Source organism: Halomonas sp. HG01 (assembly GCF_000968715.2).
Lineage (GTDB): Bacteria > Pseudomonadota > Gammaproteobacteria > Pseudomonadales > Halomonadaceae > Halomonas > Halomonas halophila.
The window spans coordinates 3,372,174-3,428,296 of the sequence record NZ_CP022134.1; the positions used below are offsets into that span (position 1 = coordinate 3,372,174).

Consider the following 56,123-nt stretch of genomic DNA (forward strand, 5'->3'; position numbering starts at 1 on the left):
TGTCGATCAGCTCGCGGATCTGCTTGGCGGACTCGGCGCTGCGGCTGGCCAGCTGGCGCACCTCGCCGGCCACCACCGCGAAGCCGCGGCCCTGCTCGCCGGCCCGGGCCGCCTCCACCGAGGCGTTGAGCGCCAGCAGGTTGGTCTGGAAGGCGATGCTGTCCATCATCTTCACGATCTCGGCGATCTGGCGCGACGACTCGGTGATGCCCTGCATGGTCTCGTGCACCTGGCCCATGGCCTCGCCGCCGCGGCGCGCCACCTCGCTGGCCGAGCTCGCCAGGCCGCTGGCCTGCTTGGAGGCATCCGCGGTGTGCTCCACGGTGCCGGTGATCTCCTCCATCGAGGCCGAGGTCTGCTGCAGGCTGGAGGCCGCGTTCTCGGTGCGCCGCGACAGGTCCTGGCCGCCCTGGGCGATCTCGGTGGCCGCCACCTTGACCGACTCGCTGCTGTCGCGGATGGTCAGCATCACCGACTCCATGCGCGCCACGAAGCGGTTGAAGGCGTTGGCAAGCTGGGTGACCTCGTCGTTGCCCTCCTCGGGCAGGCGGCGGGTCAGGTCGGCGTGACCGCTGGCCACGTGCTCCATGGCATCGCGGGTCGCCAGCAGGCGGCGGAAGGCGACCTTGAGCAGCGCGCCGAGGATCGCGGCGGCGCCCAGCGCCACCAGCACCAGAGTGATGGTCGAGGCGCTCATGACGCCACGCAGCCCGGCGGTGGCCTCGTGGTCGTCGAGGGCCACCACCAGCTGCCAGTCGGTGCCGCCGATGGGGCTGGCGAGCAGCCGCTTGTCGGCGCCGTCGAGATCGACGTGCTCGGGGATGTCGCGCTCGGCCAGCGCGGCGAGGCGGGCGGCGTCGAGCTCGGGAGAGAGACGCTCGACCGGCGCGAGGCTCAACGCCGGGTCGGGATGCGCCACCAGGGTGCCGTCGGCGCTGGCCAGGAAGGCCAGGCTCGAAGGCGTGGGCGCGATCCGGCCGACGATGTCGGCGATGGCATCGATCGCCACGTCGCCGCCGGCCACCGCCACCAGCTCGCCGCCGCGATGGAAGGGCGCGGCGAAGGTCACCACCAGCTTGTCGGAGGTGGCGTCTTCGTAGGGCGCGGTGACCACGACGTGACCGGCCTCCACGGCCTGCTTGTACCAGGGGCGCTGGCGCGGGTCATAGCCCTCCGGCGTCTCGCTGGCCGAGAACACCACGCCGCCCTCGGTGTCGCCGAGGTAGGTGTTCATGAAATCGCCGGACACGCGCAGCTGCTCCAGGGCCGGCAGCGGGTCGTCGGCCACGGCGGCGGCCTCCAGCGCCTCGAGCATGCCGCTGCGGGCATCGACCCACTCCTCGATGGCCTGGGCATTGCCCTCGGCCACCGCCTGCAGGTTCTGGGCGATCTGGTCATTGTTGTGGGAGCGGACGGTGAAGTAGCTGATCGCTCCGTTGAGGATCAGGGCCGCGACGATCACCGCCAGGGCGGCGAGCAGGATACGCGCGCGCAATGAAGTCAGCATGGTCACTCTCATGGGTAAGGGGGAGTTGGTCTTGTGCCGGTCCACGGGTGCCAGGAACCGGGAGCTACCCTGCTATCGGCCACGGCTCGCGTCGACTTTAGCCGTCGGCGCGAGCCGCCGATTTTCCCGCACCCTGCGGGGGGCGCCCCAGACCTTTCAAGAAGGCGGCACTTTGGCCGATGATGGGGAGACGCCCATTTCCTCACCGATCCCGCGACAGGACGCATGAGCGACCCACAGCTTCCCCAGGAATATCCCGCTTCCCTCAAGGTGGTCGGCATCGGCGGCGGCGGCGGCAATGCCGTTCGCCACCTGATCGACACCACCGCCCTCGAGGGCATCGACGCCATCGCCGTGAACACCGACCGCCAGGCCCTCGAGCGGCTGCCACAGGGCGTGGCGATGCCCATCGGCAGCGCCACCACCCGCGGCCTCGGTGCCGGAGCCGATCCCGAGGCCGGCCGGCGAGCCGCCGAGGAGAGCCACGAGGGCCTGCGCGCGCGGCTGGCCGGCGCCGATCTGGTGTTCCTGATGGCCGGCATGGGCGGTGGCACCGGCAGCGGCGCGACCCCGGCCATCGCCGACCTGGCCCGCGAGATGGGCCTGCTGACCGTGGCCGTGGTGACGCGCCCGTTCGGCTTCGAGGGTCAGCGGCGCCGGCAGGCCGCCGACGAGGCCATCGCGGCACTGGACGGCCGGGTCGACTGCCTGGCGGTGGTGCCCAACGACCGCCTGCTGCCGACCCTCGGCCACGGCGCCTCGATGATGCGCGCCTTCGCCGCCGTCAACGACGTGCTGCGCGAGGCAGTGACCGGCATCGCCGAGGTCATCACCCGGCCGGGACTGATCAACATCGACTTCGCCGACGTGGCGGCGGTGATGCGCCGGCCCGGGCGGGCGCGCATCGGCACCGGCGAGGGCACGGGCGAGGGCCGCGCCGGCGCGGCGGTGCGCGCGGCCCTGGAGCATCCGCTGCTGGAGGCCACCGACCTGGCCGAGGCCGCCGGGGTGCTGGTCAGCATCACCGCCGGCGCGGACCTGAGCCTGGCCGACTTCGACGAGGTGGGGCAGCAGGTGGCCGAGCTGGCCGGCGAGGACGCCCTGCGGGTGGTTGGCACCGCCTTCGACCCCGACATGGAAGGACGCCTGCGGGTCTCGCTGATCGCCACAGGGCTGGAGGTCGCCCAGACGCAGGCGAAGCAGCCCCCGTCGCCGCGCCGATCAAGCCCGGCCGGCGAGCCGCGCCCGGCGCCGTCGTCGACCGACGCCCCAGAGCGAGAGGGAAGCGCAGAGCCGGAGGAACTGCTGGATCTCGACGACTTCCTGAACCGCCTCAAGCGCCGCTGACGCTCAGGGACGCGCTGAAGCGGCCGAGCGACGACGCCTAGGCGGTCGTCCGATCCAGGTAGCGCTCGCGGAAGGTCGCTCCCGGCACCGGCCGGCCGGTGAGGAAACCCTGGATCAGGGTGACGTGATAGGCGGCGAGCGCCTCGAGCTGGGCCTCGGTCTCCACGCCCTCGGCCACCACCCGCAGGCCGAGCTCCCGGGCCAGCCCGGTCACCGCGGCGAGGATGGCGCCGCTGCCCCGGGACTCCCCCAGGCCGCGAATGAAGCTGCGATCGATCTTCAGCGTCGTCACCGGCAGCTCCTGCAGATAGCTCAGCGAGGAGTAGCCGGTGCCGAAGTCGTCGATGGCGATGTGGCAGCCCAGGTCACGCAGGGCCGCCAGGGTGGCCACGGCCTGCTGGTGCTGGTCGATCAGGGTGCTCTCGGTCAGCTCGAAGCCGATCTGGCCCGGCGGCAGGCCATGCGCCTCGTAGAGCCGACGCACCTCATCGACCAGGTCGGCCTGCCAGAACTGGCGCGCCGACAGGTTGATCGCCACCCGCGGCGGCGTCAGGCCGGCCTCGCGCCAGGCCTGCAGCTGGCCGGCCACCAGCTGCATCAGCCGTCGCCCCAGCGGCAGGATCAGCCCGGAGCGCTCGGCCAGCGGTATGAAGTCCCCCGGCGACACCTCCCCCAGCCCCGGCGCATGCCAGCGCAGCAGCGCCTCGGCGCCCTTGACCTCGCCGCTGTCGCGGTCGATCAGCGGCTGATAATGGACATCGAGCCCCTCGCCGGTCTCGGCGGTGTTGCGCAGCGCCGTCTCCAGCGCCAGGTGCTGGTGATCCTCGACATGCATCTCGGCGCGATAGAGCCGGTAGGTGTTGCGCCCTTCCTCCTTGGCGCGGTACATGGCCGCATCGGCTCGCTTCACCAGCCGCTCGGGCGTGTCGCCGTCGTCGGGGTAGAGGCTGATGCCCAGGCTGCAGCCGACCCGGAAGCGCTGCGTGCCCAGCTCGAAGGGCGCGCTGGTCGCCTCGATCAGCCGCCGCGCCACCCGGGTCACCTCGTCGACTTCCTTGACGTCGGGCAGCAGCACGATGAACTCGTCGCCGCCCAGACGCGCCAGGGTATCGTCCTCGCGCAGGTGGTGCTGCAGGCGCTCGGTGAGCCGCACCAGCAGCTCGTCGCCCACGGCATGCCCCAGCGAATCGTTGACCTGCTTGAAGTGGTCCAGATCGAGGAACAGCACCGCCAGGCGCCGCCCCTGTCGATGGGCGTGGCGGATCGCCAGCGCCAGACGATCGTCGAGCAGGCGCCGATTGGGCAGGCCGGTGAGCGGATCGTAGTAGGCCAGGTGGCGCACCCGCTCCTCGTTCTCGCGGATATGGGTGATGTCGGTGAACAGCGCCGCGTAGTGGGTGACCTCGCCCCGCTCATCGCGGATCGCCGAGATCGTCAGCAGCTCCAGGTAGAGCTCGCCGCTCTTGCGCCGATTCCATATCTCGCCGCGCCAGAAGCCGCCCTGCTGCAGCGTGTCCCACATGTCCCGGTAGAAGACCGCGTCGTGGCGCCCGGAGGACAGCACCGCCGGCGTGCGGCCGACCACTTCCTCCAGGGAGTAGCCGGTCATGTGGGTGAAGGCCGGATTGACGAAGCGGATGCGCGTCTGCGGGTCGGTGATGATGATGCCCTCCAGCGAGGCATCGATGACCCGCTCGGCCAGCTGCAGGCTCTCACGCGACTCGGCCAGCGCCCGGTCACGCGCCTCGAGCGCCTCGCGCAGATCCTGCAGGTAGCCGTGCTCGACCCCGGAGAGCAGGTCCTGGAAGCCCAGCAAGCCGCTCACGCCGCCCGCCTCGTCGACAACCGCCAGGTGACGCACCCCCTCGCCGACCAGCGCATCGCGGGCGCGGATCAGCGGCTCATCGGCGCCGATGGTCAGCAGCGGACGGCTGGCCAGCTCGCCGACGCTCATCGAGCCCGGATGACGGGCGACGAAGCGCACCAGGTCGCGCTCGGTGAGGATGCCCAGCGAGCGCGAGTCGTCCTCCACCACGGCGGCCTCGGCGCCGGCGTCGCGCATCCAGCGCGCCGCCTCGGCCAGGCCGAGAGCGCTCGGCAGCACCACCGGCGAGCGGCGCATCGCGCCCTTGACCTCGCGCAACCGCAGATAGGGCTCGAGCCCCTGGTTCAGCGCCACGTCGCTCTGGGACACCATGCCCAACGGGCGTTCGTCGTCATCCACCACCAGCAGGTGGCGATAGCCCAGCTGAGCGAAACGCGCGGCGACCTCGCCCACCGACACGCCACGGTCGATGGTGACCACCGGCCGGCTCATCACCTCGCCGACCGGGCGGCGCAGCGACTCGGGGTCGGCGAAGTCGAGGGCCAGGCTGTCGCGCTCGGTCCAGATGCCGAGGGTCCGGCCCTCCTCGACCACCAGGATCGCGCTGCAGCGACGCTGACTCATGCGCGAGGCGGCCTCGCACAGCGGCGTGTCCGGCCCGCAGCTGAGCAGGCCGGTATGCATGATCCGTTCGACGGAGAGGGCGTGGGTGTTGAGCAGCTGATCCGAGTCCATTCGCTTACCGCATCGTGAGAGAACCTCTCAACCTAGCGCAGCGTTTCGTCTGGACGACAGTCAAGCCCGGCGCGTCCTTGACGACGATCAACAAACAGGCTGTTGCCCGGCTGACGCTTGGCCTCGGCCTTCAGTTCGGCCAGCACGTTGCCGATGTCCATGGCGGTTCTCTCTGCCCCGGGCGCGACGGCGTGATAGGCCAGCGACAGTGACATCAGCGGCACGAACCGTGCCCGCCCCTCACGGTCGTGGCCGTCGAAACCGCCGGCCTCGCGGTGCTCGAGCGAATAGAACTGCGGCGCGAAGTGGGCGAAACGCGCCAGGATCGCCTCACAGCGCGACTTCGCCGTCGCCTCCCCCAGCACCAGCATGAAGTCGTCGCCGCCCACATGGCCAACGAAACCATCGTCGCCAGATTCTTCCTGCAGCATGCGAGCCAGGGCCAGGATGACCTGATCGCCGCGGGCATAGCCGTAGACGTCGTTGTAGGCCTTGAAGGCGTCGAGATCCGCATAGACGGCGACGAAGGCCTCTCCGCGGGCCAGGCGCGCAGCCAGCGTATCGTGGATCGCCTCGTTGCCGGGCAGCCCGGTGAGAGGGTTGGCCTGGCGCGCCGCACGCACCTGGAGGGCGGTGATCTCGCGCAGCAGGTCGACGATCTGCCCCAGGCCGCGATAGCGGCCGTCATCGTCGACCACCACGAAGTCGTCGCGGCTGCCCTTGGCGGATTCGGTGACGCGCCGGCTCAGCGCCTCCAGCGGCATCGAGGCCTCGGCCACCAGCATGCGGCGATCCATCAGCTCGTCGATGGCCCGCCGGGCATGCAGCGAGTGGCTGAAGGGGTTGGCGAACACGCCCAGGAACTCGTGCTGGCGCACCACGCCCACCGGCCGGTCACCATCGTCGAGCACCGCCAGGCAGCGCAGCTCCGGGTCAAGACGGAAGCGTTCCACCACCTCGGGCACCCGGGTGCCCTGACGAACCGGCGCCAGATGCCGGCACAGCATGGCGGCGGTGGTGCCGAAGGAACCGGAGACCTCACGTCGCGCCGGCAGTGAAGGCTCGAGCCGGGTCGGCGGCTTCGCCGACGGGCGGGCGAAGTGATAGCCCTGCATCAGCGTGCAGTTCATCTCCCACAGGCAGCGCTGCTCACCCTCGGTCTCGATGCCCTCGGCGATGACCTGGCAACCGAGGCTCCGCGACACCTCGAGCAACGAGGTCAGGAACTGGCGCTTGCCCGGATCGTGATCGATACCCTGGGCGAAGTGGCGATCGATCTTGACGAAGTCGGGGCGCAGCTCCGCCCAGTGGCGCAGGCTCGAATAGCCGGCGCCCAGGTCGTCCAGCGCCACCTGGAAGCCCATGCGCCGGTAATGGTCGACGGCCTGACGCATCAGCGCATAGTCGTGGATCGGCAGGTGCTCGGTCAGCTCGATCACCACCCGCTCCGGCGACAGCCCCACGCCGTCCAGGTAGGCACGGGTCAGGCCCTCGCGGAAGTCTCGCTCGAGCAGCGAAGCCGGCATGACGTTGAGAAACAGCCGTCCGGGCAGCCCGCATCGCGCGAAGGCCTCGATGGCCCGACGGCGGCAAAGCAGATCCAGCTCCAGCAGGCGTCCTGTCTCCCGAGCGCAGTCGAACAGCGCCACCGGCGAGTGCAGCGGCGACCCCGCGGGGCCGCGTGCCAGCGCCTCGTAGCCGAAGATCCCCTGGCAGCCGGCATCGACGATGGGCTGGAACAGCGGCGTGATCGCGCCCTCGTCGAGTATCCGCGCCAGCTCGTCGACCTGTTCGGCCGTCACCCGGTGTTCTGACACCGCCGCTGAAACGTCGTGGTCATCCTGCATGCAATGCCCCCTCAGGCCGGCATGGCCTCCAGTGCGCGAGGGTCGGACGAGGCCGGCTCCGTCGCGTCGTCCTCGGGCGTCGGCGCCTCCGCCGTCGCCAGGGTGAAGCCTGCCGTGAAGCCCCGCATGCGTTCGGCCTCTTCCTCCAGGGTCGCGGCGGTCCGCTCGGCGCGCTCGACCATGTCGCGGTTGCGCTGGGTCACGCTGCCCATCTGGTGCATGGCCTGATTGACCTGCTCGAGGCCCTGGCGCTGTTCGTCGGAGGCGTGGGCAATCTGGTCGACCCGTTCACTGACGCCCTGGATGGCGGCGACGATGCCGGTCATGTCCTCGCCGGCCCGGCGCGACAGGCCGTTGCCGCGCTCCACGCTGCTGCGCGAGGCCTCGATCAGATCGCGAATCTCGCGGGCGGCGCCCGCCGAGCGCGAGGCCAGCGAGCGCACCTCGCCGGCCACCACGGCGAAGCCGCGGCCATGTTCGCCGGCTCGCGCCGCCTCCACCGAAGCGTTGAGCGCCAGCAGATTGGTCTGGAAGGCGATGTCGTCGATCATGCCGACGATCTCGCCGATCCGCTGCGAGCGGGCATGGATATCATCCATGGTGGCGACGAAATCGGCCACCACCTCGCCGCCCTGGCGGGCCTTGCCGGTGGCCTGCTCGGCCAGCCGGTTGGCCTCGCCCACATGGGTGGCGTTGTCGGCCACCGAGGCGGTCATCTCGTCCAGGCTGGCGGTGGTCTGCTCCAGGGCGGCGGCCTGCTGCCGGGTCCGCGAGGCCAGCTCCTGGTTGCCTTCGCTCATGTCGCCGGCACCGTCCAGCACCCGGTCGCTGCCGTGGCGCACCCGTGCCACGGTGGTGGCGAGCGCCCGGCGCATGCCGTCGAGCTCGCGATACAGCTGGCCGATCTCGTTGTTGCTGCGCGCCTCCACCAGGGTGGCCAGGTCGCCGTCGGCGATGCGCCGGAAATGCGCGATCATCCGCGACAGCGGCCGGAGCACGTTGGCCCGCACGCCCCAGATCACCACCAGCACGATGGCCAGGGCGCCGCCCAACGCCGCCAGCAGCGCCAGGTTCAGCCAGCCGGCCACCGCCGAGAAGCGCTCGGCCAGACCGTCCCCACGCTCGACGGCACCGGCGAAGAAGGCATCGGCGCCGTCCATGAAGGCCTGGCTCATGTCGCTGACCCGGGACTGGCCGGAATCGTAGCCGCCCGCGTCCCCCTCCTGCAGCAGCATGAGCTGCAGCGAGAGCCCGGTACTGAACAGCGACTGGAAGCGTGAGGCCAGCGCCTCGCGGGCCTCCTGTTGCGACTCGGCCACTGGCAGCGCCTGGAAGCGCTCGAAGGCCGCCTTGGCCTGATCCATGTGGCGCTCGGCCTGTTCGAGGATGGGCCCCGGGCGGTCGAAGGAAGGCACCCGCACCAGGTGAGCGGCGCGATCCATCGCCACCTGGGCGCGCAGGGTGGCGATGTAGGCGCGGTTCAGTGCCCGGGACTGGGCGACCTGGACGTCGCGCAGCGTGTCGAAGGCACTGCGGCCGTGGTGGTTGGCGTAGAGGCCGAGGGCTCCGGTACCGAGGATGATCGCGGTGAAGGCGATCAGCACCAGGAACCAGCTGAATCGGATGGTCATTCGATCGAGGAGGCGCATCGGAAAACCTGTCGCTGATGAAGGGGCGGGCACCGGGCCCGCAGGAAGGCATGCCCGGCGTTATATCAGCGATTTATGACATTAAGATTTCGTCGACTTCTTCCATGAATGGCAGCGAAACAAAAGGCATCTCACGCTATCGCTGCCATTCAAGATATCTCGTCCGCAGCCGATAACTCGCTCCGTGTCCAACCCTCATGCTCAACGAGAGACCCTTATCGAGAAGGAGCGTCTTCCATGTCAGATGCCGTTAACGAGATCAGCGCGAGTCGCACGACCCAAACCCCCGACGGCAGCACGCCGCGCCGCCGGGTGGAGCAGGTCCTGGCCGGCTGGCTGCCGCCCGAGGAAACCGCCGCCACAGGATCGGTGAACCAGGGCGAGCTGGTCGCACCGGTGCAGCGGATCAATGAGGTGATGCGCCCCTACGGGGTGGAATTCGAGCTCAGCGAGACCACCTCGCGAGTGGTCACTCGCCTGGTGGACCGGGACACCCGCGAACTGATTCGCCAGATCCCTGCCGAGGAGGTGATGCGCGTCGCCGAGCATCTGGAGGAACTTCAGGGCAGGCTGATCGATCTGGAGGCCTGATCGAGCGCGATCAGACCTGCATGTTCATGATGTCCTTATAGGCCGTCACCAGGCGGTTGCGGACCTGGAGCCCCATTTCCGAGGCGACGCTGGCCTTCTGCATGTCGACCATGACGTCGTTGAGCTCGACGCCCGGCTCGCCGGCCTGGAAGGCCTTGGCCGAGTCGGCGGCCTGGAGCTTGAGCTCGTTGATGCGCTGGATCGAGGACTGAAGCTCGCCGGCAAAGCCGCCGTTGCCCACGGCGGTGTCGAGCTGCTGCCCCTTGGCGGCCTCACCGCCGGCCTGGGTGGCCAGCGACTGCATCTGGGCGAGTGCCGAGGCGAGAGCGGGTGAACTCATCGGGAACCCCTGTGATGGACATGGTGATCGATGGAAGCCAAGGCTAGCAGCGCGCCCTTGGCCACCATGCCGGCAATTGACGCGCAAAACTCGGGTTTTTCATACCTTTGGCGTGACACCCCCTGCGGATAATGGCCGTCATCACAGTTCCGCCCCGGACGGGCGGCGAATCGCGACGGACGGGAACGCAGTCGATGCCTTCATCTAGAGCCCAGGGTCCAGGCGTCATCTCCGACGGGAGGCCCGCATGAGCAGTGGCGCCTCCGCCACCGGCGGCCAACAGGCCCAGACCTCTCCCTTCGCGCAGCTGTCCCGGCAGCTGCGCGGCAGCCCCCTGATCGCCCTGCTGATCGTCGGCGCGGCCGTGGTCGCCATCGCGGTGGCGCTGCTGCTGTGGGCGCGCAGCCCAGACTATCGGGTGCTGTTCAGCAACCTCAGCGAAGCCGACGGCGGCAGCATCATCAGCGAGCTCGACAGCCGCGGCATCCCCTACGAGTTCAGCGCCGGCGGCCAGGCGCTGATGGTGCCCGGCGACCGGGTCCACAGCCTGCGCCTGCAGCTGGCCGAACAGGGCCTGCCACGCGGCGGCAACGTCGGCCTCGAGCTGATGGAGAACCAGGCCTTCGGCATCAGCCAGTTCGCCGAGCAGGTCAACTACCAGCGCGGTCTCGAAGGCGAGCTCGCCCGCTCCATGGAATCGCTCGGCCCGGTGGCCGGCGCGCGGGTACACCTGGCGCTGGCCAAGGACTCGGTCTTCGTGCGCCAGCGCGAGCCGGCCAAGGCCTCGGTGGTGCTCAACCTGCAGCCCGGCCGCACCCTCGGCGAGGGCCAGGTGGCCTCCATCGTGCATCTGGTCGCCAGCAGCGTCCCCGACCTGGCCGCCGATGCGGTCACGGTGGTCGACCAGAGCGGCCGACTGCTCTCCACGCCCGATGGCGGCGGCTCGGGGCTCGACGGCACCCAGCTCGACTACGTCGCCGAAGTGGAACGCGCCTACCAGCGCCGCATCGAGACCATCCTGGCGCCGATCCTCGGCCGCGGTAACGTCAAGGCCCAGGTCACCGCCCAGGTCGACTTCTCCCGACGCGAGGAGACCTCCGAACGCTACGGCCCCAACCAGCCGCCCAACGAGGCCGCGGTGCGCAGCCGCCAGACCAGCCTCAACGTCAACGGCAACGGCGATCTGGCCCAGGGCATTCCCGGTGCGCTCAGCAACACGCCCCCCGGCGCGGCCCCCTCCCCGATCGATGCCCAGGGCGAGGACGCCGAGCAGGACCAGGCAAACGACGAAGAGGGCGGCACGACGACCGAGCAGCGCCTGAGTCGTGATGACGTCATCAACTATGAGGTCGATCGCCAGGTCTCCCACGTCCAGCATCGCCGCGGCGGGGTCGAACGCCTCTCCGCCGCCGTGGTGGTCAACTATCGCGAACGCCTCGACGAGGACACCGGCGAGCTCGTTCCCGCGCCGCTCGACGAACAGGAGATGGCGCAGATCGAGCGTCTGGTACGCCAGGCCATGGGCTACTCCGACGCCCGCGGCGACCAGGTCGCGGTGGTCAACAGCGCCTTCGCCGCCGGGGACGACGCGGCCAGCGAGCCGGCCTGGTGGCAGCGCAGCGACGTCCAGCAGCTGGCCTTCGCCCTGGGCCGCTACCTGCTGGTGGGCATCGCCCTGCTGCTGCTCTATCTGCTGATCCTGCGGCCCTTCATCCGCCGTTACACCGAACAGCCCGCCCCGGCCAGCCTGCCGGCATCGCCCGGCTTCCAGGCCCGCGTGGGCGGCGACGAGGACGACGAGCACGACCGCGCGGCCGACGAGGATCACGACGATGAAGCGGCGAACGAAGAGAGCCCGGCCTCGCGGCGTCGCAAGCGTCGCGCCACGACCTACGAAGCCAACCTCAATGATCTGCGCGAGATGGCCCAGGAGGACCCGAGCATGGTGGCCATGATCGTTCGCGGCTGGATGAACAAACATGACGAGTAATGCGATGACCGGCCTGCGCCGCAGCGCCATCCTGCTGCTGGCCCTCGACGAGGACAGCGCCGCCGAGGTCTTCAAGCACATGTCCAACAAGGAGGTGCAGGCGCTGAGCATGGAGATGGCCACCATGAGCCAGGTCTCCCACGAGGAAATGCGCCAGGTGCTGCAGGACTTCAGCAACGAGACCGAGGAATTCATCGCGCTGAACCTCAACTCCAGCGACCATATCCGCTCGGTGCTGACCAAGGCGCTGGGCAGCGAGCGCGCCTCGAGCCTGATCGAGGACGTCATGGAGAGCGCCGGCAACAACTCCGGCATCGACGCGCTCAACCTGATGGAAGCCTCGATGGTGGCCGAGCTGATCCGCGACGAGCACCCGCAGATCATCGCCACGATCCTGATCCACCTGGAGCGGCACCAGGCCTCGGACGTGCTGGAAGCGTTCGACGACAAGCTGCGCAACGACGTGGTGCTGCGCATCGCCACCTTCAGCGGCGTGCAGCCGGCGGCGCTGCAGGAGCTCACCGAGGTACTCACCGGCATGCTCGACGGCCAGAACCTCAAGCGCAGTAAGATGGGCGGTGCCCGCACCGCGGCCGAGATCCTCAACCTGATGAACAGCAACCAGGAAGAAGCCGCCATCGAGACCGTTCGCTCGCACAGCGAGGACCTGGCGCAGAAGATCATCGACGAGATGTTCCTGTTCGAGAACATGGTCGACCTCGACGACCGCAGCATCCAGATGGTGCTCAAGGAGATCGATACCAACTCGCTGGTGGTCGCGCTCAAGGGCTCGCCCGAGACGCTCATGGACAAGTTCCTGCGCAACATGTCCCAGCGCGCCGCCGACCTGCTGCGCGAGGACATGGAGGGCCGCGGGCCGATCCGCGTTTCCCAAGTGGAGGCCGAGCAGAAGGCCATCCTCCAGGTGGTGCGCCGCCTGGCCGACTCCGGCGAGATCGTGCTGAGCGGCGGAGACGACACCTATGTCTGAGGCCGGCTGGAACGACGAGACGCCCTGGCGCCGCTGGCGCATGGGCGAGCTGCGTCAGCCCGAGCCGAAGGCGGCCTCGACACCAGACCCCAGGGCCGCCGCCCGACAGGCCCGCGAGGCGGAGGCCCGTCGCCAGCAGCAGGCCCTCGAGCAGCTGCGCGAGCAGGCCCGGCAGGAAGCCCGCGAGGAGGGCCTGCGCGAGGGACGCGAGGCCGGCCACGCCGAAGGACTGGCCCAGGGCCTCGAGGAAGGCCGCCGGCAGGCTCGCGAGGAGCTGGAGCAGCGCCTCGAGGAGTCGCTCGCGCCGCTGCTGCCGCTGGCCCGCCACTTCGAGGAAGCCCTGGCCGATCTGGACGAGGCCCTGTCCGAAGACCTGGTCGACCTGGCCCTGACCACCGGCCGCCAGCTCGCCGGCGACGCCCTCGAGGCGCGCCCCGAGCAGGTGCTGACGCTGATCCGCGAGCTGCTCCACAGCGAGCCGCCGCTGATCGGCCAGCAGCGCCTGTGGCTGCATCCCCGCGACCTCGAGCTGGTCACGCAACACCTGGGCGAGGAGCTGGAGGCCGCCGGCTGGCGACTCCAGCCCGACGACCAGCTCAGCCGCGGCGGCTGCCGGGTGACCAGCGAGCGCGGCGAGCTGGACGCCACCTGGGAGACCCGCTGGCAGGCGATCCAGGACCAGCTGCGCCGGCGCCAGCCGCCGACCGACACCGACGAAGACGAGGCGTGAGTCGACCGCGATGAACGACACCGCTCCCACCAACCGCCACCAGGCCAGCTGGCAGCGCGCCCTCCGCGGCGTGCGCCGGCGCATCGAGCCGCTGCCGACCAGCCGCGCCAGCGGCCGGGTGGTGCGGGCGACCGGCCTGGTGATCGAGGTGGTGGGCCTGCAGGTGGCGCTGGGCAACGCCTGTCGCATCGAGCTGCCCGACGCCCGCGGCCGGCTGGGCCGCCACTATGCCGAGGCCGAGGTGGTGGGCTTCGACGGCGAGCGCCTGTACCTGATGCCGCTGGCCGAGATCAGCGGCCTGCGCCCCGGCGCCCGGGTGCTGCCGCTGGGCGACGGCAGCGACGGCGCCGCCCGCCGTTTCCCCCTTGGCGAGTCGCTGCTGGGCCGGGTGGTCGACGGCAATGGCGCGCCGCTGGACGACCAGGGCTCGCTGGACGAGGCACCCCGGGCGCCGCTGGCCACGCCGCCGCTCAACCCGCTGTCGCGGGCGCCCATCGATACCCAGATCGACGTCGGCATCCGCGCCATCAATGCCCTGCTCAGCGTCGGCCGCGGCCAGCGCATGGGCCTGTTCGCCGGCTCCGGCGTCGGCAAGTCGGTGCTGCTCGGCATGATGGCCCGCTACACCCGGGCCGACGTGATCGTGGTGGGGCTGATCGGCGAGCGCGGCCGCGAGGTCCAGGACTTCATCGACAACATCCTCGGCCCGGAGGGGCGCCGGCGCGCCGTGGTGGTGGCGGCCCCGGCCGACACCTCGCCGCTGCAGCGCCTGCAGGGCGCCGCCTACGCCACCCGCCTGGCCGAGGGCTTCCGCGATCAGGGCAAGAACGTGCTGCTGATCATGGACTCGCTGACCCGCTACGCCATGGCCCAGCGCGAGATCGCCCTGGCCATCGGCGAGCCACCCGCCACCAAGGGCTATCCGCCCTCGGTGTTCGCCAAGCTGCCGAGCCTGGTGGAACGCGCCGGCAACGCCGAGCGCGGCGGCGGCTCGATCACCGCCTTCTACACGGTGCTGACCGAGGGCGACGACCAGCAGGATCCGATCGCCGACTCGGCCCGCGCCATCCTCGACGGCCACGTGGTGCTGTCGCGCACCCTGGCCGAGGCCGGCCACTATCCGGCCATCGATATCGAGGCCTCGATCAGCCGCGCGATGACCGCCATCGTCGACGCGCCGCAGCTCGAGCAGGCACGCCGCTTCAAGAGCCTGTTCGCGCGCTATCAGCGCAATCGCGACCTGATCAGCGTCGGCGCCTACCATCCCGGCCACGACCCGCAGCTGGACGAGGCGGTGAATCGCTATCCTGCCCTGGAGGGCTTCCTGCAACAGGGCATCGGGGAGTGCGCCGACCTCGATGCCTCGCGTCAGGCACTGCTCGGCGCCCTGGGAGGCAGGCCATGAGCCGCACCGCACTCGACAACCTCACCGAACTGGCCCGGGAGGCCCGCGACCAGGCCGGTCAGAAGCTCGCCGGCGACCGTCGCAGCGCCGACCAGATCATCGCCCAGCTGGAGTCTCTGCAGCGCTACCGAGCGGAGTACGCCGCTCGCCTCCAGACGGCCCTGCGTGACGGCATCGATCCGGCCAGCATGCACAACTATCAGCGCTTCCTGGCCTCGCTGGACGACGCCCTCGCCCGCGCCCGCCAGGCCCTGGTCGAACAGCAGCGCCGCGTCGAGCGCAGCCAGCGCCACTGGCAGCAGGAACAGCGCCGCCTGAGCGCCTACGACACCCTCGCCGAGCGGCGAGCCGATGCCATGCGCAAGGCCGAACAGCGGCGCGAACAGCGCGCCACCGACGAACTGGTGACCCAGCGCTGGCTGCGCCGGGACAGCGTACCGAGCGGCTACTAGGCGGCCGTCAAGGAGAACCACATGGACATTCAGCAGTTGCTCACCGCCCCCTCGGGCCAGACCGCGAAGGGCAGCGCCTCGGGCCATGCCGCCGGCCTGACCGGCGGCGACTTCGCCAAGGCGCTGGCCTCGCTGTCACCCCAGGCCGGCACCCAACCCGCTCCGGCCAGCGGGGCGGAGTCGTCACCGCTGGCCGCTCGACTGCCGCAGGAGACGGCCGCTGCCGACGGCGTGGCCCTGCCCGAGCGCCTCCAGCATCTGCTGGCTTCCGCCGCCGAGGGTGACGACGTCAAAAAGGAACTGGAAACGCTGCTGGTCTCGGCAGGAGATGGCGCAGAGGCCTCGGCGTCGCTGCGTCAGGCCCTGGCCTCGCTCGCCAATGACGACGGTCTTCCCGAGAAACTGCAGACCCTGCTGGCCTCCGTGGCCGACGGCCAGGACCCCGCCATCGCGCTCCAGGAATGGAAGGCCGCCGCGGACGCATCCGAGGAGACTGTGCCCCCCGAGCTCGCCGCCGCCCTGCAGACGCTGATGACCCAGCTCACCCCGGGACAGAGCGCGGGCCAGGCCCGGGCGACGCCCGCCACGACTCCCCAGGCCCCGGCCAACGGTGCCCCGTCGCCTCTGCCCGGCCTCGCGGCCCCATCGACCAACCCCCTGCTCGAAGCCACCCAGCCCCGTGCCGACGCCGCCCCCAACGCGGCAACCTCGGCCGCGCTGGCCGCCGCCGAGGCGGTACGCCAGGCCGCCGGTGGCGCGCCGGCCACCCCCGCCACCACCTCGTCGCAGGCCATGATCGAGGCCCTGGCCGCCCGCCAGCAGAGCCCGGGTGGTAACGCTCAGGAGGCACCGCTGCTCGCGGGCGGTTCCGTTCCCGGCGGCCAAGGCACCCTGCCGCTGACGCCCTCGACGAGTCCCGGCAGTCTCGCCGCCACGGCCCAGCAGGCCAGCCTGAGCGCGCCGGTCGGCAGCCAGTCCTGGCCCCGCCAGCTCGGCCAGCAGCTGCTCCAGTTCGCCCGTCAGGGCGGCGAGCAGCGCATCGAGATGAGGCTGCACCCGGCCGAGCTGGGCCCGCTGTCGGTGACGCTCAAGGTCGGCGATCAGGGCGCCCAGGCACACTTCCTGTCGGCCCACGGCCAGGTGCGCCATGCCCTCGAGCAGGCGATTCCGCAGCTGCGTGAGGCGCTGGCCGAACAGGGCATCTCCCTGGGCGAGACCTCGGTGGGCGAGCAGCGCCAGGGCGGCACCGAAGGAGAAGGCCGCCGATTCGCCGACGCGGCCGCCGGCACGAGCGGAGGCGAGAGCGACTCATCCGCAGAGACCGTCACGCCCGCGGCGGCTCCCGGCAGCATGATCCTGGACGGCCGCGTCGATCTCTACGCCTGATCGGGCAGGTCGCAAAATCCGGAGATGGCCCCGTTCATCGGGCCTGTTCGATTCATCGTGCCGCCCTCGCGGGCGGCATAATTCCCCGCTATCGGCAGAATATTCAGCATAGGAACGGTAATGGCGACATCCAGCGGAGGTTCCCGGAAACTGCTGTGGCTACTGGTGGTGCTGGTGGTGATCGCCTCCTCGGCGGCGGCCACGGCCCTGTTCATGGTCATGAGCGGCGACGGGGACGACGGCAAGGCCATGGCTCAGGAGCCCGAGACCATCGAGCACAAGGCCCCGATCTTCGTGGAGATCGAACCCTTCACCGTCAACCTGGCCGACGACGACTACGGGTCACGGCTGCTCTACGCCGGCATCTCGCTCAAGGTTGCCGACGAGCAGAGCCAGGCGCTGCTGACCGAACACATGCCCGAGGTGCGCAGCCGCCTGCTGATGCTGCTCTCCGGCAAGCAGGCCGCCGACCTCGCCTCGCAGGAAGACAAGCGGCGCCTCGCCGAACAGGTGAAGGCCACCCTCGAGGCGCCGATGGTGGAGCCGCAGCCGGAACTGGCCATCGAGAACGTGCTGTTCACCGAATTCATCGTGCAATGACGCCGGGCCCGTAGCGACCATGTCTCAAGAAGATCTGCTCTCCCAGGACGAGATCGACGCCCTGCTCAAGGGCGTCAGCGGGGACGACGAGCCCGCGGAGGGCCAGGACGGCCAGCCGCAGGTCCGCCCCTTCGATCCGGCCAACCAGCACCGCATCATCCGCGAACGCCTGCATGCCCTGGACATGATCAACGAGCGCTTCGCCCGCTACTTCCGCATGGGCCTGTTCAACCTGATCCGGCGCAGCGCCGACATCACCGTGGATTCGGTGAAGTACCAAAGCTACAGCGACTTCTCGCGCAACGTGCCGGTGCCCACCAACATCAACATGATCGCCATGAAGCCACTCAAGGGCTCGGCGCTGATCGTGTTTCCGCCGAACCTGGTATTCATGGTGGTGGACAACCTGTTCGGCGGCGATGGCCGTTTCCTCACCAAGTCCGAGGGGCGCGAGTTCACCAACACCGAACAGCGCATCATCCAGCGCATGCTGCAGCTGGCCATCGAGGCCTACGGCGACTCCTGGAAGTCGGTCTATCCGCTGGACATCAGCTTCCTGCGCAGCGAGATGCAGTCGAAGTTCGCCAACATCACCAATTCGCCCAACGAGATCGTGGTCAACACCAGCTTCAATCTCGAGGTGGGCAACCTGGCCAGCAGCTTCCAGATCTGCATGCCCTACTCGATGATCGAACCGCTGCGCGACCTGCTGACCAACCCGGTCAACGAGGGCCATCAGGATCAGGACGGCAGCTGGTCGAAGCGCATGGCCGGCGAGCTGCGCCAGTCCGAGATCGAGCTGGTGGCCAACTTCGCCGACATCCCCTCACGCATCTCCCAGGTGCTGGCCCTCAAGGCCGGCGACGTGCTGCCGCTGGAACTGCCCGAGACCGTGACCGCCAGCGTGGACGGCGTGCCGGTGATGGAATGCGAATACGGCAGCCAGCACGATCAACGTGCCCTGCGGGTGCGTCGACTGTTCGATCACGCGGCGGGCCACGCGCCGTCCAGCGCCTTCGTCAAGGGGGCTCAGCCGACATCCAAGGAAGCCAAGCATGACTGATCCCAACAAGCCCGACGATCAGAACCTCGACGACGAATGGGCGGCCGCCATGTCCGAACAGGAGGGCGATGCCACGCCGAGCGGGGAGGAGGATCCCTGGGCCGCCGCCATGGCCGAGCAGGCCGCCGCCGAGGAAGCCGAGGGTGACGATGCCCCCGCCGCGGACAGCGGCGCCGCAGCGCAGCCCGCCAGCGACAGCGTCTTCCAGCCGCTGGAGGGAGGCCAGGACAAGGCGGTGCCCCGCGATCTCGAGATGATCATGGACATCCCGGTCAAGCTGACCGTGGAGCTGGGTCGCACCAAGCTGACCATCAAGCAGTTGCTGGAGCTCGCCCAGGGTTCCGTGATCGAGCTCGAGGGGCTGGCCGGCGAACCGATGGACATCCTGATCAACGGCTATCTGATCGCCCAGGGCGAGGTGGTGGTGGTGGATGACAAGTACGGCATCCGCATCACCGAGATCATCACGCCCTCCGAGCGCGTCCAGAAGCTGAATCGATGAGCGAGAGCGCATCCGGTGCCGTCGCCGATGGCCTGGGCGGCGGCGAGGCGCTGATCGGCATGGCCACCCTGGGCAAGACCGCCGCGGCCCTGGCGCTGGTGCTGGCGATCATCGTCGCCTGCAGCCTGCTACTCAGACGGCTCAACGGTGGCGGGCGCGGCCAGGGCCAGCGTCCGCGCCTGGTGGGCAGCACCAGCATCGGCCAGCGCGAGCGGGTGGTGATCGTCGAGGTCGAGGGCACCTGGCTGGTGCTGGGCGTCGGCGGTGGCCAGGTAAACAAGCTCCACGAGCTGCCGGCCCCCGAGTCGCCGGCGACAGCCCCCGCCTCTCCCGCCTTCTCCGAGGACGACGGCTTCGCCGCCCGCTTCGCCAAGGCCCTGCGTCACAACGCCGGGCTGGGCCGACACGACCGGGATCGCCCATGAACCGTTTCGCCACGCGTCACGCCCGCTGGTGGCTGCTGGCCCTGCTGCTGGTGCCGGGTCTGGCCCTGGCCCAGCAGATCCCCGGGCTGATCAGCCAGCCGATGGAGGACGGCGGCCAGCGCTGGTCGCTGTCGCTGCAGACGCTGCTGTTGCTCAGCTCGCTGGCCTTCCTGCCGGCGGCGGTGCTGATGATGACCAGCTTCACCCGCATCATCATCGTGCTGGGCCTGCTGCGCACCGCCATGGGCACCCAGGCCACGCCGCCCAACCAGATCCTGCTGGGCCTGGCGCTGTTCCTGACCTTCTTCATCATGGCCCCGGTGTTCGGCGAGGTGTACGACCAGGCCTGGGTGCCGCTGTCCAACGGCAGCATCGCCTTTCCCGAGTTCCTGACCCAGGCCCAGGGCCCGTTCCGCGAGTTCATGATGGCCCAGACCCGCGAGCCGGACCTGGCGCTGTTCGCGCGCCTGGCCGACGTCGGGCAGATGCAGGGCCCGGAGGATGTGCCGCTGCGCGTACTGGTGCCGTCCTTCGTGACCAGCGAGCTGAAGACGGCCTTTCAGATCGGCTTCACCATCTTCATCCCCTTCCTGATCATCGACCTGGTGGTGGCCAGCACGCTGATGGGCCTCGGGATGATGATGGTACCGCCGATCACCATCTCGCTGCCCTTCAAGCTGATGCTGTTCGTGCTGGTCGACGGCTGGCAGCTGATCATCGGCTCGCTGGCGGAAAGCTTCTACGTGTGAACGCCCGGAGACTGCCATGACCCCCGAGACGGTAATGACCATCGCCTACCAGGGCATGCGCGTGACCCTGCTGCTGGCGGGCCCGCTGCTGCTCACCGCGCTGTTCACCGGCCTGCTGGTCAGCCTGTTCCAGGCCGCCACCCAGATCAACGAGATGACCCTGTCGTTCATCCCCAAGATCCTGGCGGTGTTCACCGTGCTGGTCCTCGCCGGCCCCTGGCTGCTGGGCCTGATCACCACCTTCACCCGCGAGCTGTTCGGCAACATCCCCAGCATGGTGATGTAGGCCATCATGGTCGAGATCACGTTCGACCAGCTGCACGGCTGGCTGGTCGCCTTCCTGTGGCCCTTCTGCCGCATCAGCGGGCTGATGCTGACCTCGCCGCTCTGGGGGCACTCCAGCGTGCCACGCCAGGCCAAAATCGCCCTGGCCGCCTCGCTGACCGTGGTGATGGTCCCGGTGCTGCCGGCGATGCCGAGCGTGCCGCTGTTCTCCTGGGCGGGGCTCGGCATCGTCATCGAGCAGCTGCTGGTCGGCGCCGCCATGGGCCTGGTGATGCGCGTCACCCTGGTGGTGGTACAGGCCACCGGTGAATTCATCGGCCTGCAGATGGGCTTGGCCTTCGCCACCTTCTTCGACCCGGCCAGCGGCACCAACATGATGGTGCTGTCGCGCATCCTGTACACGATCACGCTGCTGATGTTCCTGGCCCTCAACGGCCACCTGATGGTGCTCGAGCTGCTGGCCTCGAGCTTTCAGACCCTGCCCATCGGCCTGGGGCGCTACGACCCCGCCGCCTTCGAGATGCTGGCCCGCTACGGCGGCACCATCTTCTCCTTCGGCATGCTGCTGGCCCTTCCGCTGGTGGCGGCGCTGCTGATCATCAACCTGGGGCTGGGCATCCTCAACCGCTCGGCGCCCCAGCTCACCGTGTTCAACATCGGCTTCCCGGCCTCGCTGACGGTCGGGGTGGTGCTGCTGATGGTGCTGATGACCGACCTGGGCCGGGTCCTGCAACGACTGTTCGGACAGGGCCTCACCTTCTTGAGTGAATTCCTGCAGGTGCTGGCGCCGCTGAGCGGCTGAGTCGCCTCTTACTGCCAACAAAAAACCGCCCTGTCGTGGGACGACAGGGCGGGGAAAGGGATCATGGGCAGGGAAGACCATGACCGGCAGGCAAGGGCAGGATCAGAGGTACTGGAAGAGCGACATGCCCTTCATGTTGGCGAAGGTCTGCTGGGACGCCTGCAGGCCGACCTGACGCAGGCTGTATTCGGAGATCGCTGCGGCATAGTCGAGATCAACCAGATCGGACCGGGTCTGCTCGTAGTTCAGGGTGCGGTTGCTGCTGACGCCATCCACCACGTCCAGCTCGTTGAGCCGCGCGCCCATGGAGGCGCGCACCGTCAAGACATTGTCCAGGCTATTGTCCAGCTCGCGCATGGAGGTGCTCAGAGTATTGCCGAGCGCGGCCCGCTCCGCTTCGGTGCCGGCCGGGCTTTCCAGCACGGATATCGCGTTCTCCAGGGTGGTGAAGAGGTCGGTATTGCCCTGATCGGCGGGCTTCACCGCGATGCTGTCGCCGTCAACGGGCTGACCGTCCAGCTCCATGGACAGGCCTTCGAACGCGATCCGCGTACCTTCTTCACCGGGCGAATAGGCGCCATCGGCCACCCTGTCGCCATCACCGTTCAACACCTCGTAGGTGAACCCCGACGCCTCGTCACCGGTGAAGGTGATGGTATAGGGCTGGTCGGCGTCGACTGCCTCATCGTCCAGCACCTGGGGGCCGGAGAAGGTGACGCCACCGGCATTGCCGGCCTCAGCAGCGGCCACATGACCGGCGCCGCCGGGCACGCTCTGGAAGATCGCCTGCCCGCTGTCGCTGACCTCCATCAGCCGCGAGGCATCGATGCGCTGCCGGCGCACCTCGCTGTCACCCACGTACTCGACCTCGCCACCGTTGCCCTTGACGAAGGGCGCGCTGCTGTCGCTGTAGCCGCCGAACAGGTAGGTGCCGTTGCCATCGGTGGCGTTGGCCTGGCCCAGCAGGGTCTCGTAGATGCCACTCAACTCCGAGGCCACGGACTGCCGATCCGCATCGCTGAGGGTGCCGTTCGATGCTTGAACCAGCAGGGTCTTGGCACTGGTGATCGCATCGCTGACGCTGTTGAGCACGCTCTCGCCCTGGGACAGCGAGTTACGGGCGCTGACGCGGGAGTCTGTGTGCTGCTCGGTGACGGCCAGCGACTGACTGACGCCCACGGCCCGAGCGGCCGCCTGGGGATCGTCGGACGGGCTCGTCACCCGGCGACCGCTGGCGATCTGCTGGCTGACGTCGTTGAACTTGGCCTGCTGCTGATTGAGCGAGCCGACGCTCTGATTGAAGATGGTGAGGGTACTGATGCGCATCTCGTGAGACTCTCCCTATCAACCGCGCAGACCGAGCACGGTGTCGAGCACCGAGGTGGCGGTATCGATGACCTTGGCGTTGGCCTGGTAGTACTGCTGGTAACGGATCAGGTTGGCCGCCTCTTCATCCAGGTTGACCCCGGACTCGGACTGCTGGACGGCCTCCAGCTGCTGGCTGAGCCCCTGCTGGGCCTCCAGATTGACCTGGACGATATTGGTCCGGTTGCCGACGTCGCTGACCAGGGAGGCATAGGCCTCGCTCAGCGAGGCCGAACCGCCCACCACGCTCTTCTGCTGAAGATCCTGCAGGGCCAGGGCGTTCTCGTTGTTCCCAGAGCCGCCCCCCGGACCGGCCGCGGCGATCCTGTCGGTATCGCCGATGGCGCTCTCCAGGCCACCCGCGGCACGACGAACCGGCTGGACCACGAAGCGATCGTTGTCGGCCAGGCCGGCAGGATCGTCGAAGCTCAGGGTCAGGCCGCCGAAGCTCAGCTCGCCGCCGGCATAGTCGACGTCGGCGGCCTCCAGTACGGCCCCGGTGTCCTCGCGCACCACCTCGAAGGCCGGCGCCGCGGCGTCGGTGACGCGCACCGTATAGTCGGTGGCCTTGAGCTGATCGATGCTGTCGGCATCGAAGGCCGCCCCGGCGATCTCGGCGGTGCCCGTGTTGCGCTCGGCCGAGAAGGCTCGCGGCTCACCGATACTGAAGAACTCGCCGCCCGCGTCGCCGTTCAGGTCGATGCCTTCGGCATGCTGTCGGTTGACCGCCACCGCCAGCGAGACCGCCATCTGGCCGATCTGGTTCTGGGTCTTGTCCAGGGTCTCGGCTCGGAAGTCCATCAGCCCGCCCAGAGTCCCGCCGCTGATGGCGTCCTTGTCCAGGGCTCGGACGTTGCCGCTGGAGTCCGGATAGCCGACCACGGTGCGCTGAGGATCTTCCGGCGAGGCCATGGCTTCCAGCTTGAAGCTGCGATCGCCCATCACCAACGGCTGGCCATTGGGCAGGCTGACGTTGTAGGACTTGCCGTCCTGGATGTTGAGCCGCAGGTCCATGCGCTCGCTGAGCTCGTGGACCAGCTGGTCGCGCTGGTTGAGCAGCGCATTGGGCGCCTCGCCCTGCTTGGCACGTGCCAGAGCGATCTCGCGGTTGATCGAGCCCAGCTGCTCGGTGGTGTTGTTGATCTGGGTGACCTCGTCCTCGATCTGGCCGTTGATGCCGTTCTGCATGTCCTGGAGGTAGCCGTCGAAGGAGCGGAACTGGGCGCTCAGGGTATCCGCCGAGCCGAGCACGCCCTGGCGGGCGGCCGGGTCGGAGGGTGCGCTGGCCAGGTCCTCCATCGAGGAGAAGAAGTCCTGCATCAGCGGCGAGAGCCCGGCGGCCTCGTCGGCCAGCAGGTTGTCGATCTGCTCCACCTGGGTGCCGTAGGTTTCCAGCGCGCTGGTCTTGCTGGTGGCGTCATTCAGCTGGTCGGCGACATAGCGGTTGAACTGGCGCTGGATATCATTGACCTGCACCCCGCCCGTGCCCGTGCCGCTCTCCCCCAGCACGGTCACCTCGCGGTTGTAGCCGGGCGTGTAGACGTTGCTGATGTTGTTGCTGGTGGACGCCAGGGCGTTCTGGGCGGCGTTGAGGCCGCTGAGGCCGGTGGAGAAGATGCTCATGACAGATGTTCCCTTTTGCCGATTCTCTGGCTATCGGCCGCGGCGGGCCGGACTTGAGGCCGAATGTCCTTGAGCCGGGGACTGAAAGCCCCCGGGAAAATGCCGATCAGCGTGACGCCAGTCGCTGGCCCTCGGGCAGTGGCCCCAGGGTGTCCATGACCGCGATCAGCTTGTCGGCATAGGCCGGGTCGGTGGCATAACCGCCGCGCTGCAGGGCCCGGGCCGCCTGGTCGGGCGTCGCGGCCGAACTGACGCCGGCATAGCGAGGATTGTCGCCGATCAGACGGGCGTAGTCGGCGAACGCTGCCTGGAAGGAGTCATAGACGCGGAAGCGATCGCGCACCGCCTGGCGACGGCCGTCGATCACCTCATGGGTCAGGATCTCGGTGGTCTCGCCCTGCCAGCGGCTGCCGGCCTTGATGCCGAACAGGTTATGGCTGTTGCCGCCGTCGGCGGTGGGAATCTCGCGCCGCCCCCAGCCGGTCTCCAGCGCCGCCTGGGCGAGGATCAACTCGGCCGGCACGCCGCTCTCGCGGCTGGCCTCACGGGCCGGGCCGGCGAGCCTGGCCAGGAAGGCCTGAACGTGCTCGGGCCGGTCCGCCATCGCGGCCGGATCCGCCACGGCGGACGCCGGCTCATCCACGCCGGTCTGAAGCGCCTCGAGGAAGGAGGTCGGCGCCGATGACGCGTCACCCTCGGCCCGCGCGCCAGTGTCCGGCTCGGCCATCAGCGCATCGGTCAGCGGGCGCGGCGTGCCGCGGGGAATCCCGGCGATCAGCGCCTCGATGTTGCGGTGACTCGAGGCCGAGGCATCGCGCCCGCCGACCGAGCCCTCGAGCTGGGCCACCAGCTGGTCGGCCAGCCCCAGGCCACGCTCGGCCACGCTCTGCGACCACTGCTTGTCGAGCATCTCCTGATACATGTCGCCGGCCTGGCTCTGGAGCAGCCCCGAGGTCGGCACCGCCTCGCGCATGCTCTTGACCATCATCTGCACGAACAGGGCCTCGAACTGCTGGGCGGCGCCCTTCAGGCCCTCGCCGGAATCATTGTGCTTGAGGCGCTCCAGGCCCTGGATGTCCAGGGCGAACTGGCCGCGGGCGGTGTCGGGAGCATCCAGGCTCATCAGATGATCTCCAGTTCGGCGCGCAGCGAGCCCGCTTCCTTGAGGGCCTCGAGGATCGACATCAGGTCGTTGGGCGTGGCACCCAGGGAGTTGAGCGCGTCGACCACCTCCATCAGGTCCGCGCCCTCGACGACCTTGAGGGTGCCGGGCTGCTGCTGGATGCTGATCTCGGCATCCTGGGTCACCACGGTCTGGCCGTTGCCGAACGGGTTCGGCTGGCTGACGTCCACGTCGCTGTCGATGACGATCGACAGGTTGCCCTGGGCCACCGCTGCCCGGCGCAGGGTCACCTGGCCGTTGAGCACCACCGACCCGGTCCGCGAGTTGAGTACCACGCGGGCCGGCTCCTCGGTGGGCGTGACCTGGACGTTCTCGACCCGGGCCATGAAATTGACCCGCGCGTTGGGATCGAGCGGGCCGTCCAGGGCGATCACCCGGGCGTTGCGGGCCGAGGCCACGACACGACCGAACTCCTGGTTGATGGCGCTGACCGCCCGCTGGGCGGTGCCGAAGTCGTCGGTCTGGAGCTGCAGCTCGAGCAGTCCGCCGTTGGCGCCCAGGTCGAGGGGCACCTCGCGCTCCACGGTGGCGCCGTTGGCGATGCGCCCCCCGCCCTGCTGGTTGACCTGCACGCTGGAACCGCCGGCCGCTGCCCCCGCACCACCGACCAGCAGGTTGCCCTGGGCCAGGGCGTAGACGCTGCCGTCGGCGCCCTTCAGCGGGGTCATCAGCAGGGTGCCGCCGCGCAGGCTGTCGGCGTTGCCCACCGAGGACACCACCACGTCGAGGTTCTGCCCGGGGCGGGCGAAGGCCGGCATCTCGGCCGTGACCATCACCGCCGCCACGTTGCGCAGCTGCATGTTGGTGCCCGCCGGCACGGTGATGCCGAGCTGGGAGAGCATGTTGGTCAGGCTCTGGCCGGTGAAGGGCGCCTGGGTGGTGCGGTCGCCGGTGCCGTCGAGGCCGACCACCAGGCCGTAGCCGACCAGGGCGTTGTCGCGCACGCCGGCGAAGCTGGCCAGCTCTCGCAGTCGCTCGGCCTGGGCCGGCAGTGCCAACAGGATCATCGCCACGAAGGCCAGCCCGGAGGCCAGCCGCGGAAGTGCGCCCAGCGCGCGTCGAGTGCCGGTCATCATGCCACTCTCCTAGAAGGGCGAGACGTTGAGGAAGAAGCGCTGCAGCCAGCCCATGTGCTGCGCCTCGTTGATGTAGCCGTCGCCGACGTACTCGATGCGGGCGTCGGCCACCGAGGTCGAGGGCACGGTGTTCTCGCCGGTGATGTCGCGGGGATTGACCACCCCGCCGAAGCGGATGAACTCGGTGCCCTGGTTGATGGCGATCTGCTTCTCGCCGCGCACCCGCAGGTTGCCGTTGCCCAGCACGTCGATCACGGTCACGGTGATGGTGCCGGTGAAGGAGTTGTTGGCCTGGGAGCCACCGCCGCCCTGGAAGTCGCTCTCCCCGGAGACATCGAAGCCGTACTCCGCCAGGGTATCGAGGGCATCCGGCAGCTGGGCCAGCTCGAGGCTGGACGAGCCGTTGCGGTCGGCGTTCGAGCGGGCGTTCTTGCTGGCGCTGACCTGTTCGTCCAGCACGATGGTCAGGATGTCGCCGATCATCCGCGGACGACGATCCTCGAACAGCGGCTGATAACCGCTGCGCGGCTGGTAGATGGCCCCGTTGGCGCGCGCCATCGGCCGCTCCGGAATCTCGATCCGCTCCTGCTCGCCGACCACCGAGGCGTGGGGAATCTGCGCACAGCCCCCCAGCACCGCCAGTGCCACGACCAGCAGCCAGCGCCATGCACCACCCGGAATCATCCCGCTCATGCCCTCGCCCTCCGGTCCATCACTCGCCTCACAGCTGGGCCAGGCGCGAGAGCATCTCGTCGCTGGTCTGCACGGCCTTGCTGTTGATCTCGTAGGCACGCTGAGTCTGGATCATGCTGACCATTTCCTTGACCACGCTGACGTTGGAGGTCTCGACGTAGTTCTGCATGATGCTGCCGGTGCCGTTCATGCCGGGAATATCCTCGGTGCGCGGCCCGGAGGCGGTGGTCTCGGCATACAGATTGCCGCCGAGGCTCTCCAGCCCGGTGGGATTAACGAAGGTGGAGAGGGTGACCTGGCCGACTTCCTGAAGCTCGCTGTCGCCCGGCACCTTGACCGACACGATGCCGTCCTCGCCGATGTTCACCGACAGGGCGTTCGGCGGGATGACGATACCCGGCTCCAGTGGATAGCCGTTGGCGGTGACCATCTGGCCGTTCTGGTCCAGCTGGAAGCTGCCGTCACGGGTGTAGGCGGTGGTGCCGTCCGGCATCATCACCTGGAAGAAGCCCCGGCCCTCGATGGCCAGGTCACGGCTGTTGCCGGTCTGCTCGAGCCCGCCCTGGGTGTGCAGGCGCTCGGTGGCCACCGGACGCACGCCGGTACCGACCTGCATGCCCGACGGCAGCCGATCCTGGGCGTTGGTCTGGGCACCGGGCTGGCGCAGGTTCTGATACAGCAGGTCCTCGAACACCGCCCGAGACTGCTTGAAGCCGTTGGTGTTGACGTTGGCCAGGTTGTTGGAGATGACGTCCAGCTTGGTCTGCTGGGCCTCCAGGCCGGTCTTGGCCGTCCATAGTGACTTGATCATTCTGGTTCCCTCATGTTCGTTCGGCTCAGCTCAGCGAGAGCAGGCTGTTGGCCCGCTGATCGTTCTCGTCGGCGGTGCTCATGACCTTGGTCTGCATCTCGTAACGGCGCGCCACGTCGATCATCGACACCATGCTCTCCACCGGATTGACGTTGCTGCCCTCGAGCGCACCGCTGATCAGCTTGGCATCGTCATCCGCCGGCAGCAGGCCGGGCTGGCCGTCCTGGCCGGGGGCGCGGAAGAGGCCATCGACGCCGCGCTCCAACCCATCGGGCCCCGGCGTGGCCAGCTTGAGGCGACCCACCGGCACCAGGGCGTCGGGCCCCTGGCCGGGGGCGATGGCACTGATCGTGCCGTCGGCGCCCAGCGAGACCTGCGCGCCCAGGGGCACCTGGACGGGGCCGCCCTCGCCGATCACCGGATGGCCGGCGCTGCGCAGCAGACCGTCGCCATCGACCTGGAGGTCGCCGCGGCGGGTGTAGGCCTCGGTGCCGTCGGGGGCCTGGACGGCGAGCCAGGCATCGCCCTTCATCGCCACGTCCAGGGTGCGGCCGGTGCGGGTCATCGGGCCGGACGAGGTATCGGCGCCCGGCGTGGATGCCGCCACCGAGGCGCGAGTGTCCAGGCGCCCGTCGCCCTCCACCGGCACCGCGCGCATCGCATGCAGCTGGGCGCGAAAGCCGGTGGTCGAGGCGTTGGCCAGGTTGTGGCTGACCACCGCCTGCTGCTCCATGCTCTGGCGCGCGCCGCTCATGGCGGTATAGAGGATGCGATCCATGACTCAGCCTCCCGGGCTTAGCGGCTCAGGTTGATGGCGGCCTGCAGGACCTCGTCCTGGGTGGAGATGGTCTGGGAATTGGCCTGGTAGGCCCGCTGGGTGACGATCATGTCGACCAGCTCGCTGGCCAGGTCCACGTTGGAGGTCTCGATGGCGCTGGACTGGACGCTGCCGAGCACCCCGGTGCCTGGCTCGCCGAGCAGCTCCTGACCGGAGCTCGCGGTGGCCGACCAGGCGTTGTCACCCACCGCCTCTAGCCCTTCCGGGTTGCGGAAGTTGGCCAGGGCGATCTGCCCGGCCGGCACCGACTGCTCGTTGGCGTAGTTGCGCATCACGGTGCCGTCGTCCTGGATGGTGATGCCCACCAGGGCGCCGGAGGTATAGCCGTCCTGGGTCAGCGAGCTGGTCGAGGAGGTATTGCCGAACTGGGTGGAGCCGGTCGGTCGATAGTCGAAGGTCAGCTCGGCGGCGCCACCCTGCGCGGCGAAGGTCATCGCCGTCTCGATATCGGCATCCAGGGCGTTATAGGCGGTGGTATAGGCAGCCTGGGCAGTATTGCGTTGACCAAGCGCATCGCTATATGCCGTCGTCGCGTCAGTCAGCTCATTTTTGGCCGTCGCAAGCGCTGCCTTGGCCGCATCCAGGGCATCCTGATTGGCCTGGGAGTTATCGGCATCATAAGCCGCCTGGGCTGCGTCGACGGCAGCCTGGGCACTGTCGTAGGCATCCTGCGCCGCATCGCGGTCGCTGGTCGCCGTTACCAGCTCGACCTCGCGCTGCTCGAGCGTGTCCTCCGCCTGCAGGAAGTTGGCGTCGACACCAGCCACGCCCTGGTCCTGGAGCTGACCGTTATTGTCGAAGCGCAGGAAGAAATCGTTCTCTTCAGAGTATGTGCCGTCCATCACCGCCCGACCGCGCCAGGTATTGGCATCGACCTTCTCGTAGTAGACGGTGACGTTGCGCGAATTTCCCAGAGAGTCGTAGGTCGAGAAGTTATTCGAGAAGTGATAGTCCAGGGTGGTGGCGGCCCCCGTAGCGTCGGTCACTTCGGCTTGGCTGAGCCCTTCATCGACCGCCTCCCGGGCATCCAGGTTGAAGGTGGTCGAGACACCGGTAGTGGCACTGGCTGCCATGTCGTCCGCTGGCACCTGCAGCACCTCTGGCTGGCCGCCGACCTGAACATTGCCCGCCGCGTTGAGCCCGTAGCCCATGATCCGCGCGCCCTGGGCATTCACCAGGTAACCGTCGGCGGTCATGGACAGCTGACCGTTGCGGGAGTAGACCACCTCACCATCCTGCTGGAAGCGGAAGAAGCCGTCGCCGCTGATCGCCAGGTCCAGATTGCGGCCGGTGTTCTCGATATTACCGTCTCCGAAGTCCTGCAGCACGGCCGAGACCTTGGTGCCCAGACCGGTGGAGCCGGCGAAAACATCGGCGAACTGGGCACTGGAGCTCTTGTAGCCCACGGTCTGGGAGTTGGCGATGTTGTTGCCCAGCACGTCGAGGCTGGAGGAGGCGGCGTTCAGGCCGCTGAGCGCTTGTGAGAAGCCCATGTCGTGTTATCCCTGCGTTATCGAATCATGAAAGGTGCTGAGCCGACCCGCCCCTCGAACCGGCCCCGACGCATCACAGAATCTGCTTGATGTCCCCAAGCCCCACCTGGCCGTAGACGGCGCCGAGGTCGAGCCGGACATCACCGTCCGGGGACGGCGTGACGCTGTTGACCATGGCGTAGTTGAGCGACTCGACCGATACCGGGCTGTCGCCCTGGCTGGCTTCGACGCGGAACTGGTAGGCACCATCGGCGGCGACCTGGCCGTCGCTGGTCTTGCCGTCCCAGCTGAAGGACTGCACGCCGGCGTCCATGGCCCCCAGGTCATAGGCATTGACCACCTGACCGGCGCCGTTGGTGACGGTCACCTTGACCCGGTCGGCCGGGGCGGCCAGCTCGACGCCCATGGGCGTGGTGGTCACGTCACCCGCATCGTTCTGGTCGAGCAGCACCCGGTTGCCGGGCACCATCACGCCCTGCCCGATCAGCGCCGTGGCCTGCAGCGTGCGCCCGGCGTCGATCTGGCTGGTGATCTCGGACAGCGAGTCGTTGAGCTTCTCGATGCCGCTGACGGTGTTGATCTGCGCCAGCTGGGAGGTCATCTCCTCGTTTTTCATCGGATCCATCGGATCCTGGTTCTTAAGCTGGGTCACCAGCATGGTCATGAAGTTGTTGCGCAGCTCGTCGGACTGGGCAGACGTCAGCCCCGAGCCGCCGCCGGCCCGGTTCGCCCCGGAGGCGCCGCCATTGAGGCCGTTGAGCACGCCGGAATCGATGGTGGATGCCATGGGATCAGCCCTCGCCCAGGGTCAGGGTCTTGAGCATCAACTGCTTGTTGGTGTTCATGACCTCGACGTTGGCCTGATAGGAACGGGAGGCGGAGATCATGTTGGCCATCTCCGCCACGGGATCGACGTTGGGCAGGCTCACGTAGCCCTGCTCGTCGGCCAGCGGGTGCTCGGGGCGATACTCCTGGCGCAGCGGCGCCGGATCCTCGACCACCTCGCGCACCCCGACGCCACCCACGCCACGGCGCGAGGCGGCCTGGCTCTCGAACATCACCTGCTTGGCGCGATAGGCCTCGCCGTCGGGGCCGGCCACGCTGTCGGCGTTGGCCAGGTTGCTGGCGGTGACGTTCATGCGCTGCGACTGGGCGCTCATCGCCGAGCCGGAGATATCGAACACGGAAAACATCGACATGCCACCGCTCCTTATTCGGGTTGCATGGCCTTCTTGAGGCCCTGGATACGACTGTTGAGGAGCGTCAGCGAGGCCTGATAGCGCACCGAGTTGTCCGCGAAGGCGGTGCGCTCGCGGTCCATATCGACGGTGTTGCCATCGAGGCTCGGCTGGTCCGGCACCCGATAGAGCAGCTCCCCGCGCGGCGACGGCATGCCCTGGCCGGCCAGATGGCCGCCGTCGGTGCGCGCGAGCGACAGCCCGCCGCCCGCACCGGCACCGCCCTGACGGGTCGCCTTGGCCAGTTCGGCACCGAAGTCCATGTCGCGGGCCTTGTAGCCCGGGGTATCGGCGTTGGCGATGTTGCTGGCCAGCACCTTCTGTCGCTCATGGCGCAGGCTCAGGGCCTGCTGGGAGAAGTTGAGGGAGGCTTCGAGCTGATCGATCATCCGGCACGCTCCGGAAAAGGAAATTCGTCGACGATGGAGAATAGCCACGGTGCTGTCAGCCCAAAGGATCGAACAGCCTTCGATAGCCGGGCCATTTCACGGCATCCCCCGTCGAAGCGAGCGCTAGACTGCCGTCAGGAACTTCCTCCGAGCGTGCCCATGTCCCGATTGATCCGCCGCTGCCTGCTACCGCTGTTGCTGCTGGCCGCCCTTCCGGCGTCGGCGGAGGACACGGCGATGCTCGACGCCGTGCGCGCCTTCCTGACCGCCGAGGCCGCTCCGCTGGGCGACGAGGTCAGCGTGACGCTCTATCCGCCCGCCGCGCACTTCCCGACCTGCCATCAGCCGACCCCCTTCCTGAGGGACACGTCTCGCGCGCCGCTGGGGCGGCTGTCGGTGGGCGTACGCTGCTCGGGCGAAGACCGCCGGACGCGCTACCTGCAGGCCGAGGTCAGCGTGATCGGCCGCTATCCGGTCACGGCGCATGCCATCGAGGCCGGCACGCGGCTGACGCGCGACGATCTGGAGGAACGGCGGGGAGAGCTCGATCGGCTGCCCAGGCGGGCGCTGCGATCCGTCGAGGCGATCGTCGGCCAGGAGGCGCGCCGCTCGCTGGCGGCGGGTCGTGCGATCCAGTCCCACCAGGTGCGGGCACCACGGCTGGTCGAGCGCGGCGCGAGCGTGATCCTGGAGGCCGGCGGCCAGGGCTTTCGCGTCACCCGCCAGGCCGAGGCGCTCGGTGCCGGCGGTCGCGGGGAGCGTATCCGAGTGCGGCTGGACGACCGCCGCATCCTCGAGGGGCGCGTCATCGGTCGCAACCGGCTGGCCGTGGAGGGCTGACCCGGACTGGCCGTTACCCCCGGCCGGGCATTAAAGTGTCGGCTTCGAGTGCCGATAGCTCGAATAACGCACCGCTCACGAGGCCTTTCACCGTGAAAGTCGACAATCACCATCCCCTGCGCCCCGGACAGGTCGAGTCACGCGACACGACGCGCCAGACCCGGGAAACGCCCGCGGCGGGGCAGGACGCCCCGGAACCGGCCACCTCGACGCACCTGCGCCAGGGCGCCACCGACCCGAGCCGTGACATCGACGCCGCCCGGGTCAACGAGCTGCGCGAAGCCATTCGCGACGGCCAGCTGGAGATCAAGCCGGAGCGCATCGCCGACGGCCTGATCGCCAGCGTGCAGGATCTGCTGGCCGACGAGGGCGAGACTCAGTGAGCCTGCAGCGACTCCTCGACGGCCAGGCCGAACGCCTGGCACGCCTGGGGCGGCTGCTCGAGGAAGAGCAGGGCCTGCTGGTGGCCGGCGAGATCGACGGCCGGCGCCTCAATGCCCTGGCCGAGGAAAAGACCGCCGTCCAGCAGGACCTGGAGGAGACCGAGCAAACCCGCGCCCGGGTCCAGCGCCAACTGGGCTACGCCGAGGGCACCGAGGGCGCCCGCCAGGCCGCCGCCGACGCCGGCTGTCTCGACGGCTGGCAGGCCATGCTGAACCAGGCACGCCACATCGCCCGGCTCAACGAGCGCAACGGACGTCTGCTGGAACTGCGCATGCGCCACAACCAGCAGATGCTCGACACCATCCACCGCCTCGCCGACCCCGACACCTACTCCGCCGACGGCCGCACCGGCCTCCAGTCGCGCCGCCTCGACGCCCGGGCCTGAAACGAGCCGTTCGTCTCAGGCCGTCGTCGGGCGCGCCTCCCACCAACCCGCCAGGTCGGCCGGCGCCTGGGGCGTGCCCAGCAGGTTACCTTGCCCCAGCGATACCCCCAGCGCACGCGCGGCCTCCAGCTGGGCCAGTGTCTCGATGCCGATCAGCACGACCTCCACACCGAGTGCCTGAAAGCAGCGCAGCAAGGCCTCGAGCACGCCACCCCGCTCCAGCGAGTCGATCATCCTGGGATTCAGCTTGATCCGCGATATCGGCAGCGTCGACAGACGCGGTAAATCCAGCGGCGCGGCGCCGATATCGTTGGCCACCAGGCCGACGCCGAGACGTTCCAGACGCCGCAGCAGATGGGTCTGGCTGGCGGCATGCTCGATCAGCCCCTGCTGCCCCAGCTCGAGGGACAGCCAGCCACGCTCCAGCCCCTGCTGCCTGAGGAAGAGATCCAGCGGACGACGATCGAACACCGCCTGATCGAGCAGGTCGTCGTCGACGTTCACCGCGACGTCGAGCTCGGCCAGCGGCGAGCCCTCGGCCTGCCAGGCGGCATGCTGGGCGATCACCGTGGCGATCACCCAACGATCCAGACGCACCTGTTCGCCCAGTTCGTTCACCACCGGCAGGAAATCGGCAGGCAACAGCGGCCCCAGGGTCGGATGATGCCAGCGCAGCAGCGCCTCCAGCCCCAGGCAGCGACCGCTGTCCAGTGCGATCAGCGGCTGGTAGAGCAGTCGGAAATGCGCTTCCGGATTCAGCAGCGCGTCCTGCAGCCGCTGACGAAACGCCAGCTGCGCGTCCAGGTGGTGGCGCAGGGCTTCATCGAAGAAGGCGTGCCCCGAGGGCCCGGCACGTTCCAGCGCCGTCTCGGCACTGCTCAACAGCTGCGAGGGCAGCTCCCCGTCCTCGGGATAGATGGCGACCCCGGCGGAGAGGGTCAGCAGGGTCGGGTGCGTCTCCTGGCGGAAGGGCGGCTCCATGGCCTCGAGGCAGCGCATCACCGTGGCCTGGAGCCCGCCGGGCGTGAGCGGCGGCTCGATCAGCACGCCCCAGCAGCCGGGCCGCAGCTTGACGAGGCTGTCCTCGCGGCGCAGGGTGCGGGCGAGACGCTGCTCGACACGACCGGCCAGCGCCTCGAACGCCGCAGCGCCCAGCGTCTCGCGCAGCGCCGCATGGCCGTCGAGCCGCAGCATGATCAGCCCGACACACCCTTCGGTGCGATCGGCACGCTCCAGGGCATGCTCCAGGCGGTCCTCGAACAGCCAGACGTTCGGCAGGCGCACGGGCAGCCTCTGCCAGGCGCCGGGCTCCAGGGCGGCGGAGGATTCCCCGGGGTCGATGACGCTCAGCAGGCGCAGCCGATCGCCCTGCTCCCGCTCCACCGGGGTCGCGCTCACCAGCACCAGATGGCCATCGTCCTGGGGATCGGCGGCGAGGCGCGCCGGCTCCCAGCCCTCTTCCAGCGCAACCCATTCGTCATGACGGTCGTGCAGGAAACCGGAGTAGCGGATCAGGCCATCGACCGGACGCCCCATCAGCTCTTCTTCGTCGAGCTCGAGCAACGCCCGGAAACCGGCGTTGGCCCACCGGACCCGGCCCGCGTCATCCACCAGCACCAGCCCGAACGGCGCCTGCTCGACGACCAGACGCGACAGGGGAGCGGGCAGAGACTGCACCCGTGTCTGCTTGCCGTTGCCCTGTGTATTTTCCCCGCCACCGTCGCCCGCCATCGCGCCCGTCCCGTCAGTATCTATTTGCGTCACGCCATCGGATGTCGGCCGTGGCCGGGCGTTCTTGAGCATTTCATCGGCGCAGACCACCGTATCGCGGCACTCCTGGGCTCGCCCGAGAGCCCTCGACGCTTCCAGTCTCCAGTGTAACAACGGTTCGTGACCTGCTCGTCGCGAAAAGCACCGCGAAATGCCGACATCTTGGCGATATCTCAAGAAATGAGACGCCTTCTCGCTGCGTGTCGAGCGACCGGCGCCACCCGGCACGCCAGCGTCGCGCCCTCCCCCCGTGAGCGCACACCGCTTGCCTTCGACAGACCGCTTCCCCAGACTCGTTCCCCTTGCCATCACCGCGGTTCATGCCATGAGCGCCTCCTACAACCTCACCCTGGTCGCCCTCTCCTTCGGTGTCGCCGCCATCGCCTCGCTGACCGCCCTCGATCTGGCCGGCCGGGTCCGCGCCAGCACCGGCGCCCTCGGCCATGCCTGGCTGGCCGGTGGCGCCTTCGCCATGGGCACCGGCATCTGGGCGATGCATTTCATCGGCATGCTGGCCATGGAGATGGCCGCGACGGTGGACTACGACGTCCCCATGACCGTGCTCTCGCTGATGGCGGCGATTCTCTCCGCCGCACTCGCCCTGGGCGTCGTCCATACCGGCCGGCTGAGTCGCCGACGCCTGGGTCTCGGTGCCCTGGTCATGGGACTCGGCATCTGCCTGATGCACTACCTGGGCATGGAGGCCATGGAGATCCAGGGAGCGCTGCGCTATCGGCCGACCCTGTTCCTGCTCTCGCTGGCCATCGCCGTGTCGGCGGCGGGCCTGGCCCTGTGGCTCGCCTTCCACCTCAACCCGGCCGCCGACCGGCAGCCGCCGCTCTGGCAGAAGGGCCTGGCCGCGCTGGTCATGGCCGTGGGCATTTCCGGCATGCACTACACCGGCATGGCGGCGGCCCTTTATCCCGAGGGCGGCATGCCGACGGCCAGCGGCGGCCTGTCGCCCCACCAGCTCGCCGTCACCGTGGCCCTGGTGTCGACCTGCATCATGGTATCCGCGCTGCTGATCTCGCTGTTCGACGCTCACCTGTCATCGCGCAACGCCCGGCTCGCCGCCTCGCTGCGCGAGGCCAACCGGGAACTCAAGGGCATGGTCTATCGCGATGCGCTGACCCAGCTGCCCAACCGGCTGCTGTTCGAGGAACGCCTGGACGCCCTGCTCGCCGCCCCGCCTTCGATGTTCGCGGTGTTCTTCGTCGACCTCGACCGCTTCAAGCAGATCAACGACTCGCTGGGCCACCATGTCGGCGACGCGCTGATCCAGCAGGCGGCCAGCCGACTGCAGGCCGCGGTGCGCGACATCGACACCGTGGCCCGGGTCGGCGGCGACGAGTTCATGGTGCTGCTGGAGAGCGAAGTGACACCTGACGTGGCCGCCGCCCTGGCCCGACGCCTGGTCAGCACCCTGGACAAGCCCTTCCAGATCGAGCACAGCGTGGTGAAGGCCTCGACCAGCGTCGGCATCAGCCTCTATCCCGACCATGGCGGCGACAAGCACGCGCTGATGATCCACGCCGACGCGGCCATGTACGACGCCAAGCAGAGGGGCCGCAACACCTTCCAGTTCTTCGAGCCGGACATGACCTCGCACGCCGAGCGGCGCAGCCACCTGGAACGTCGGCTGCGCCGAGCGATCGAGGAAGGCGACCTGAGCCTGGCCTATCAGCCCAAGGTCGATGTCGACTCGGGCCGCATCACCGGCGTGGAGGCGCTGCTGCGCTGGCACGACGCGGAACTCGGCACGGTGACGCCCGACGAGATCATACCGCTGGCCGAGGATACCGGGCTGATCCAGCCGCTCGGCGAATGGGTGCTGCGCACCGCCTGTCGCTACGCCCGGAAATGGGCCGACGAGCACGGCCAGGCCCTCGACATGGCGGTCAATATCTCCGCCGTGCAGCTCAACGACCGCCACTTCGTCGACAGGGTCAAGCGCGTGCTGGCGGACACGGGCCTGCCCCCTTGCCACCTCGAACTCGAACTGACCGAGAGCACGCTGATCCGGGATCCCGACCACGCCCTGGAGGTCCTCAACGCGCTGCGCGAGCTGGGCGTGATGCTGTCCATCGACGACTTCGGCACCGGCTATTCGAACATGGCCCAGCTGCGTCGCTTCCCCATCGATCGCCTGAAGATCGACCGCACCTTCCTGGCCGAGGCGGTCACCAACCCACAGGACATGGCGATCGTGACCGCCGTGATCGCCCTGGCCCGCAGCCTCGACCTGCGAGTGGTCGCCGAGGGCATCGAGAGCGAGGAGCAGCTGGCGCTCATCCGCCGGCTGCAGAGCCACGAGTACCAGGGATTCCTGTGCAGCCAGGCCTTGCCGGGCGATGCGCTCGCGTCCTTCCTCGCCGACCGCCCGCAGTTCGACGAGCCTCGGCCGGCCACCTCGGCCTGAATCGCCGCTCTACCCCAGCGCCTTGACGATCAGCTGCACGCCGACGAGCGCCATGGCCAATACCACCAGCCGGTAGAAGAGCCGCTCGTCGACCCGATGCTGCAGCCACAGGCCGCTGCGAACCCCGGCCCAGGCCACCGGCACCAGCAGCAGCGAGGCGCCGATGCTGGTCAGGTTGATCTCGCCGAGCACCAGATAGGGCGGCAGCTTCATCAGGTTGACGGCGGCAAACGCCAGGGTGGTGGTGGCGATGAAGGTCATCTTGGGCAGATGGCGCGGCACCAGATAGAGGTTCATCGGCGGCGCCCCGGCATGGGCGATGAAGCTGGTGATGCCGGTGGCGATCGCCGCCGGCCAGGCCCAGAAGGCGCGGATCGGCCGCGACGCGGCGGGCCTGGCGACCATGTAGGCGACGAACAGCAGCGAGATCACGCCGAGCAGCAGGCGCACGTGATCCTCGTCCAGTCGCCCCGCCACCAGGGTCGCCGCCGCCACGCCGATGGCGAGCCCCGGCAGCAGCCGCCTGACCTCGGCCATGTCCCGGTGTCGCCACCAAGCCTTCACCGCCAGCGCATCCATCACCAGCAGCAGCGGCAGCAGCAATCCCGCCGCCTCGATGGGGCCGATGGCCAGCGCCATCAGCGGCACCGAGAGGGTGCCGAAGCCGCCGGCGAACCCGCCCTTGGACACGCCGGTGAGATAAGTGGAAAGCACGATCAGCGTCCAGGCGAGCCAGGAGTAGTCGGGAAGGGTCATGTGCGCATCCTTGTGCCCCGCCGTTTGCGGGTTACCGTTGCAGTGAGCCTGCCGGAGAGCATACCGGGGCAAACAGGCATCTTTCACCTCGCGCGGCAGGCAAAGGGGGATGTGGATAACGAGGCGCTGTGGAAAACTGTGAGGAGTAGGGTGACGCAAACGAGAAAGGGCCCACGGATGACCGTGGGCCCTTCTGAGATCTTGTGGCGCGCCCTAAAGGATTCGAACCTTTGACCTTCGCCTCCGGAGGGCGACGCTCTATCCAGCTGAGCTAAGGGCGCGCGAAGCCCGATGGCTATCGCTATCAGGCGAGCGACATCCTACCGTGCCGCCCAGGCACTGTCCAGCCGCGATGCCCGAGTGCGGCCGGCCCTGTTCGCCGTACAGTTGACCGGCGACATTTTCCGGGCGGGGGACTGTCGCTATACTGCGCCCATCACGCCGCCGTCCGTGATCCGCCAACAAGACCGTCAATGAAGAGGTGGTGAGAGTGAATGCCAGCAAGCTGATACCGATGGGCCTGCTTTTCCTCGGCCTCATGGCCGCCTCCACGGCCCACGCCCAGCAGGAGGCGGATCACGAGGCCATCGCCGAGCGCCTGGCCCCGGTCGGACAACTGTGCCTGGAAGGCGAGGACTGCGGCACCGCCATGGCCTCGGCCGACGCCGGAGGCGCGAGCACCGCCGGCGACGCGATCGACGGCGAGGGCATCTACGGCAACATCTGCATGGCCTGCCACGAGACCGGCGCCGCCGGCTCGCCGGTACGCGGCGACGAGGCCGCCTGGGCCGAGCGCACCGAAAAGGGCTTCGCGACCCTGCTCGATCATGCCATCAACGGCTTCAACGCCATGCCGGCCCGCGGCGGCAACCCCAACCTCTCCGACGCGGAGGTCCGCGCCGCGGTCGCTCATCTGGTCGAGCCGGTGATGGACGTGCCGGCCACGGACGAATCCGCCGCCGATGCCGGCGACACCGCGGTCGCCGAGGGAGAGAGCACCCCCACGGAAGAGACCACCGGCGACGACACCGCCGCGGCCGAGGGCGGCCCGGACGGCGAGGCGCTCTATGCCAGCGCGCCTTGTGCGGCCTGCCATGCCGCCGGCGTGGCCGGCGCCCCGGTACTCGGCGACGCCGAGGCCTGGGGGCCGCGCATCGACAAGGGCATCGAGACCCTCTATGCCAACGCCATCAACGGCATCGGCACCATGCCGCCCAAGGGCGGGGCCGGCCTGCCCGACGCGGAGATCAAGGCCATCGTCGACTACATGGTCAGCGAGGCACAGTAACGCTCGCACCAGTCCGGCGCCGCCGGAAACGCTGTCAACACAAAGCGGGGCGCCCAGTGGCGCCCCGCTTTGTGTTGCGCTGGTCTCGAACGAGGTCAGTTCAGCAGCGAGCGCAGCCCGGCGATGGCGTCCTTGCCGCGGGCCTGCTTCTTCTCCGGATCCTCGCGGTCGGCCCGGCCTTCCCACTCCAGGGCATCTTCCGGCAGCTCGTCGAGGAAGCGGCTCGGCGTGCAGTCCATCAGCTCGCCGTAGGCCTTGCGCTGGCGCGCCAGGGTCATGGTCAGGGTGCGCCGCGCCCGGGTGATGCCCACGTAGGCCAGTCGTCGCTCCTCCTCGACGGTGCCGACCTCGATGGCGTTGCGGTGCGGCAGCAGCTCCTCCTCCAGCCCCATCAGGTAGACGTGGGGAAACTCGAGGCCCTTGGAGGCGTGCATGGTCAAGAGCTGCACGCGGTCGGAGTCGTCCTCCTCGGCCTGCTGTTCGAGGATGTCGCGCAGCACCAGCCGCGAGATCGCCGCCTCCACGCCGTCGGTCTCGGTGGCCGTGCTGGCGGTATCCTCGTCGGGATCGCGATCCATGGACTTCTCGAGCTGGTCGATCAGTGTCCAGACATTGGCCATGCGCCGCTCGGCGATGGTCGGCGCGCTGGCGTTCTGGTAGAGCCAGGCCTCGTAGTCCATCTCGCGCAGCATGTCGCGGATGGCGTCGATGGCATCGCCGCCGTCCATGCGCCGGCGTACGCCCTCGATAAAGTGCGTGAAGCGACCCAGACGCTCCACCGCACGGGTCGGCAGCAGCTCGGCCAGCCCCAGCTCCTGGCAGGCGGCGAACAGCGAACCGCCGCGCTCGGTGGCGTAGTTGGCGAGCTTCTCCAGGGTGCTCGGGCCTATCTCGCGGCGCGGCACGTTGACGATGCGCAGGAAGGCGTTGTCGTCGGCCGGATTGATCAGCAGCCGCAGGTAGGCCATCGCGTCCTTGATCTCGTTGCGAGAGAAGAAGGAGGTGCCGCCGGAGAGCTTGTAGGGAATCTGGTAGTGCTGCAGCTTGAGCTCCAGCAGCCGGGCCTGGAAGTTGCCGCGGTAGAGCACCGCGAAGTCGCGCCACTCGGCGCGCTCCTTGATGCGCCGGGTGAGGATCTCGCTGGCCACCCGCTCGGCCTCGGCCTCCTCGTGGCGATTGACCACCACCCGGATCGCCGCGCCCTGCCCCATGTCCGACCACAGGGTCTTCTCGTAGACGTGGGGGTTGTTGGCGATCAGGGTGTTCGCCGCGCGCAGTATGGTGCCGGTGGAGCGGTAGTTCTGCTCGAGCTTGATCACGTTCAGGCGCGGGAAGTCCTCGCCCAGGGTCACCAGGTTCTCGGGCCGCGCGCCGCGCCAGGCGTAGATCGACTGGTCGTCGTCGCCCACCACGGTGAAGGTCTGGCGCTCGGCCATCAGCAGCTGCACCAGCTGGTACTGGCTGACGTTGGTGTCCTGGTACTCGTCCACCAGCATGTAGTGAATGCGTTTGCGCCACCGGGAGAGTGCCTCCGGATCGTCACGCAGCAGCGTCACCGGCAGCAGGATCAGGTCGTCGAAATCCACCGCGTTGTAGGCCTTGAGGTGGCGCACATAGGCCTCGTAGACCCGAGCGGCGAACAGCTCGTCCTCGCTATCGGCATGGGACAGCGCCTGGCCGGGCAGCACCAGGTCGTTCTTCCAGTTGGAGATGGCCGCCTGGACCTGGTTGATCTGGTCCGCGTCGACCTGGGCATCCTTGTTCATCAGGTCACGCAGCAGCGCCTTGGCGTCCTCGGGGTCGAACAGCGAGAAGCCCGGCTTGTAGCCCAGCGCCTTGAGCTCGCCACGGATGATGTTGAGGCCCAGGGTGTGGAAGGTGGACACCGTCAGGCCGTGGCCCTGGCGACCCTGGAGCATGCTGCCCACCCGCTCCTTCATCTCGCGAGCGGCCTTGTTGGTGAAGGTCACCGCGGCGATGCGCCGGGCGCTCATTCCGCACTCCTGCACCAGGTAGGCGATCTTGGTGGTGATCACGCTGGTCTTGCCCGAGCCGGCGCCGGCCAGCACCAGGCAAGGCCCGTCGATGGCGCGCACCGCCTCCTGCTGGCGCGGGTTGAGCTTGGCGATGCGGCTGGCGATGCTCTGGGTCATGGCTCGTTCCTCGGTGCGGCGATCGACTCGCTGTCGGGAAGACCGGCCCCCACGAACTCGAGCTGGCGCCAGGCCTCGAAGACCAGCACCGCGGCGGCATTGGACAGGTTAAGGCTGCGGCTCTCGGCCAGCATGGGGATGCGCAGGCGCTGGGTCTCGGGCAGGGCATCGAGCATTGCCTGGGGCAGGCCGCGGGTCTCGGGCCCGAACACCAGGGCGTCGCCCTCACGGTAGGCGGGCTCGTGATAGCCGGTACGGCCGCGGGTCGAGACCGCGAACACCCGCCTCGGCGCCACCTCGGCGAGGAAGGCCGCCCAGTCGGCATGCACCCTGACGCGGGCCCACTCGTGGTAGTCGAGGCCGGCACGGCGCAGGCGCTTGTCATCCAGGGCGAAGCCCAGCGGTTCGATCAGGTGGAGTCGGAAGCCGGTGTTGGCACACAGGCGGATCAGGTTGCCGGTATTGGGCGGTATCTCGGGCTGATAGAGCACCACGTCGAGCATCGATCACTCCGGAAGAAGGCTGGGCCGATGAAGGACAGGGCCGACAACGGCCTCGGGCCCCGAAACGGGGCCCGAGGCACGACCGAACGCGACATCGCCCCTAGAAGACCAGCCGCACGCCGGCATGGGCGCCACTGTCCAGGGTCCGGGTACCGCCGGGCCGGTCGAGGTCGGCGCGCAGGCGACGATAGCCGACATAGGCATCCACGTTGCGCGTGACGCCATAGCGTGCCCGCAGGCCATACTCCAGGCCTCGTTCGAGGTCGCCGGCGCTCACCACGCCCGGGGTATAGAAGCCATAGCCGCCCAGCGAAAGCGCCGGCACCTGCGGCACATAGGCATAGCCGTAGCCCCCCAGGCCCAGGCCACCTCCGTCGCCGGCATCGGTATCCAGCTGGGTCCAGCGGGCGCCGACGCCGATGTCATAGCGACGAGTGCGCTCGACCCCCAGCACCTCGGCATGCACGGCCTGGGTATCCACGCGATCCTCGCTGTCGAGGAGACCGCCACCCACGGCAATGCCCGGAGCGACCTCGCCGCTGGCGGCGAACTGCACGGCCTCGTCGCTCAGGTTCAGATCCAGGCTGCCCGCCTGGCAGTTCAGGGTCGCCAGGGCCAGACCGAGGCCGCCCAGCCACGCCATCATCGCTTTCATGATCACATCTCGTCTCGTCAGGAGCGGTTCTGCACGCCGTAGCGATCGCGGTAGGCGCGGATTGCCTCGGCGTGGCCGCGCAGTTCGTCGCCGGCGTGGACCTCGAGGTACTCGAGCACCATGTCCAGGGTGACGATGCTCACCACCGGCATGCCGTAGGCGGCCTCGACCTGCTGGATGGCGCTGCGCGGATCGCGGTCATCGCCGCCGCGCTCCTGGCGGTCCAGGGCCACCACCACGCCGGCGGCTTCGGCGCCGGCGGCCTCGATCAGCCCCATCACCTCGCGGATCGCGGTGCCGGCGGTGATGACGTCGTCGATGATCAGGATGCGGCCGGCAAGCGCCGCACCGACGATGTTGCCGCCTTCACCGTGGGCCTTGGCCTCCTTGCGATTGAACGCATAGGGCAGGTCGCGGTCATGATGATCCGCCAGCGCCACCGCGGTGGTCGCGGCCAGGGGAATGCCCTTGTAGGCCGGACCGAACAGCACGTCGGTCTCGAGGCCGCTGTCGGCGATGGCCTGGGCGTAGAAGCGGCCCAGCTGCGCCAGGGCGCGACCGCTCTTGAACAGGCCGGCATTGAAGAAGTAGGGGCTGGTGCGCCCGGACTTGAGGGTGAACTCGCCGAAGCGCAGCACGCCCTGCTCGATGGCGAACTCGATGAAGGCCTGCTGATACGGTTGCAGGGTCGATGCGGCCACGGAGCCTCCTATCACGTCTATTGGCGGACGCCATTTACCCAAACGTCGAAACGTCGGGTATCATACACGCGCGACGCAAAAGGGACCATGTATGAAAATCGCCACCATCAATGTGAACGGCATCCGAGAGGCGGTGGGTCGGGGCTTTCTCGACTGGCTGGCCAACCAGGATGCCGATGTCGTCTGCGTGCAGAATCTCAAGGCCAAGAGCTTCGAGCTCGACGACAGCATCCTCTATCCGGAGGGCTACGAGGGCTACTTCCTCGACGCCGAACAGGACGGCTTCTCGGGCGTCGGCCTGTACTGCCGCAAGATCCCCAAGGCGATCATGTATGGCCTCGGCTTCCCCCAGTGCGACCATGAGGCGCGCTTCCTGCAGGCCGACTACGACCGTTTCAGCATCGCCAGCTTCCTGATGCCCGACGGCAGCGATCCGGCCGCCAAGCAGGCCTTCATGGCCCAGTACCAGGAATACCTGTCGAAGATGGCGCGCAAGCGCCGCGAATACATCATCGCCGGCACCTGGCACATCGCCCACAAGACCATCGACCTGGAGAACTGGGCCGACAACCAGACGACCCCCGGCTTCAAGCCCGAGGAGCGCGCCTGGATGGATCAGGTGCTCGGCCCGACCGGCTTCATCGACACCTTCCGCGAGATCAACCGCGACGCCGGCGAGTACACCTGGTGGCCGGCGCTGGACCAGGACCAGCCCCGCGAACGCCAGGAAGGCTGGCGCGTCGACTACCAGCTGGTCGGCCCCAACTTCCGCCGCCACGTGGTGGACGCCTGGATCGACTACGACGCGACCTTCTCCGAGTACGCGCCGCTGATCGTCGAGTACGACCTGCCGCTGTAACGCGCCTCCCTTCGTCGCCGTCATGCCCAGGCATGACGCAGCACGCCGGCCCGAGGGCCGGCGTGCTGCGTTTGTGGGCGACGCGTCTGACGAAAACCGTCAGCCGCGGATGCCCAGCGCCTCGCGCTGATGCGCGAACAGCGAGGCGCCGGCCTGCTCGGCCAGGTCGAGCATGGCGTTGAGCTCGGCGCGACTGTAGGTGCCGGACTCGGCGGTGCCCTGCACCTCGATCAGCCCGCCGCCCTCGGCCATCACCACGTTCATGTCGGTGCCGGCGCGGGAGTCCTCGGGATAGTCCAGGTCGACCACCGGCACGCCGTTGTAGATGCCCACCGAGACCGAGCTGATCAGCTGATGGAAGGGATCGCCCTTGATCAGCTTCTCGCGCTGCAGGTAGCGCACGGCGTCGATCAGCGCCACGCAGCCGCCGGTGATCGAGGCCGTGCGGGTACCACCGTCGGCCTGGATGACGTCGCAGTCCACGGTGATGGTGTACTCGCCCAGCTTTTTCAGGTTCACCGCCGCGCGCAGCGAGCGGCCGATCAGCCGCTGGATCTCCAGCGTGCGGCCGCCCTGCTTGCCGCGGGTCGCCTCGCGACCGCCGCGGGTGTGGGTGGCGCGAGGCAGCATGCCGTACTCGGCGGTCACCCAGCCCTGCTTCTTGCCGCGCAGCCAGCGCGGCACGCCGGCCTCGACGCTGGCGTTGCACAGCACCTTGGTATCACCGAACTCGACCAGCACCGAGCCCTCGGCGTGACGGGTGTAGTCGCGGGTCAGGCGGATCTCGCGGGGCTCGTCGGGGGCGCGTCCGCTGGGACGCCGGAAGTCCTCGGCCATGGCAGCTCTCTCGCAGTCGAAAATGGATGGCCCGCCATTCTACACGGCTTGCCGGAGGAATCGGTTACACTGACTCGCCCCGACCTCGACCGACCCACAAGGAGCCCCGCCATGGTGTACAGCATGACCGCCTTCTCGCGGCAGGATCGCGATGCCGACTGGGGACGGCTGCAACTGGAGCTGCGGTCGGTCAACCAGCGCTATCTGGACCCGCACTTCCGCCTGCCCGAGGCCCTGCGCGACCTGGAGCCCGGCTTCCGCGACGCGCTGCGAAACCGCCTGGCCCGCGGCAAGGTCGAGTGCACGCTGCGCTTCGAGCCCGCCGAGCGCCGCGCCGAGGCCAGCGTCGATCACGCCAAGCTTCGTGCCCTGGGCGCGGCGCTGAGCGAAGTACGCGAGGCCGTGCCCGAGGCATCGATGCCCGACGCCCTGGCGCTGCTCGACCACCCCGGCGTGCTCGAGACGCCCGGGCTCGACCTCGAGGCGATCAAGGCCGAGGCCAACGCCCTGTTCGAGGCGGCCCTGAACGACCTGATCGCCGGCCGCGCCCGGGAAGGCGAACAGCTCGCCGAGCTGATCCGCGAGCGGCTGATCGGCATCCGCGCGCAGATCGCCGAGGTCCGCGGCCTGCTGCCGACGATCCTCGAGCGTCAGCGCACCCAGCTGCTCGAGCGGCTGGCCGAGATGCGCACCGAGCTCGAGCCCCAGCGCCTGGAGGCCGAACTGGTGCTGCTGGCCCAGAAGGCCGACGTGGCCGAGGAGCTCGACCGGCTGGAGACCCACGTCGGCGAGGTCGAACGTCAGCTCGCCCAGAAGGGCCCGATCGGCCGCCGCCTGGACTTCCTGATGCAGGAGCTCAACCGCGAGGCCAACACCCTGTCGTCGAAATCGGTGGTCGCCGAGACCACCCGCTGTGCCGTGGAGCTCAAGGTGCTGATCGAGCAGATGCGCGAGCAGATCCAGAACATCGAATGATGCCGCGGCCGCTAACAGGCACCCCTTCGCTTCCTAACGACAGCTGCGTTATACTTTTGTAGTAATTTTACGCGACCCTGACACCGTCAGGGTCTTTTTTATTTCCCCGAGGTTTCCCATGTCGACACCCTCTGCCGGCGCCACCGCGCGCCATCCCCGCCTGGCCGAGCTGGCGCTGGCCCTCGGCGGCTTCGGCATCGGCACCAGCGAGTTCGTGATCATGGGCCTGCTGGAGCGGGTCGCCGGCGCCCTCCAGGTCGCCTCCGCCGACGTCGGCTACGCCATCTCCAGCTACGCCCTGGGCGTGGTGGTCGGCGCACCGCTGATCTCGGCCCTGGCCGCCCGGGTGCCGCGCCGCACCCTGCTGATCGTGCTGATGCTGGTGTTTGCCGTCGGCAACGTCGCCAGCGCCCTGGCCACCTCGTTCTGGCCGTTCGTCGGGCTGCGCTTCCTGGCCGGCCTGCCCCACGGCGCCTACTTCGGCGTCGCCGCCCTGGTGGCGGCCAATGCGGTGCCCATCGAGCAGCGCGCCCGGGCGGTGAGCCGGGTGATGCTGGGTCTGACCATCGCCATCCTGGTCGGCGCGCCATTGGCCACCTGGGCCGGCCAGTGGCTGGGCTGGCAGAGCGCCTTCCTCGGCGTCGGCGCCATCGCCCTGACCACCGCGGTGCTGATCCGCCTGTGGGTGCCGACCCAGGCGGCCGATCCCCATGCCAGCCCCAAGCGCGAGCTTTCGGCGCTGGTCAAGCAGCGGGTGCTGTTCACCCTGGGCGTGGCCAGCATCGGCTTCGGCGGCATGTTCGCGGTGTTCAGCTACGTGGTGCCGACCCTCTCGGCCCAGGCCGGCATGCGCGAAGCCATCGGCCCCTGGGTGCTGACGATCTTCGGCATCGGCACCATCGTCGGCAACCTGGTCGGCGCGCGGCTGGCCGACAAGAACCTGCTCAAGGCGATCCCCCGCATCCTGATCTGGTGCCTGGTGGTGCAGGCCGGTTTCTTCTTCGCCGCCAACCACCTGATCGCCGGGCTGCTGTTCGTCGGCCTGGTGGGCACCAGCATGGCCCTGGGCCCGGCGCTGCAGACCCGGCTGATGGACGTCGCCGGCGACGCCCAGACCATGGCCGCCTCGATGAACCACGCCGCCTTCAACTGCGCCAACGCTCTGGGCGCCTGGCTGGCGGCGGTGGTGATCAAGGGCGGAGCCCCCTGGTCGGCCAGCGGCCTGGTCGGCGCCGTGCTGGCGCTCGGCGGGCTGGCGATGTTCTTCACCGGGCGCTACCTGGAGCGCCGCGAGGCGAATGCCGCCGTGGCCTGAGGCTGGGGCGAGGGCGACAAGTATGCGATACTTCGCGCCCTCCTCCGCAGCCGTCGATATCGCAGGACCCGCCATGCCCCAAGGTACGCTCTTCATCGTTTCCGCCCCCTCCGGCGCCGGCAAGACCAGCCTGGTGCGCGAACTGATCGAACGCCTCGACGGCATCCAGGTCTCGGTGTCCCACACCACCCGGCCCCGCCGCGAGGGCGAGGTGGACGGCGTGAACTATCACTTCGTCGAGCGGGCCGAGTTCGAGCGCATGATCGACGAAGGCGACTTCTTCGAGCATGCCCGGGTATTCGACAACTACTACGGCACCTCGCGGCGCGCCGTGGAGGAACTGCTGGCCGCCGGCCAGGACGTGATCCTGGAGATCGACTGGCAGGGCGCCCGCCAGGTCCGCGAGCAGCTGCCCGACGCGGTCTCGATCTTCATCCTGCCGCCGTCCCGGGAGGAGCTGGAACGCCGCCTGTCCGGCCGCGGCACCGACGAGCACGCCGTGATCGCCTCCCGCATGCGCGAGGCGGTCAGCGAGATGTCGCACTACGACGAGTACGACTACGTGGTGATCAACGACGACTTCACCACCGCCGAGCAGGAGCTGCAGTCGCTGGTCATCGCCCGGCGCCTGACCACCGAACGTACCCGCGAGCGCCACGCCCCGCTGCTGGCCTCGTTGCTCGCCTGAGCCCGGCCGCGGCGCTTGTCAGGCGCGCCGGGCGTCGAGTAATCTAACCCCTCTATTCATCGGTGAATCCCCGGGGCGCAGCGGCGCCGGCCGGGGCTTCGCCCGTCAGCATTCAGGAAGGCATCCATGGCGCGTGTTACCGTCGAAGACTGTCTGGAAAACGTCGAAAATCGCTTCAAGCTGGTGATGATCTCCACCCAGCGCGCTCGCCAGCTGGCCCGCGGCTCCCGCGATGCCCTGCTGCCCTGGGAAAACGACAAGCCCACGGTGATGGCGCTGCGCGAGATCGCCGATGGCCTGGTCGATTCCAGCGTGCTGGACGAACCGGTCGAGGCCACCCCCGTGCGTCCGCGCCCCGAAGGCGAGTCGGGCATCCCCGCCGAGGAGTGATGCCGGCGTCGCCGCCATCCGCACGGCCATCACGCAACCTTCAGGGCACGCCGCATGTTCACCATCGATGACCTGGCCGACCGCCTCGGCGGCTACCTTCCTCAGGACGAGATCCAGCAGGTCAAGCGTGCCTTCTACTACGCCGAGCAGGCTCACGACGGCCAGCGCCGTCGCTCCGGCGAGCCCTATGTGACCCACCCCCTGGCGGTGGCCAACATCCTGGCCAACATGCACATGGACCATCAGAGCCTGATGGCCGCCATGCTGCATGACGTCATCGAGGACACCGGCGTCTCCAAGCAGGCCCTGGGCGAGCAGTTCGGCGAGGCCGTGGCGGAGCTGGTCGACGGCGTCTCGAAGCTCACCCAGATCACCTTCGAGGACAAGGCGGTCGCCCAGGCCGAGAACTTCCAGAAGATGGTGATGGCGATGTCCCGGGACATCCGGGTGATCATCGTCAAGCTGGCCGACCGACTGCACAACATGCGCACCCTGGGCGCGCTGCGCCCGGAGAAGAAGCGCCGCATCGCCCGCGAGACGCTGGAGATCTATGCCCGGGTCGCCAACCGGCTGGGCATCAACACCATCCGCGTCGAGCTCGAGGACCTCTCCTTCCAGGCGATCCATCCGATGCGCGCCGAGCGCATCAAGCGCGCCGTGGCCAGCGCCCGCGGCCATCGCCGCTCGGCGATCCGCCAGGTGCAGGACACCCTGCAGAACAGCCTCGACGAAGAGGGCATGACCGGCTCGGTCATGGGCCGCCAGAAGCACCTGCTGTCGATCTACCGCAAGATGCGCGACCAGAAGAAGTCGTTCGCCGAGATCATGGACGTGTTCGGCTTTCGCATCATCACCGACGACGTCGACAGCTGCTATCGCATCCTCGGCATGGTCCACAACCTCTACAAGCCGGTGCCCGGGCGCTTCAAGGACTACATCGCCATCCCCAAGGCCAACGGCTACCAGAGCCTGCATACCACCCTGTTCGGCAGCGGCGGCATGCCCATCGAGGTGCAGATCCGCACCCGCGAGATGGAGGCCATGGCCAACAACGGCATCGCCGCCCACTGGCTGTACAAGGCCGGCCAGACCGACCATCCGATCGCCGAGGGCAGCCATGCCCGGGCCCGTTCCTGGATCAAGGGTCTGCTCGAGATGCAGCGCCACGCCGGCGACTCGCTGGAGTTCATCGAGCACGTCAAGAACGACCTGTTCCCGGACGACATCTACGTGTTCACGCCCAAGGGCGACATCATGGAGCTGCCCCAGGGCGCCACGGTGATCGACTTCGCCTACAGCGTGCACACCGACATCGGCAACAGCTGCATCGCCTGCCGTATCGACCGCCATCTGGCGCCGCTCTCCACCCGGCTCGAGAGCGGCCAGACGCTGGAGATCATCACCGCGCCCGGCGCCAGGCCCAGCCTGGCCTGGCTCAACGTGGTGGTCACCGCCAAGGCGCGCTCGGCGATTCGCCACGCGCTCAAGCACCAGCAGCACACCGAGGCCGTCCAGCTCGGCCGCCGGCTGCTCAACAAGGCGCTGGCGGAGTTCGAGACCAGCCTCGAGGAGCTGCCCGGCGGGCCGATGGCCACGCTGCTGGCCGAGCTGGAGCTGAAGAGCCAGGATGCCCTGCTGGAGTCGATCGGCCTGGGAGCGCGCGTCGCCCACGTGGCCGCCCGGCGCCTGGTCGACCTGCATCACGGCGAGCAGCTGCCGACCGCGGAGACCCCGCACCGGCAGGGGCCGATCGTCATCAGCGGCGCCGAAGGCATGGTGATCAAGTTCGCCCGCTGCTGCCACCCGCTGCCCGGCGATCCCGTCATCGGTCATCTCTCGGTGGGCAAGGGCATCGTCGTCCACCGCACCGAGTGCCGTAACCTGGCCGAACTCAAGAGCGACCCGGACAAGCTGTTCGCCCTCGAGTGGTCCGACCAGGCCGACGAGGACTTCCCGGTGCCGCTGCGCCTGGAGATCGAGAGCCGCCGCGGGCTGGTGGCGGAACTGGCCGGCCTGGTCACCGACGCCGATGCCAACATCGAGCGCATCGGCATCGAGGAGCGCGACGCCCGGCTGTCGATCGTCAACCTCACCGTCTCGGTACGCAACCGCGTGCACCTGGCGCGCATCATCAAGCGCCTGCGCAACCTGTCCCACGTCGGCAAGATCACCCGGCTGGGCAACTGACCCCCGGCGCCCCCGCCCGTCGCGGTCGCGGCGGGCGGGGGCGCCGTCATTGGACACTTCCCCATCATCGCCAACAACACATGGAGCACACCATGAGCAACAAGGCCGTCATCAACACCGACCAGGCACCCGCCGCCATCGGCCCCTACTCCCAGGCCATCAAGGCCGGCAACACCGTCTACATGTCCGGCCAGATCCCGCTGGACCCGGCCACCATGGAGATCGTCTCCGACGACTTCGAGGCCCAGGCCCGTCAGGTCTTCGCCAACCTGAAGGCCGTCGCCGAGGAGGCCGCCGGCGGCCTCAAGGACGTGGTCAAGCTGAACCTCTACCTGGTGGACCTGGACAACTTCGCCATCGTCAACGGCATCATGGAAGAGTTCTTCGACGCGCCCTACCCGGCCCGCGCCGCCGTCGGCGTCAAGGCCCTGCCCAAGGGCAGCCAGGTCGAGGCAGAGGCCGTGCTGGTCATCGGCGACTAAGGAAAGGCTGATTCATTGCTGCGCTCGAGATCCTGGCCGCCGGCGGTGCTCGCTATCCTCATGTAGCAGGCTACACTCCGGTAGCTGCGCTCCGGCGGCGACCAGCCTCTCATCGCTCGCGACATGAATCCGCGCTTTCCGTTACCTCTCTGAAGAGAGCCTTCCTGCCATGCGCCTGTTTCTGGCCCTGGTACCGCCGCCGGCCCTGCGCCGGCGGTTCGGCGTTCTGGCCGATGCCGCCCGCTCCCGCTGCGGCGGCCGGCGCATGCCGGACGACGGCTTTCACCTCACGCTCGCCTTCCTCGGCGAGCAGCCGGAGGCCCGGGCCACGGCCATCGCCGATTGGCTGGCGCGCTTCACCCTGCTGCCCGGCCGCTGGCGGCTCGACCGCTGGGGCCAGTTCCGCCGCCCGGGCATCGTCTGGGTCGGCGGCGACGCCCCCGATCCGGCGCTCGGCGCCCTCCAGCATCAGCTCTGGAACGGGCTCGAGCGGCTCGGCATCGAAGGGCGCCCCGAGCGCTTCGTGCCGCATGTCACCCTGCTGCGCCGGGCCGAGCGACCACCCGCCCCCGACCTGCCGGCCGTGGCGCTGGACTGGACGTATTCCCGTGTCGAGTTGATCCGCTCGACCGTCACGCCCCGGGGCAGCCGCTATGCCTGCCTGGCGCGCACGCCCGGGCCGCTCCCGGACGTGTCGGCAGACGGTCGGAAGGACGAGGAACGCTAGGTGGTGGCCTCGGGCAGGTAGCCGCCCTCGCGCAGCACCTGCAGATAGCCCTCGCGGAAGGTGGGGAAGCGGAAACGATAGCCGCTCTCGAGCAGGCGAGCGTTGTCGCAGCGCTTGCTGGCCCGGCGGCGCAGCGGCGACTGGATGGTCTCGGTGGCCTCGACCTTGAGCTGCCTGGCCAGCCAGGCCATCACCTCGTGGAGCGGTGCCGGCTCGCAGTCGCTGGCCAGATAGAGGTCGTGCAGCATCTCGCCGGCCAGCGCCCGCCCGATCAGGTGGGCCAGCACGCCGGCGCAGTCGTCGCGATGGATGCGGTTGGAGTACATGGCCGGTGTCGCGGCGGCGATACGGCCCTCGCCGACCTGGCGGATCAGGCGGTCGCGCCCCGGGCCGTAGATGCCGGAGAAGCGCACTACCGACCCGGGCAACGCATGCTCGATCAGCGCCTGTTCGGCCTCGCGCATCAGCGCGCCGGAGAAGCCGGTGGGCTCGGTGGGGCTGGCCTCATCCACCGTCTCGCCGCCCTGCTGGGCGTAGACGCTGGTGGAAGAGACGAAAAAGACGTGCTTCGGCGGGCGCTTGCGGCCACCGAACTCGGCGAGCACCGCCTTGAGGCCATCCGGGTAGGCCGCCCGATAGGCCTCTTCCTCGAAGCGGTCGGCGCTGACCACATAGACCAGAATATCCGCATCCGGCAGCTCGGCCAGCGCCGTCGCGTCGCCGAGATCCGCCGAGATGCCCTTGAGGCCGGTATCGGCCAGCCTGGTGGCATCGCGGCGCACCCCGATGACCTTGTGGCCGTCGGCCTTGAGCGCCTGGCCCAGCGTCGTACCGATGTCGCCGCAGCCCAGAATCAGCGTCGTTGTCTTCACCTTTCCCTCGCCCCCTGATAAAAAGTCCCTATGACCCTTGGGGTGCCCTATGGATGGGGCCCGCGACACACTGACAATCGAGGAAGCCCCGGCACCAAAATGACTCTAACAGAACTCCGTTACATCGTAACCCTGGCCCAGGAACGCCACTTCGGCCGCGCCGCCGAGCACTGCTTCGTGTCCCAGCCGACCCTCTCGGTGGCAGTCAAGAAGCTGGAGGAAGAGCTTGGCGTGGCACTGTTCGAGCGTTCCAAGTCCACCGTACAGGTCACGCCGCTGGGCGAGAAGATCGTCGAGCAGGCCCAGCGCGTGCTGGAACAGAGCAGCGTGATCAAGGAACTGGCCAGCGCCGGGCGCGACCAGCTGGCCAGTCCGCTGCGCATCGGTGCCATCTATACCGTCGGCCCCTACCTGTTCCCGCACCTGATTCCGGAGCTCACCCGCCGCGCGCCGCAGATGCCGCTCTACATCGAGGAAGGCTTCACCGGCGAGCTGCGGCGCAAGCTGCGCAGCGGCGAGCTGGACGCCATCATCGTCGCGCTGCCGTTCACCGAGACCGACGTGGTGACCAAGCCGCTCTACGAGGAAGCCTTCGACGTGCTGCTGCCGGCCGACCACGCCTGGGCCGAGCGCGAGAGCATCGACAAGGAGGATCTGCTCCAGGAGCGCCTGCTGCTGCTCGGCGAGGGCCATTGCTTCCGCGACCAGATCCTCGAGGCCTGCCCGGCGATCAGCCACAAGCTCAACAGCCCCAACAACACCCTGACCGCCGAGGGCGGCTCGCTGGAGACGATCCGGCACATGGTCGCCTCGCGGCTCGGCATCACCGTGCTGCCGCGCTCGGCGATCGGCACCGGCCACTACGAGAGCGGCCTGCTCACCAGCCGCCCCTTCACGGCCCCCGGCCCGGGCCGCACCGTGGCCATCGCCTGGCGGGCCAGCTTCCCGCGGCCCCAGGCCATCGACGCGGTCACCGAGGCCATCGCCCACTGTCGCGCGGCCACGAACGAGCCGGCATGAGCGGCCTCGACGCCCCCGTCACGGACCTCAAGGGCGTCGGCGAGGCGCTGGCCCAGAAGCTGGGCCGCCTGCGCATCGATGCCGTCGCCGACCTGCTGTTCCACCTGCCGCTGCGCTACCAGGATCGCACCCGCATCACCCCCGTCGCCGGCCTCCGCTCCGGCGACGAGGCCGTGGTCGAGGGCGAGGTGATGGCCGCCGACGTGGTGCGCGGCCGGCGCCGCAGCCTGCTGGTGCGGCTCAGGGACGGCTCCGGCATCCTCAGCCTGCGCTTCTTCCACTTCTCGCCGGCCCAGCAGCAGCAGTTCTGCCCCGGCGCCCGGGTGCGCGCCTTCGGCGAGGCCCGGGCCGGTGCCACCGGGCTCGAGATCTACCACCCGGAATATCGCCTGATCGGCGAGGGCGCACCGGCGGTGGAGGATCACCTCACGCCTCTCTACCCGACCACCGAGGGGCTGCACCAGACGCGCCTGCGGGCGCTGATCGACCAGGCCCTGGCACGCCTCGACGCCACGCCCGAGGCGCTGCCGGAATGGCTGCCCGAGGCGCTGCGCCACCAGTACGCCCTGCCGGAGCTGCACGACAGCCTGCGCGAGCTGCACCATCCGCCGCCGGATGCCGACCCGGACGCGCTGGCCGAGGGCCGCCACCCGGCCGCGCGCCGGCTGGCCCTGGAGGAACTGCTGGCCCACCGGCTGAGCCTGCGCGAGGTACGCCTGCGCATCCAGGAGGACGGCGCGCCGGCGCTGTCCGACGGCCGTGGCCTGCAGGCCCGCTTCCTGACCCAGCTGCCCTTCTCGCTGACCGGCGCCCAGCGCCGGGTACTCGACGAGATCCGCGCCGACCTGGCCGAGGAGCGGCCCATGCTGCGCCTGGTGCAGGGCGACGTGGGCTCGGGCAAGACCGTGGTCGCCGCCATGGCGGCGCTGTCCGCCATCGCCGGCGGCTGCCAGGCGGCCATGATGGCGCCCACCGAGATCCTCGCCGAGCAGCACTACCGGGCCTTCAAGGCCTGGTTCGAGCCGCTCGGCATCGAGGTGGCCTGGCTGGCGGGCAAGCTCAAGGGCAAGGCCCGGCTCGACGCCAAGGCGGCGATCCTCGACGGCCGGGCGCAGATGGTGGTCGGCACCCACGCGCTGTTCCAGGGCGACGTTCACTTCCATCGCCTGGGCCTGGCGATCATCGACGAGCAGCACCGCTTCGGCGTCCACCAGCGCCTGGCGCTGCGCGAGAAGGGCGAGGCCGGCGGCCTGACGCCCCACCAGATGGTGATGACCGCCACGCCGATCCCGCGCACCCTGGCGATGAGCGCCTACGCCGACCTGGACGTCTCGGTGATCGACGAGCTGCCGCCCGGGCGCACCCCGGTGAAGACGGTGGTGGTGCCCGACGAGCGCCGCCCCGAGGTGGTCGAGCGCATCCGCCACGCCTGCGCCGAGGGCCGCCAGGCCTACTGGGTCTGCACCCTGATCGAGGAGTCCGAGGCGCTGCAGTGCCAGGCCGCCGAGGCCAGCCGCGACGAGCTGGTGGCGGCGCTGCCTGAGCTCTCGATCGGCCTGGTCCACGGCCGCATGAAGGCCGCCGAGAAGGCCGAGGTGATGGCGGCCTTCAAGGCCGGCGAGCTGGACCTGCTGGTGGCCACCACGGTGATCGAGGTCGGCGTCGACGTGCCCAACGCCAGCCTGATGATCATCGAGAACCCGGAGCGACTGGGCCTCTCCCAGCTGCACCAGCTGCGCGGCCGGGTCGGCCGCGGCGCCACCGCGAGCTTCTGCGTGCTGCTCTATCATCCGCCGCTGTCGGACCACTCGCGCAAGCGACTGACGGTGATGCGCGAGACCACCGACGGCTTCCGCATCGCCGAGCAGGACCTGGAGATCCGCGGCCCCGGCGAGGTGCTGGGCACTCGCCAGACCGGCCTGGCGCA

Annotated in this window: 54 protein-coding genes and 1 tRNA gene (2 of these 55 cut by a window edge); 30 read left to right on the forward strand and 25 right to left on the reverse strand. The window is 69.0% G+C overall.

Annotation, left to right across the window (positions count from 1 at the left end):
- Positions 1-1,507, reverse strand: the 5' portion of a protein-coding gene (locus UN84_RS15990) for a methyl-accepting chemotaxis protein (protein WP_107181771.1). 347 nt of this gene lie to the left of the window's left edge; the window shows 1,507 of its 1,854 coding nt (coding positions 1-1,507); its start codon is at positions 1,505-1,507; its stop codon lies off the left edge, out of view.
- 225 nt (positions 1,508-1,732) lie between these two features.
- Here UN84_RS15990 and ftsZ point away from each other — a divergent pair, with 225 nt between their 5' ends.
- Positions 1,733-2,854: a cell division protein FtsZ gene (gene ftsZ, locus UN84_RS15995; RefSeq protein WP_046078814.1), complete on the forward strand. Its 1,122-nt coding sequence runs from the start codon at positions 1,733-1,735 to the stop codon at positions 2,852-2,854.
- 37 nt (positions 2,855-2,891) lie between these two features.
- On the opposite strand, the gene UN84_RS16000 is transcribed toward ftsZ, so the two are convergent.
- The 3 genes from UN84_RS16000 to UN84_RS16010 are packed head-to-tail and all read right to left on the reverse strand — an operon-like array spanning position 2,892 to position 8,892.
- A complete protein-coding gene (locus UN84_RS16000) occupies positions 2,892-5,414 on the reverse strand; it encodes an EAL domain-containing protein (RefSeq protein ID WP_173835028.1) in 2,523 nt (840 codons plus the stop codon).
- A 32-nt stretch (positions 5,415-5,446) separates the two neighbouring features.
- Positions 5,447-7,261, reverse strand: a complete 1,815-nt coding sequence (locus UN84_RS16005) for a bifunctional diguanylate cyclase/phosphodiesterase (RefSeq protein WP_046078817.1) — start codon at positions 7,259-7,261, stop codon at positions 5,447-5,449.
- An 11-nt stretch (positions 7,262-7,272) separates the two neighbouring features.
- Positions 7,273-8,892, reverse strand: a complete 1,620-nt coding sequence (locus tag UN84_RS16010; RefSeq protein ID WP_161796803.1) for a methyl-accepting chemotaxis protein — start codon at positions 8,890-8,892, stop codon at positions 7,273-7,275.
- A 255-nt stretch (positions 8,893-9,147) separates the two neighbouring features.
- On the opposite strand from UN84_RS16010, the gene UN84_RS16015 reads away from it, so the two are divergent.
- The gene (locus UN84_RS16015) at positions 9,148-9,501 is read left to right on the forward strand and encodes a flagellar protein FlaG (RefSeq protein ID WP_046078818.1); all 354 of its coding nucleotides are present in this window, start codon (positions 9,148-9,150) and stop codon (positions 9,499-9,501) included.
- A 10-nt stretch (positions 9,502-9,511) separates the two neighbouring features.
- Here UN84_RS16015 and fliE read toward each other — a convergent pair whose 3' ends face one another.
- Entirely contained in the window at positions 9,512-9,841 is a 330-nt protein-coding gene (gene fliE, locus UN84_RS16020) for a flagellar hook-basal body complex protein FliE (RefSeq protein ID WP_035599638.1), read from the reverse strand.
- Positions 9,842-10,088: 247 nt separating this feature from the next.
- Between fliE and fliF the strand changes: the two genes are divergently transcribed.
- From fliF to fliR, 13 genes are all read left to right on the forward strand, one after another.
- Positions 10,089-11,831 (forward strand): flagellar basal-body MS-ring/collar protein FliF, encoded by a 1,743-nt coding sequence (fliF, locus tag UN84_RS16025; RefSeq protein ID WP_046078819.1) that lies wholly within the window; start codon positions 10,089-10,091, stop codon positions 11,829-11,831.
- On the forward strand, positions 11,821-12,822 hold the full coding sequence (fliG, locus tag UN84_RS16030; RefSeq protein ID WP_035599633.1) for a flagellar motor switch protein FliG: 1,002 nt from the start codon (positions 11,821-11,823) through the stop codon (positions 12,820-12,822). Before fliF ends, fliG begins: the two co-directional genes overlap by 11 nt.
- Complete coding sequence (fliH, locus tag UN84_RS16035) at positions 12,815-13,552, forward strand: flagellar assembly protein FliH (RefSeq protein WP_046078820.1); 738 nt, start codon at positions 12,815-12,817, stop codon at positions 13,550-13,552. The genes fliG and fliH overlap by 8 nt, the downstream gene beginning before the upstream one ends.
- Positions 13,553-13,562: 10 nt before the next feature.
- Complete coding sequence (gene fliI / locus UN84_RS16040; protein ID WP_046078821.1) at positions 13,563-14,957, forward strand: flagellar protein export ATPase FliI; 1,395 nt, start codon at positions 13,563-13,565, stop codon at positions 14,955-14,957.
- Positions 14,954-15,409, forward strand: coding sequence for a flagellar export protein FliJ (fliJ, locus tag UN84_RS16045; RefSeq protein ID WP_046078822.1), 456 nt, complete (start codon positions 14,954-14,956; stop codon positions 15,407-15,409). Before fliI ends, fliJ begins: the two co-directional genes overlap by 4 nt.
- A gap of 21 nt (positions 15,410-15,430) precedes the next feature.
- Entirely contained in the window at positions 15,431-16,795 is a 1,365-nt protein-coding gene (locus tag UN84_RS17345; RefSeq protein ID WP_052719321.1) for a flagellar hook-length control protein FliK, read from the forward strand.
- 120 nt (positions 16,796-16,915) lie between these two features.
- Positions 16,916-17,395 (forward strand): flagellar basal body-associated protein FliL, encoded by a 480-nt coding sequence (fliL, locus tag UN84_RS16055; RefSeq protein WP_046078823.1) that lies wholly within the window; start codon positions 16,916-16,918, stop codon positions 17,393-17,395.
- Positions 17,396-17,414: 19 nt separating this feature from the next.
- A complete protein-coding gene (gene fliM / locus UN84_RS16060) occupies positions 17,415-18,458 on the forward strand; it encodes a flagellar motor switch protein FliM (protein ID WP_046078824.1) in 1,044 nt (347 codons plus the stop codon).
- A complete protein-coding gene (gene fliN, locus UN84_RS16065; protein ID WP_046078825.1) occupies positions 18,451-18,960 on the forward strand; it encodes a flagellar motor switch protein FliN in 510 nt (169 codons plus the stop codon). Before fliM ends, fliN begins: the two co-directional genes overlap by 8 nt.
- Positions 18,957-19,385: a flagellar biosynthetic protein FliO gene (gene fliO, locus UN84_RS16070; RefSeq protein ID WP_035594298.1), complete on the forward strand. Its 429-nt coding sequence runs from the start codon at positions 18,957-18,959 to the stop codon at positions 19,383-19,385. Before fliN ends, fliO begins: the two co-directional genes overlap by 4 nt.
- Positions 19,382-20,134, forward strand: coding sequence for a flagellar type III secretion system pore protein FliP (fliP, locus tag UN84_RS16075; protein ID WP_046078826.1), 753 nt, complete (start codon positions 19,382-19,384; stop codon positions 20,132-20,134). The genes fliO and fliP overlap by 4 nt, the downstream gene beginning before the upstream one ends.
- 16 nt (positions 20,135-20,150) lie before the next feature.
- Positions 20,151-20,420 carry a flagellar biosynthesis protein FliQ gene (gene fliQ, locus UN84_RS16080; protein ID WP_046078827.1) on the forward strand — a complete coding sequence of 90 codons (270 nt, stop codon included), beginning with the start codon at positions 20,151-20,153 and terminating at the stop codon, positions 20,418-20,420.
- Positions 20,421-20,426: 6 nt separating this feature from the next.
- Positions 20,427-21,221 (forward strand): flagellar biosynthetic protein FliR, encoded by a 795-nt coding sequence (fliR, locus tag UN84_RS16085; protein WP_046078828.1) that lies wholly within the window; start codon positions 20,427-20,429, stop codon positions 21,219-21,221.
- A 102-nt stretch (positions 21,222-21,323) separates the two neighbouring features.
- Here fliR and flgL read toward each other — a convergent pair whose 3' ends face one another.
- From flgL to flgB, 11 genes are all read right to left on the reverse strand, one after another.
- Positions 21,324-22,547, reverse strand: coding sequence for a flagellar hook-associated protein FlgL (gene flgL, locus UN84_RS16090; protein ID WP_046078829.1), 1,224 nt, complete (start codon positions 22,545-22,547; stop codon positions 21,324-21,326).
- Between the two features lie 18 nt (positions 22,548-22,565).
- Positions 22,566-24,209 (reverse strand): flagellar hook-associated protein FlgK, encoded by a 1,644-nt coding sequence (gene flgK / locus UN84_RS16095; RefSeq protein ID WP_046078830.1) that lies wholly within the window; start codon positions 24,207-24,209, stop codon positions 22,566-22,568.
- Positions 24,210-24,315: 106 nt separating this feature from the next.
- The gene (flgJ, locus tag UN84_RS16100) at positions 24,316-25,332 is read right to left on the reverse strand and encodes a flagellar assembly peptidoglycan hydrolase FlgJ (RefSeq protein WP_046078831.1); all 1,017 of its coding nucleotides are present in this window, start codon (positions 25,330-25,332) and stop codon (positions 24,316-24,318) included.
- Entirely contained in the window at positions 25,332-26,399 is a 1,068-nt protein-coding gene (locus UN84_RS16105; RefSeq protein WP_106488212.1) for a flagellar basal body P-ring protein FlgI, read from the reverse strand. Before UN84_RS16105 ends, flgJ begins: the two co-directional genes overlap by 1 nt.
- 78 nt (positions 26,400-26,477) lie before the next feature.
- Positions 26,478-27,152 (reverse strand): flagellar basal body L-ring protein FlgH, encoded by a 675-nt coding sequence (locus tag UN84_RS16110; protein ID WP_082090855.1) that lies wholly within the window; start codon positions 27,150-27,152, stop codon positions 26,478-26,480.
- A 37-nt stretch (positions 27,153-27,189) separates the two neighbouring features.
- Positions 27,190-27,972, reverse strand: coding sequence for a flagellar basal-body rod protein FlgG (gene flgG / locus UN84_RS16115; protein ID WP_035594307.1), 783 nt, complete (start codon positions 27,970-27,972; stop codon positions 27,190-27,192).
- 25 nt (positions 27,973-27,997) lie between these two features.
- Positions 27,998-28,750 (reverse strand): flagellar basal body rod protein FlgF, encoded by a 753-nt coding sequence (locus UN84_RS16120; RefSeq protein ID WP_046078833.1) that lies wholly within the window; start codon positions 28,748-28,750, stop codon positions 27,998-28,000.
- Positions 28,751-28,767: 17 nt separating this feature from the next.
- Complete coding sequence (locus UN84_RS16125) at positions 28,768-30,303, reverse strand: flagellar hook protein FlgE (protein ID WP_046078834.1); 1,536 nt, start codon at positions 30,301-30,303, stop codon at positions 28,768-28,770.
- A 73-nt stretch (positions 30,304-30,376) separates the two neighbouring features.
- Entirely contained in the window at positions 30,377-31,090 is a 714-nt protein-coding gene (gene flgD / locus UN84_RS16130) for a flagellar hook assembly protein FlgD (protein ID WP_046078835.1), read from the reverse strand.
- A 4-nt stretch (positions 31,091-31,094) separates the two neighbouring features.
- Positions 31,095-31,502: a flagellar basal body rod protein FlgC gene (gene flgC, locus UN84_RS16135; RefSeq protein WP_035594316.1), complete on the reverse strand. Its 408-nt coding sequence runs from the start codon at positions 31,500-31,502 to the stop codon at positions 31,095-31,097.
- 11 nt (positions 31,503-31,513) lie between these two features.
- On the reverse strand, positions 31,514-31,930 hold the full coding sequence (gene flgB, locus UN84_RS16140; RefSeq protein WP_046078836.1) for a flagellar basal body rod protein FlgB: 417 nt from the start codon (positions 31,928-31,930) through the stop codon (positions 31,514-31,516).
- A 159-nt stretch (positions 31,931-32,089) separates the two neighbouring features.
- Here flgB and flgA point away from each other — a divergent pair, with 159 nt between their 5' ends.
- The 3 genes from flgA to UN84_RS16155 all read left to right on the forward strand — a co-directional run bounded on the left by flgA (position 32,090) and on the right by UN84_RS16155 (position 33,599).
- Positions 32,090-32,770 carry a flagellar basal body P-ring formation chaperone FlgA gene (flgA, locus tag UN84_RS16145; protein WP_046078837.1) on the forward strand — a complete coding sequence of 227 codons (681 nt, stop codon included), beginning with the start codon at positions 32,090-32,092 and terminating at the stop codon, positions 32,768-32,770.
- Between the two features lie 92 nt (positions 32,771-32,862).
- Entirely contained in the window at positions 32,863-33,153 is a 291-nt protein-coding gene (flgM, locus tag UN84_RS16150) for a flagellar biosynthesis anti-sigma factor FlgM (protein WP_052719322.1), read from the forward strand.
- Entirely contained in the window at positions 33,150-33,599 is a 450-nt protein-coding gene (locus UN84_RS16155; protein WP_046078838.1) for a flagella synthesis protein FlgN, read from the forward strand. The genes flgM and UN84_RS16155 overlap by 4 nt, the downstream gene beginning before the upstream one ends.
- Before the next feature lie 15 nt (positions 33,600-33,614).
- Here the strand turns inward: UN84_RS16155 and UN84_RS16160 are convergent, their stop codons facing one another.
- Positions 33,615-35,330, reverse strand: coding sequence for an EAL domain-containing protein (locus UN84_RS16160; protein WP_046078839.1), 1,716 nt, complete (start codon positions 35,328-35,330; stop codon positions 33,615-33,617).
- Between the two features lie 364 nt (positions 35,331-35,694).
- On the opposite strand from UN84_RS16160, the gene UN84_RS16165 reads away from it, so the two are divergent.
- Positions 35,695-37,788, forward strand: a complete 2,094-nt coding sequence (locus tag UN84_RS16165) for a putative bifunctional diguanylate cyclase/phosphodiesterase (protein ID WP_046078840.1) — start codon at positions 35,695-35,697, stop codon at positions 37,786-37,788.
- 9 nt (positions 37,789-37,797) lie between these two features.
- Here UN84_RS16165 and UN84_RS16170 read toward each other — a convergent pair whose 3' ends face one another.
- Both UN84_RS16170 and UN84_RS16175 read right to left on the reverse strand, forming a co-directional pair.
- Positions 37,798-38,544 carry a sulfite exporter TauE/SafE family protein gene (locus UN84_RS16170; protein WP_046078841.1) on the reverse strand — a complete coding sequence of 249 codons (747 nt, stop codon included), beginning with the start codon at positions 38,542-38,544 and terminating at the stop codon, positions 37,798-37,800.
- Between the two features lie 204 nt (positions 38,545-38,748).
- Positions 38,749-38,825, reverse strand: a tRNA-Arg gene (locus UN84_RS16175).
- Positions 38,826-39,034: 209 nt separating this feature from the next.
- Here UN84_RS16175 and UN84_RS16180 point away from each other — a divergent pair.
- Complete coding sequence (locus UN84_RS16180) at positions 39,035-39,832, forward strand: c-type cytochrome (protein ID WP_082090857.1); 798 nt, start codon at positions 39,035-39,037, stop codon at positions 39,830-39,832.
- 95 nt (positions 39,833-39,927) lie between these two features.
- Here UN84_RS16180 and rep read toward each other — a convergent pair whose 3' ends face one another.
- The 4 genes from rep to pyrE form a co-directional block, all read right to left on the reverse strand.
- Complete coding sequence (gene rep, locus UN84_RS16185; protein ID WP_046078842.1) at positions 39,928-41,985, reverse strand: DNA helicase Rep; 2,058 nt, start codon at positions 41,983-41,985, stop codon at positions 39,928-39,930.
- Positions 41,982-42,488 (reverse strand): tRNA (uridine(34)/cytosine(34)/5-carboxymethylaminomethyluridine(34)-2'-O)-methyltransferase TrmL, encoded by a 507-nt coding sequence (gene trmL, locus UN84_RS16190; RefSeq protein ID WP_046078843.1) that lies wholly within the window; start codon positions 42,486-42,488, stop codon positions 41,982-41,984. Before trmL ends, rep begins: the two co-directional genes overlap by 4 nt.
- A gap of 100 nt (positions 42,489-42,588) precedes the next feature.
- Positions 42,589-43,143 carry a YfaZ family outer membrane protein gene (locus UN84_RS16195; RefSeq protein ID WP_035594340.1) on the reverse strand — a complete coding sequence of 185 codons (555 nt, stop codon included), beginning with the start codon at positions 43,141-43,143 and terminating at the stop codon, positions 42,589-42,591.
- A gap of 17 nt (positions 43,144-43,160) precedes the next feature.
- On the reverse strand, positions 43,161-43,844 hold the full coding sequence (gene pyrE / locus UN84_RS16200; RefSeq protein ID WP_046078844.1) for an orotate phosphoribosyltransferase: 684 nt from the start codon (positions 43,842-43,844) through the stop codon (positions 43,161-43,163).
- A 91-nt stretch (positions 43,845-43,935) separates the two neighbouring features.
- On the opposite strand from pyrE, the gene UN84_RS16205 reads away from it, so the two are divergent.
- The gene (locus tag UN84_RS16205; protein WP_035594346.1) at positions 43,936-44,703 is read left to right on the forward strand and encodes an exodeoxyribonuclease III; all 768 of its coding nucleotides are present in this window, start codon (positions 43,936-43,938) and stop codon (positions 44,701-44,703) included.
- Between the two features lie 99 nt (positions 44,704-44,802).
- On the opposite strand, the gene rph is transcribed toward UN84_RS16205, so the two are convergent.
- Positions 44,803-45,540, reverse strand: coding sequence for a ribonuclease PH (gene rph, locus UN84_RS16210; RefSeq protein ID WP_035594347.1), 738 nt, complete (start codon positions 45,538-45,540; stop codon positions 44,803-44,805).
- A 111-nt stretch (positions 45,541-45,651) separates the two neighbouring features.
- On the opposite strand from rph, the gene UN84_RS16215 reads away from it, so the two are divergent.
- The 7 genes from UN84_RS16215 (at position 45,652) to thpR (ending at position 52,304) form a co-directional block, all read left to right on the forward strand.
- Positions 45,652-46,515 carry a YicC/YloC family endoribonuclease gene (locus UN84_RS16215; RefSeq protein WP_046078845.1) on the forward strand — a complete coding sequence of 288 codons (864 nt, stop codon included), beginning with the start codon at positions 45,652-45,654 and terminating at the stop codon, positions 46,513-46,515.
- A 118-nt stretch (positions 46,516-46,633) separates the two neighbouring features.
- A complete protein-coding gene (locus UN84_RS16220) occupies positions 46,634-47,830 on the forward strand; it encodes an MFS transporter (protein ID WP_046078846.1) in 1,197 nt (398 codons plus the stop codon).
- Positions 47,831-47,903: 73 nt separating this feature from the next.
- Positions 47,904-48,518: a guanylate kinase gene (gene gmk / locus UN84_RS16225; protein ID WP_035594417.1), complete on the forward strand. Its 615-nt coding sequence runs from the start codon at positions 47,904-47,906 to the stop codon at positions 48,516-48,518.
- 126 nt (positions 48,519-48,644) lie between these two features.
- Positions 48,645-48,908, forward strand: coding sequence for a DNA-directed RNA polymerase subunit omega (rpoZ, locus tag UN84_RS16230; protein WP_046078847.1), 264 nt, complete (start codon positions 48,645-48,647; stop codon positions 48,906-48,908).
- A 54-nt stretch (positions 48,909-48,962) separates the two neighbouring features.
- A complete protein-coding gene (locus UN84_RS16235; protein ID WP_035594423.1) occupies positions 48,963-51,095 on the forward strand; it encodes a RelA/SpoT family protein in 2,133 nt (710 codons plus the stop codon).
- A 92-nt stretch (positions 51,096-51,187) separates the two neighbouring features.
- Positions 51,188-51,577 carry a RidA family protein gene (locus UN84_RS16240; protein ID WP_016855923.1) on the forward strand — a complete coding sequence of 130 codons (390 nt, stop codon included), beginning with the start codon at positions 51,188-51,190 and terminating at the stop codon, positions 51,575-51,577.
- Positions 51,578-51,746: 169 nt separating this feature from the next.
- Positions 51,747-52,304: an RNA 2',3'-cyclic phosphodiesterase gene (thpR, locus tag UN84_RS16245; RefSeq protein ID WP_046078848.1), complete on the forward strand. Its 558-nt coding sequence runs from the start codon at positions 51,747-51,749 to the stop codon at positions 52,302-52,304.
- On the opposite strand, the gene UN84_RS16250 is transcribed toward thpR, so the two are convergent.
- Positions 52,301-53,176, reverse strand: a complete 876-nt coding sequence (locus tag UN84_RS16250; protein WP_046078849.1) for an SDR family oxidoreductase — start codon at positions 53,174-53,176, stop codon at positions 52,301-52,303. The two genes, thpR and UN84_RS16250, sit on opposite strands and share 4 nt — an antisense overlap.
- A gap of 99 nt (positions 53,177-53,275) precedes the next feature.
- Between UN84_RS16250 and UN84_RS16255 the strand changes: the two genes are divergently transcribed.
- Both UN84_RS16255 and recG read left to right on the forward strand, forming a co-directional pair.
- Positions 53,276-54,196 (forward strand): hydrogen peroxide-inducible genes activator, encoded by a 921-nt coding sequence (locus tag UN84_RS16255; RefSeq protein WP_035594432.1) that lies wholly within the window; start codon positions 53,276-53,278, stop codon positions 54,194-54,196.
- Positions 54,193-56,123: the 5' portion of an ATP-dependent DNA helicase RecG gene (gene recG, locus UN84_RS16260; RefSeq protein WP_046078850.1), read on the forward strand. It continues 151 nt past the right edge of the window; only the first 1,931 of its 2,082 coding nucleotides appear in the window; the start codon lies at positions 54,193-54,195; the stop codon falls past the right edge of the window. Before UN84_RS16255 ends, recG begins: the two co-directional genes overlap by 4 nt.

Coding starts and splice junctions, on each gene's coding strand:
- fliJ (WP_046078822.1), top strand. CDS start 14,954: ATGAGCCGCACCGCACTCGACAACCTCACCGAACTGGCCCGGGAGGCC.
- rep (WP_046078842.1), bottom strand. CDS start 41,985: ATGACCCAGAGCATCGCCAGCCGCATCGCCAAGCTCAACCCGCGCCAG.
- fliP (WP_046078826.1), top strand. CDS start 19,382: ATGAACCGTTTCGCCACGCGTCACGCCCGCTGGTGGCTGCTGGCCCTG.
- UN84_RS16170 (WP_046078841.1), bottom strand. CDS start 38,544: ATGACCCTTCCCGACTACTCCTGGCTCGCCTGGACGCTGATCGTGCTT.
- flgC (WP_035594316.1), bottom strand. CDS start 31,502: ATGTCGATGTTTTCCGTGTTCGATATCTCCGGCTCGGCGATGAGCGCC.
- UN84_RS16255 (WP_035594432.1), top strand. CDS start 53,276: ATGACTCTAACAGAACTCCGTTACATCGTAACCCTGGCCCAGGAACGC.
- UN84_RS16205 (WP_035594346.1), top strand. CDS start 43,936: ATGAAAATCGCCACCATCAATGTGAACGGCATCCGAGAGGCGGTGGGT.
- fliQ (WP_046078827.1), top strand. CDS start 20,151: ATGACCCCCGAGACGGTAATGACCATCGCCTACCAGGGCATGCGCGTG.
- rph (WP_035594347.1), bottom strand. CDS start 45,540: ATGGCCGAGGACTTCCGGCGTCCCAGCGGACGCGCCCCCGACGAGCCC.
- fliE (WP_035599638.1), bottom strand. CDS start 9,841: ATGAGTTCACCCGCTCTCGCCTCGGCACTCGCCCAGATGCAGTCGCTG.
- UN84_RS16010 (WP_161796803.1), bottom strand. CDS start 8,892: ATGACCATCCGATTCAGCTGGTTCCTGGTGCTGATCGCCTTCACCGCG.
- trmL (WP_046078843.1), bottom strand. CDS start 42,488: ATGCTCGACGTGGTGCTCTATCAGCCCGAGATACCGCCCAATACCGGC.
- UN84_RS16235 (WP_035594423.1), top strand. CDS start 48,963: ATGTTCACCATCGATGACCTGGCCGACCGCCTCGGCGGCTACCTTCCT.
- UN84_RS16160 (WP_046078839.1), bottom strand. CDS start 35,330: ATGGCGGGCGACGGTGGCGGGGAAAATACACAGGGCAACGGCAAGCAG.
- gmk (WP_035594417.1), top strand. CDS start 47,904: ATGCCCCAAGGTACGCTCTTCATCGTTTCCGCCCCCTCCGGCGCCGGC.
- UN84_RS16125 (WP_046078834.1), bottom strand. CDS start 30,303: ATGGGCTTCTCACAAGCGCTCAGCGGCCTGAACGCCGCCTCCTCCAGC.
- fliH (WP_046078820.1), top strand. CDS start 12,815: ATGTCTGAGGCCGGCTGGAACGACGAGACGCCCTGGCGCCGCTGGCGC.
- thpR (WP_046078848.1), top strand. CDS start 51,747: ATGCGCCTGTTTCTGGCCCTGGTACCGCCGCCGGCCCTGCGCCGGCGG.
- UN84_RS16240 (WP_016855923.1), top strand. CDS start 51,188: ATGAGCAACAAGGCCGTCATCAACACCGACCAGGCACCCGCCGCCATC.
- flgJ (WP_046078831.1), bottom strand. CDS start 25,332: ATGAGCCTGGATGCTCCCGACACCGCCCGCGGCCAGTTCGCCCTGGAC.
- rpoZ (WP_046078847.1), top strand. CDS start 48,645: ATGGCGCGTGTTACCGTCGAAGACTGTCTGGAAAACGTCGAAAATCGC.
- UN84_RS16165 (WP_046078840.1), top strand. CDS start 35,695: ATGAGCGCCTCCTACAACCTCACCCTGGTCGCCCTCTCCTTCGGTGTC.
- flgD (WP_046078835.1), bottom strand. CDS start 31,090: ATGGCATCCACCATCGATTCCGGCGTGCTCAACGGCCTCAATGGCGGC.
- fliI (WP_046078821.1), top strand. CDS start 13,563: ATGAACGACACCGCTCCCACCAACCGCCACCAGGCCAGCTGGCAGCGC.
- UN84_RS16105 (WP_106488212.1), bottom strand. CDS start 26,399: ATGATCCTGTTGGCACTGCCGGCCCAGGCCGAGCGACTGCGAGAGCTG.
- fliM (WP_046078824.1), top strand. CDS start 17,415: ATGTCTCAAGAAGATCTGCTCTCCCAGGACGAGATCGACGCCCTGCTC.
- fliO (WP_035594298.1), top strand. CDS start 18,957: ATGAGCGAGAGCGCATCCGGTGCCGTCGCCGATGGCCTGGGCGGCGGC.
- fliR (WP_046078828.1), top strand. CDS start 20,427: ATGGTCGAGATCACGTTCGACCAGCTGCACGGCTGGCTGGTCGCCTTC.
- flgB (WP_046078836.1), bottom strand. CDS start 31,930: ATGATCGATCAGCTCGAAGCCTCCCTCAACTTCTCCCAGCAGGCCCTG.
- ftsZ (WP_046078814.1), top strand. CDS start 1,733: ATGAGCGACCCACAGCTTCCCCAGGAATATCCCGCTTCCCTCAAGGTG.
- UN84_RS16215 (WP_046078845.1), top strand. CDS start 45,652: ATGGTGTACAGCATGACCGCCTTCTCGCGGCAGGATCGCGATGCCGAC.
- UN84_RS16005 (WP_046078817.1), bottom strand. CDS start 7,261: ATGCAGGATGACCACGACGTTTCAGCGGCGGTGTCAGAACACCGGGTG.
- flgK (WP_046078830.1), bottom strand. CDS start 24,209: ATGAGCATCTTCTCCACCGGCCTCAGCGGCCTCAACGCCGCCCAGAAC.
- UN84_RS17345 (WP_052719321.1), top strand. CDS start 15,431: ATGGACATTCAGCAGTTGCTCACCGCCCCCTCGGGCCAGACCGCGAAG.
- UN84_RS16120 (WP_046078833.1), bottom strand. CDS start 28,750: ATGGATCGCATCCTCTATACCGCCATGAGCGGCGCGCGCCAGAGCATG.
- fliG (WP_035599633.1), top strand. CDS start 11,821: ATGACGAGTAATGCGATGACCGGCCTGCGCCGCAGCGCCATCCTGCTG.
- flgA (WP_046078837.1), top strand. CDS start 32,090: ATGTCCCGATTGATCCGCCGCTGCCTGCTACCGCTGTTGCTGCTGGCC.
- flgG (WP_035594307.1), bottom strand. CDS start 27,972: ATGATCAAGTCACTATGGACGGCCAAGACCGGCCTGGAGGCCCAGCAG.
- flgL (WP_046078829.1), bottom strand. CDS start 22,547: ATGCGCATCAGTACCCTCACCATCTTCAATCAGAGCGTCGGCTCGCTC.
- UN84_RS16015 (WP_046078818.1), top strand. CDS start 9,148: ATGTCAGATGCCGTTAACGAGATCAGCGCGAGTCGCACGACCCAAACC.
- UN84_RS16195 (WP_035594340.1), bottom strand. CDS start 43,143: ATGAAAGCGATGATGGCGTGGCTGGGCGGCCTCGGTCTGGCCCTGGCG.
- UN84_RS16220 (WP_046078846.1), top strand. CDS start 46,634: ATGTCGACACCCTCTGCCGGCGCCACCGCGCGCCATCCCCGCCTGGCC.
- fliN (WP_046078825.1), top strand. CDS start 18,451: ATGACTGATCCCAACAAGCCCGACGATCAGAACCTCGACGACGAATGG.
- fliF (WP_046078819.1), top strand. CDS start 10,089: ATGAGCAGTGGCGCCTCCGCCACCGGCGGCCAACAGGCCCAGACCTCT.
- UN84_RS16110 (WP_082090855.1), bottom strand. CDS start 27,152: ATGATTCCGGGTGGTGCATGGCGCTGGCTGCTGGTCGTGGCACTGGCG.
- UN84_RS16000 (WP_173835028.1), bottom strand. CDS start 5,414: ATGGACTCGGATCAGCTGCTCAACACCCACGCCCTCTCCGTCGAACGG.
- fliL (WP_046078823.1), top strand. CDS start 16,916: ATGGCGACATCCAGCGGAGGTTCCCGGAAACTGCTGTGGCTACTGGTG.